43 protein-coding genes (2 of these 43 cut by a window edge) are annotated in these 57671 nt (G+C 69.2%); 29 read left to right on the forward strand and 14 right to left on the reverse strand.

The features are described from left to right. Both BLP83_RS00250 and epmB read right to left on the reverse strand, forming a co-directional pair. A protein-coding gene (locus tag BLP83_RS00250; RefSeq protein WP_176763938.1) for an EAL domain-containing response regulator crosses the window boundary here: on the reverse strand, window positions 1-1500 show its 5' portion. Its footprint begins 567 nt before the window's first position; 1500 of the gene's 2067 nt are visible here — the first part of the coding sequence; the start codon lies at window positions 1498-1500; its stop codon lies beyond the left edge, outside the window. Window positions 1501-1749: 249 nt separating this feature from the next. Further along, complete coding sequence (epmB, locus tag BLP83_RS00255; RefSeq protein ID WP_091237482.1) at window positions 1750-2790, reverse strand: EF-P beta-lysylation protein EpmB; 1041 nt, start codon at window positions 2788-2790, stop codon at window positions 1750-1752. A 94-nt stretch (window positions 2791-2884) separates the two neighbouring features. Here epmB and efp point away from each other — a divergent pair, with 94 nt between their 5' ends. The 6 genes from efp to folE2 all read left to right on the forward strand — a co-directional run bounded on the left by efp (window position 2885) and on the right by folE2 (window position 8306). After that, window positions 2885-3451, forward strand: coding sequence for an elongation factor P (gene efp / locus BLP83_RS00260; RefSeq protein WP_091237484.1), 567 nt, complete (start codon window positions 2885-2887; stop codon window positions 3449-3451). 73 nt (window positions 3452-3524) lie between these two features. Beyond that, entirely contained in the window at window positions 3525-4853 is a 1329-nt protein-coding gene (locus tag BLP83_RS00265; RefSeq protein ID WP_091237486.1) for a TRZ/ATZ family hydrolase, read from the forward strand. Window positions 4854-4892: 39 nt separating this feature from the next. Continuing rightward, complete coding sequence (gene ubiG / locus BLP83_RS00270; RefSeq protein WP_091237489.1) at window positions 4893-5636, forward strand: bifunctional 2-polyprenyl-6-hydroxyphenol methylase/3-demethylubiquinol 3-O-methyltransferase UbiG; 744 nt, start codon at window positions 4893-4895, stop codon at window positions 5634-5636. Next, complete coding sequence (gph, locus tag BLP83_RS00275; protein WP_091237490.1) at window positions 5629-6297, forward strand: phosphoglycolate phosphatase; 669 nt, start codon at window positions 5629-5631, stop codon at window positions 6295-6297. The genes ubiG and gph overlap by 8 nt, the downstream gene beginning before the upstream one ends. Next, on the forward strand, window positions 6294-7094 hold the full coding sequence (locus tag BLP83_RS00280) for a squalene/phytoene synthase family protein (RefSeq protein WP_091237492.1): 801 nt from the start codon (window positions 6294-6296) through the stop codon (window positions 7092-7094). Before gph ends, BLP83_RS00280 begins: the two co-directional genes overlap by 4 nt. Window positions 7095-7355: 261 nt before the next feature. Continuing rightward, window positions 7356-8306 (forward strand): GTP cyclohydrolase FolE2, encoded by a 951-nt coding sequence (folE2, locus tag BLP83_RS00285; RefSeq protein ID WP_091239351.1) that lies wholly within the window; start codon window positions 7356-7358, stop codon window positions 8304-8306. A gap of 69 nt (window positions 8307-8375) precedes the next feature. Here folE2 and BLP83_RS00290 read toward each other — a convergent pair whose 3' ends face one another. Genes BLP83_RS00290 through BLP83_RS00305 form a run of 4 tightly spaced genes read right to left on the reverse strand, consistent with a single transcriptional unit; the run spans window position 8376 to window position 12869 of the window. Next, a complete protein-coding gene (locus BLP83_RS00290; protein ID WP_091237494.1) occupies window positions 8376-8888 on the reverse strand; it encodes a Slp family lipoprotein in 513 nt (170 codons plus the stop codon). Then, on the reverse strand, window positions 8885-10933 hold the full coding sequence (locus tag BLP83_RS00295) for a transglutaminase TgpA family protein (RefSeq protein WP_091237496.1): 2049 nt from the start codon (window positions 10931-10933) through the stop codon (window positions 8885-8887). Before BLP83_RS00295 ends, BLP83_RS00290 begins: the two co-directional genes overlap by 4 nt. Further along, on the reverse strand, window positions 10930-11901 hold the full coding sequence (locus BLP83_RS00300) for a DUF58 domain-containing protein (protein ID WP_091237498.1): 972 nt from the start codon (window positions 11899-11901) through the stop codon (window positions 10930-10932). The genes BLP83_RS00295 and BLP83_RS00300 overlap by 4 nt, the downstream gene beginning before the upstream one ends. 11 nt (window positions 11902-11912) lie before the next feature. Then, on the reverse strand, window positions 11913-12869 hold the full coding sequence (locus BLP83_RS00305) for an AAA family ATPase (RefSeq protein WP_091237500.1): 957 nt from the start codon (window positions 12867-12869) through the stop codon (window positions 11913-11915). 90 nt (window positions 12870-12959) lie between these two features. On the opposite strand from BLP83_RS00305, the gene BLP83_RS00310 reads away from it, so the two are divergent. Continuing rightward, the gene (locus BLP83_RS00310) at window positions 12960-14828 is read left to right on the forward strand and encodes a glycosyltransferase family 39 protein (RefSeq protein ID WP_143006500.1); all 1869 of its coding nucleotides are present in this window, start codon (window positions 12960-12962) and stop codon (window positions 14826-14828) included. A 13-nt stretch (window positions 14829-14841) separates the two neighbouring features. Here BLP83_RS00310 and BLP83_RS00315 read toward each other — a convergent pair whose 3' ends face one another. Next, on the reverse strand, window positions 14842-15318 hold the full coding sequence (locus BLP83_RS00315) for a hypothetical protein (protein WP_143006501.1): 477 nt from the start codon (window positions 15316-15318) through the stop codon (window positions 14842-14844). A gap of 159 nt (window positions 15319-15477) precedes the next feature. Here BLP83_RS00315 and BLP83_RS00320 point away from each other — a divergent pair, with 159 nt between their 5' ends. The 16 genes from BLP83_RS00320 to BLP83_RS00405 all read left to right on the forward strand — a co-directional run bounded on the left by BLP83_RS00320 (window position 15478) and on the right by BLP83_RS00405 (window position 43906). Next, on the forward strand, window positions 15478-15987 hold the full coding sequence (locus BLP83_RS00320) for a YceD family protein (RefSeq protein WP_091237504.1): 510 nt from the start codon (window positions 15478-15480) through the stop codon (window positions 15985-15987). A 97-nt stretch (window positions 15988-16084) separates the two neighbouring features. Beyond that, window positions 16085-16276, forward strand: a complete 192-nt coding sequence (gene rpmF, locus BLP83_RS00325) for a 50S ribosomal protein L32 (protein WP_091237506.1) — start codon at window positions 16085-16087, stop codon at window positions 16274-16276. A gap of 331 nt (window positions 16277-16607) precedes the next feature. After that, window positions 16608-17579 carry a beta-ketoacyl-ACP synthase III gene (locus tag BLP83_RS00330; protein ID WP_091237508.1) on the forward strand — a complete coding sequence of 324 codons (972 nt, stop codon included), beginning with the start codon at window positions 16608-16610 and terminating at the stop codon, window positions 17577-17579. A gap of 107 nt (window positions 17580-17686) precedes the next feature. After that, window positions 17687-18634, forward strand: coding sequence for an ACP S-malonyltransferase (gene fabD, locus BLP83_RS00335; RefSeq protein WP_091237510.1), 948 nt, complete (start codon window positions 17687-17689; stop codon window positions 18632-18634). A gap of 36 nt (window positions 18635-18670) precedes the next feature. Next, on the forward strand, window positions 18671-19414 hold the full coding sequence (gene fabG, locus BLP83_RS00340) for a 3-oxoacyl-ACP reductase FabG (protein WP_091237512.1): 744 nt from the start codon (window positions 18671-18673) through the stop codon (window positions 19412-19414). Between the two features lie 142 nt (window positions 19415-19556). Continuing rightward, window positions 19557-19796 carry an acyl carrier protein gene (gene acpP, locus BLP83_RS00345; protein ID WP_091237514.1) on the forward strand — a complete coding sequence of 80 codons (240 nt, stop codon included), beginning with the start codon at window positions 19557-19559 and terminating at the stop codon, window positions 19794-19796. A gap of 175 nt (window positions 19797-19971) precedes the next feature. Next, window positions 19972-21210 carry a beta-ketoacyl-ACP synthase II gene (gene fabF, locus BLP83_RS00350; protein WP_091237515.1) on the forward strand — a complete coding sequence of 413 codons (1239 nt, stop codon included), beginning with the start codon at window positions 19972-19974 and terminating at the stop codon, window positions 21208-21210. Window positions 21211-21243: 33 nt separating this feature from the next. Continuing rightward, complete coding sequence (locus tag BLP83_RS00355; RefSeq protein WP_091237517.1) at window positions 21244-22833, forward strand: aminodeoxychorismate synthase component I; 1590 nt, start codon at window positions 21244-21246, stop codon at window positions 22831-22833. Then, complete coding sequence (gene pabC / locus BLP83_RS00360; protein ID WP_091237519.1) at window positions 22833-23657, forward strand: aminodeoxychorismate lyase; 825 nt, start codon at window positions 22833-22835, stop codon at window positions 23655-23657. Before BLP83_RS00355 ends, pabC begins: the two co-directional genes overlap by 1 nt. 13 nt (window positions 23658-23670) lie before the next feature. After that, window positions 23671-24732 carry an endolytic transglycosylase MltG gene (gene mltG, locus BLP83_RS00365; RefSeq protein WP_091237521.1) on the forward strand — a complete coding sequence of 354 codons (1062 nt, stop codon included), beginning with the start codon at window positions 23671-23673 and terminating at the stop codon, window positions 24730-24732. A gap of 5 nt (window positions 24733-24737) precedes the next feature. Continuing rightward, window positions 24738-25370, forward strand: coding sequence for a dTMP kinase (tmk, locus tag BLP83_RS00370; protein ID WP_091237522.1), 633 nt, complete (start codon window positions 24738-24740; stop codon window positions 25368-25370). After that, window positions 25367-26314, forward strand: a complete 948-nt coding sequence (gene holB / locus BLP83_RS00375; protein WP_091237524.1) for a DNA polymerase III subunit delta' — start codon at window positions 25367-25369, stop codon at window positions 26312-26314. The genes tmk and holB overlap by 4 nt, the downstream gene beginning before the upstream one ends. A gap of 46 nt (window positions 26315-26360) precedes the next feature. Beyond that, window positions 26361-31301, forward strand: coding sequence for a delta-60 repeat domain-containing protein (locus tag BLP83_RS00380; RefSeq protein ID WP_143006502.1), 4941 nt, complete (start codon window positions 26361-26363; stop codon window positions 31299-31301). Between the two features lie 124 nt (window positions 31302-31425). Then, window positions 31426-33927, forward strand: coding sequence for a hypothetical protein (locus tag BLP83_RS00385; protein WP_091237527.1), 2502 nt, complete (start codon window positions 31426-31428; stop codon window positions 33925-33927). 614 nt (window positions 33928-34541) lie between these two features. Further along, the gene (locus BLP83_RS18125) at window positions 34542-41561 is read left to right on the forward strand and encodes an Ig-like domain-containing protein (RefSeq protein WP_176763939.1); all 7020 of its coding nucleotides are present in this window, start codon (window positions 34542-34544) and stop codon (window positions 41559-41561) included. A 68-nt stretch (window positions 41562-41629) separates the two neighbouring features. Then, on the forward strand, window positions 41630-43906 hold the full coding sequence (locus BLP83_RS00405) for a delta-60 repeat domain-containing protein (RefSeq protein ID WP_176763940.1): 2277 nt from the start codon (window positions 41630-41632) through the stop codon (window positions 43904-43906). A gap of 102 nt (window positions 43907-44008) precedes the next feature. On the opposite strand, the gene BLP83_RS00410 is transcribed toward BLP83_RS00405, so the two are convergent. Beyond that, window positions 44009-46753, reverse strand: coding sequence for a protein kinase domain-containing protein (locus BLP83_RS00410; RefSeq protein WP_091237535.1), 2745 nt, complete (start codon window positions 46751-46753; stop codon window positions 44009-44011). 173 nt (window positions 46754-46926) lie between these two features. Between BLP83_RS00410 and BLP83_RS00415 the strand changes: the two genes are divergently transcribed. Further along, a complete protein-coding gene (locus BLP83_RS00415; protein ID WP_342670426.1) occupies window positions 46927-47283 on the forward strand; it encodes a PilZ domain-containing protein in 357 nt (118 codons plus the stop codon). A 177-nt stretch (window positions 47284-47460) separates the two neighbouring features. Here the strand turns inward: BLP83_RS00415 and BLP83_RS00420 are convergent, their stop codons facing one another. The 3 genes from BLP83_RS00420 to BLP83_RS00430 are packed head-to-tail and all read right to left on the reverse strand — an operon-like array spanning window position 47461 to window position 50145. Continuing rightward, the gene (locus BLP83_RS00420) at window positions 47461-48039 is read right to left on the reverse strand and encodes an NnrU family protein (protein WP_091237538.1); all 579 of its coding nucleotides are present in this window, start codon (window positions 48037-48039) and stop codon (window positions 47461-47463) included. Window positions 48040-48089: 50 nt separating this feature from the next. After that, window positions 48090-49304, reverse strand: coding sequence for a lipoprotein N-acyltransferase Lnb domain-containing protein (locus BLP83_RS00425; RefSeq protein WP_091237540.1), 1215 nt, complete (start codon window positions 49302-49304; stop codon window positions 48090-48092). Continuing rightward, window positions 49294-50145: a CorC family transporter gene (locus tag BLP83_RS00430; RefSeq protein WP_091237542.1), complete on the reverse strand. Its 852-nt coding sequence runs from the start codon at window positions 50143-50145 to the stop codon at window positions 49294-49296. The genes BLP83_RS00425 and BLP83_RS00430 overlap by 11 nt, the downstream gene beginning before the upstream one ends. A gap of 134 nt (window positions 50146-50279) precedes the next feature. On the opposite strand from BLP83_RS00430, the gene BLP83_RS00435 reads away from it, so the two are divergent. After that, window positions 50280-52712, forward strand: coding sequence for a M14 family zinc carboxypeptidase (locus tag BLP83_RS00435; RefSeq protein WP_091237543.1), 2433 nt, complete (start codon window positions 50280-50282; stop codon window positions 52710-52712). 33 nt (window positions 52713-52745) lie between these two features. On the opposite strand, the gene BLP83_RS00440 is transcribed toward BLP83_RS00435, so the two are convergent. Next, on the reverse strand, window positions 52746-53330 hold the full coding sequence (locus BLP83_RS00440) for a HutD/Ves family protein (protein WP_091237545.1): 585 nt from the start codon (window positions 53328-53330) through the stop codon (window positions 52746-52748). A gap of 218 nt (window positions 53331-53548) precedes the next feature. After that, window positions 53549-53848, reverse strand: coding sequence for a ComEA family DNA-binding protein (locus tag BLP83_RS00445; RefSeq protein ID WP_091237548.1), 300 nt, complete (start codon window positions 53846-53848; stop codon window positions 53549-53551). Window positions 53849-54115: 267 nt separating this feature from the next. Between BLP83_RS00445 and BLP83_RS00450 the strand changes: the two genes are divergently transcribed. From BLP83_RS00450 to BLP83_RS00465, 4 genes are all read left to right on the forward strand, one after another. Then, window positions 54116-55603, forward strand: coding sequence for a M20 family metallopeptidase (locus BLP83_RS00450; RefSeq protein WP_091237550.1), 1488 nt, complete (start codon window positions 54116-54118; stop codon window positions 55601-55603). A 68-nt stretch (window positions 55604-55671) separates the two neighbouring features. After that, the gene (locus BLP83_RS00455) at window positions 55672-55920 is read left to right on the forward strand and encodes a GlsB/YeaQ/YmgE family stress response membrane protein (protein ID WP_091237552.1); all 249 of its coding nucleotides are present in this window, start codon (window positions 55672-55674) and stop codon (window positions 55918-55920) included. A gap of 5 nt (window positions 55921-55925) precedes the next feature. After that, complete coding sequence (locus tag BLP83_RS18525; protein WP_091237554.1) at window positions 55926-56468, forward strand: META domain-containing protein; 543 nt, start codon at window positions 55926-55928, stop codon at window positions 56466-56468. After that, window positions 56465-56932 (forward strand): SET domain-containing protein, encoded by a 468-nt coding sequence (locus tag BLP83_RS00465; RefSeq protein ID WP_091237556.1) that lies wholly within the window; start codon window positions 56465-56467, stop codon window positions 56930-56932. Before BLP83_RS18525 ends, BLP83_RS00465 begins: the two co-directional genes overlap by 4 nt. Before the next feature lie 30 nt (window positions 56933-56962). Here the strand turns inward: BLP83_RS00465 and BLP83_RS00470 are convergent, their stop codons facing one another. Further along, window positions 56963-57671, reverse strand: the 3' portion of a protein-coding gene (locus BLP83_RS00470) for a hypothetical protein (RefSeq protein ID WP_091237558.1). 131 nt of this gene lie beyond the right edge of the window; 709 of the gene's 840 nt are visible here — the last part of the coding sequence; its start codon lies beyond the right edge, outside the window; its stop codon occupies window positions 56963-56965.

Consider the following 57671-nt stretch of genomic DNA (forward strand, 5'->3'; position numbering starts at 1 on the left):
GTGCTCTTCGGCGATCGGCAGGAAGGCCAGCGGCGGCGCGATCTCGCCGTCGCCGACGCGCATGCGCAGCAGGGTCTCGTAGAACTCGACCGGCTCACCCTGCAGGCTGATGATCGGCTGGTAGTGCAGCATGAAGTCGCCCGACTTCAGCGCCTGCTGGATGCGCGCCACCCAGGTGCGCACGCGCTCTTCCTCGGCGCGGTCGCGGGCGGCCGGATCGAACAGCGACAGCCGGTTGCCGCCCTCCGAGATCGCCGCCTGCAGGCACTGGCCCGCCTTGCCCAGCACCTGCTGGGCCGGGCCGGACTTCTCGCTCATCTGCACGCCGCCGATGCTGACGGTGAGCGTGGCCGAGCGGCTGCCGATCTCGAGGATGTGGCCCTCGAAGGCCATGCGCACGCGCTCGGCCAGTTCGCGCGTCTGTGCGTGGTTGCTGCCGCGGCAGACGAGGCCGAAAGTGTGGTCGGCGAAGCGCGCGAGCAGCACGTCGTCGCCCAGGGTGTGGCGCAGCAGGGTGGCGGCATCGGCCAGCAGGGTGTCGGCGTGGCCGAGGCCGATGTCGTTCAGCAGGTTGCCGAAGTTGTCGACCTCGATCAGCAGGGCGGCCTGGTCCTTGGCGCCGTTCTCGGCGCGCGCAGCCGCGGCTTCGAGCTCGGCCAGGAAGACCTGGCGATTCAGCAGGCCTGTGACCTGGTCGCGCTCGCGCAGGGTCTGCAGCTCCTCGCTGTCGACGAACTGCTTGCGGAACACGATCTGCAGGCAGGGCTCGCCTTCGTAGCTGGCGCGGGCGAACTCCATGACCGCATCGAAATCGATGCCGTCGGCGCGCATGGCCTTGAGTTCGAGCTTCTCCGGCGGCGGCTCGCCCTTGCTCAGGCGCTTGAGCAGGGCCTTGAATTCGCCGGCATGGCTGGGGGCGATCAGGTCGAGCAGGGGCATGCCCTCCACTTCCTCGAAGTCGGTGTAGCCGAACATCTCGAGATAGGCGTGGTTGGCGCGGATGTGCATGCCCTCGTGGGCATAGGCGATGGGGTCGCGCGAGGAGTCGATCAGCGCGTCACAGCGGCGCGCCGTTTCGCGCAGGGCGTCCTCCAGGCGCTGCTGGCTGCGCCGCGCCTCAGTGGCGAGCCAGGCGTGCTTGAGGGTCGGCAGGATCTGCTCCGGGCGCTGGCGCAACACGATGTGGAAGGCGCCGAGGGCGCAGGCTTCCAGCAGGGTGGCTTCATCGATGCCGGAATGGCTGGCCACGAGCGCGGCGTGGCGGCCAGCCTTGCGCATGGCCTGCGCCACTTCGGCGAAGGGCAGCCGCTTGCCGCTCCAGGCCGCGACCACGAGGTCCGGCTGCTGCTTGCCGAGCTGGTCGATCAGTTCCTCGATCGACTCGGGACGCGCGCTGCGGACGGCGATGCCTCCATTGCGCAGTGCGTTGACGATCGACTCCGCGTCCTCGAGGGTGTCCTCGATCTGCAGCAGTCGGATCACGGTTTCCTGCTTGGCCATCAAACTCCCTTGAAACTGCGATTGCGGCGGCACGCAGCCGAGGCTGCCTGCCTGCCGGACCCGCCCCCCAACGGACCTTTGGCTGGTGATGCTGCCGGCGGCGGGCGATGCCATCCATCGCGCTGCGCGCGCCGCAGGTCGGCCAAAACCCCACGCTGGCGACCTGTTCTGCAAGGGCACGGAGTGTGTCCAAATCGGCGGCGGTCCGCAAACGCCGGACGCCATCCGGGCTCCGCCCTGTCGGCGGCTTCACGTTTCGGTCGTGAGCGCCAGCGGCAGTTTGCTGCTCGCGCCGGCCACCTCTCGCACCAGTTTCGGCACCAGGTAGCCCGGCAGCCGCCCCCGCAGCGCGGCCTCCAGCGCCAGCGCCTCGGCCTCGGGCACCTCGAAATGCGCCGCGCCGGCGACCCGGTCGAGCTGGTGCAGGTAGTAGGGCAGGGCACCGGCGGCGAAGCTGGCCTCGGCCAGCTCGACCTGGGCCTCGGCCGTGTCGTTGATGCCGCGCAGGAGTACCGCCTGGTTGAGCACCGTCAGGCCGGCCCCGCGCAGGCTGGCCAGGGCCTGTGCTACCGAGGCATCGAACTCGCGGGCGTGATTGGCGTGGATCACCATCACCTTCTGCAGCGGCAGCGTGGTCAGCCAGTCGAGCAGATCGGCGTCGACGCGCTCGGGCAGCACCACCGGCAGCCGGCTGTGGATGCGCAGCCGCCGAACCTGCGGCAGGGTGAGCAGGCGCTCGCCCAGCTCGCGCAGCTTGGCGGTGGACAGCGACAGCGGATCACCGCCGCTCAGGATCACCTCGTCGACGCTTGGGTCGGCCTCGATCGTGTCCAGCGCGGCCTGCCAGGCGTTGGCCGCGGCGCTGTCCTCCCCGTAGGGATAGTGGCGGCGGAAGCAGTAGCGGCAGTGCACTGCGCAGCTGCCGGTGGCGACCAGCAGCGCGCGGCCCTGGTACTTCTGCAGTACTCCGCGGCCGCTGCGGGCGGCGGCGTCGCCGACGGCGTCGAGGCCGAAGCCTTCCACCTGGAGGGTTTCCAGGTCCAGCGGCAGCACCTGGCGCAGCAGCGGGTCGGCAGGGTCGCCGTGGCGCATGCGCGCCACGAAGCCACGCGGCACCCGCAGCGGGAACCCGGCCGCACCGGCCGGAAGGCGTTCAGCCAGCGTTTCCAGGCCCAGCAGGTGCAGCAGTTCCAGGGGATCCGTGACCGCTTCGCGCCACAGCCGACGCCAGTCGGCGGACGCGCCCTCGGCCGCCCCGGGCTGCGCGATCCGGGGATTTGCGCTTATCATTTCGCCTCTTTGGCCGGCGGTTCGCCGGCGATCACCGCAAACCCAATAGTCTAGCCGCAGCCCGCGGCTCGCACTTCAATCCCCCGGAGCACGCATGGCGACCTACGGCCTGAACGACGTCAAGAACGGACTCAAGATCATCCTGGACGGCGACCCCTACGTCATCGTCGAGGCCGAGTTCATCAAGCCGGGCAAGGGGCAGGCCTTCACCCGCATCCGCGTGCGCAACCTGAAGAACGGCCGCACCACCGAAAAGACGCTGAAGGCCAACGAGACGGTGGAAGGCGCCGATGTCGTCGATACGGACATGCAGTACCTGTATACCGACGGCGAGTTCTGGAACTTCATGCAGCCGGACAGCTTCGAGCAGTTCAGCGCCGACGCCACCGCCATGGGCGATGCGGCGAAGTGGCTGAAGGGCGAGGAGATGTGCGTGATGACGCTGTGGAACGGCGCGCCGCTGTCGGTGGCCCCGCCGAACTTCGTCGAGCTGCAGATCGTCGAGACCGATCCGGGCGTGCGCGGCGACACGGCGTCCGGCGGCGGCAAGCCGGCCAAGCTGGAAACCGGCGCGGTCGTGCGCGTACCCCTGTTCATCGAGAACGGCGAGGTCATCCGCTGCGACACCCGAAGCGGCGAATACGTCAGCCGAGTCAAGTGAACCCCTCCGACCCGGCCCCGCGCCGGGTCGGTGCTATCGGGGCCATGGAGTCCAGAAAGGAGGCGCGGAGTGCATGCGTGAGATCGACCTGCTGATCGAAGCCGGCTGGGTGATCCCCGTCGAACCGCACGCGGTGGTGCTGGAGCAGCACGCCGTGGCGGTGGACGCCGGCCGCATCGTCGAGCTGCTGCCGATCGCCGAGGCCCGCGCGCGCTACGCGCCGCGCGAGACGGTCAGCCGGCCCCAAGCCGCGCTGATTCCCGGTTTGGTCAACGTGCACGTGCACAACCCGATGACCCTCATGCGCGGCCTGGCCGACGACCTGCCGCTGATGACCTGGCTGAACGAGCACATCTGGCCGGTCGAGGGCGCGGTGATCGGCCGCGAGTTCGTCGGCTGCGGTGTCGAGCTGGCGGTGGTCGAGATGCTGCGCGGCGGCACCACCACCTGCAACGAGAACTACTTCTTCCCCGACGCGGCCGCGGCGACCTACCGGCGGATGGGCTTTCGCGCCTGCGTCGGATTGCCGGTGATCGACTTTCCCACCGCCTGGGCGGCCTCGGACGACGAGTATTTCGACAAGGCGCTCGAACTGCACGACGCCCTGCGCTCCGATGCCCTGGTCAACACCGCCTTCGTGCCGCACGCGCCCTATACGGTCAAGGACGCCAGCTTCGAGCGCATCCGCCTGCTGGCCGACCAGATGGGCCTGGTCGTCCACTGCCACGTGCACGAAACCGCGCAGGAGGTCGAGGACTCGATCAAGCAGTATGGCCAGCGCCCGCTGGCGCGCCTGCAGCGGCTGGGGCTGGTGAACTCGCAGCTGTTGGCCATCCACATGACCCAGCTGACGCCGGCGGAAATCGAGCTATGCGCGGCCAATGGCGTGTCGATCGGCCACTGCCCCGAGTCCAACCTCAAGCTCGCCTCGGGCTTCTGCCCGATCGAGGCCCTGCGTCGCGCCGGCGCCAACATCGCCTTGGGCACCGACGGCTGCGCCAGCAACAACGATCTCGACATGTTTGGCGAGATGCGTACCGCGGCGCTGCTGGCCAAGGGCGTGGCGATGGACGCTGCCGCCCTCGATGCGCCCAGCGCCCTGCGCATGGCCACCCTGGGCAGCGCCCGGGCGATGAGCATGGAAGACCGCATCGGCTCGATCGAGCCCGGCAAGGCCGCGGATCTGGTGCTGGTCGATCTGGATCAGCCCGAGTCGCAGCCCTTCTACAACGTCATCTCGCAGCTGGTTTACGCCGGCGCGCGCCAGCAGGTCAGCGACGTCTGGATCAACGGTCGCGCCCGCCTGCGCGATCGCCAGCTGGTCGATGTCGATCTCGAAGCCTTGATGGCGCGCGTGGCCGAATGGCGTACGCGGATCGCCGCGATCCCGCGCCGCCACTGAGCCCGCACCGCCGGATCGGCCCGCGCTCTGGAGTCTGTGATGAACCTGCCTGCTGTGAACGAACGCTCGCGCCGCGAGAACGTCGACCCCGCCGAACTCGCGCGCTTCGGCCAGCTGGCCGCACGCTGGTGGGACCCGAACGGCGAGGCCCGCCCGTTGCACGATTTGAACCCCGCGCGTCTGGGCTATGTCGCCGCGCGCGTGAAGCTGGACGGGGCCGAGGTGCTGGACGTCGGCTGCGGCGGCGGGCTGCTGTCCGAGGCCTTGGCGTCGCGTGGCGCCCGCGTCACCGCGCTCGACCTCTCGCCCGAAGTGCTGGAGGCCGCGCGTCTGCACCTCTATGAATCGGGCCTCAAGGTCGACTATCGCGAACAGTCGGTCGAATCGCTGGCCGATGAATGCCCGGCGCGCTTCGACGCGATCACCTGCATGGAGATGCTGGAGCACGTGCCCGATCCGGCCTCGGTGGTTGAGGCCTGCGCGCGCCTGCTGAAGCCCGGCGGACGGCTGTTCCTGTCGACGCTCAACCGGACGCCTGCCGCCTTCGGCCTTGCCATCCTTGGCGCCGAATACGTCATGCGTCTGCTGCCGCGCGGCACCCACCGCTACGCGCAGTTCATCCGCCCCTCCGAGCTGGCCGGCGCGATCCGCGGCGCGGGGCTGGAACTCGAAGACGTCAGCGGTCTGCACTACAACCCTCTGACCCGTTCGGCGACGGTGGGTGGGCACACCCAGGTCAACTACCTCGCCTGCGCAGTCAAGCCGGAGAGCGGCCGTGGCTGAGCGTGGCGCGGTGCTGTTCGATCTCGACGGCACGCTGGTGGACAGCGCCGCCGACCTGCTGCATGCGGCCAATGTGCTGCGCGCGCGGCGGGGGCTTGAGGCCTTCGCGATGGCACCGTTCCGGCCCTTCGTCTCGCGCGGCGCGCGCGCCATGCTGGGCGCTTCACTGCCGGGCTTCACCCCCGAGGACGAGGCCACGCTGGCCGAGTTCCTGGGCGTCTATGCCGAAGCCGTGGCTGCACACTCGCGCCTGTTCCCCGGTGTCGAGAGCCTGCTCGATGCCATCGAAGCCCGCGGTCTGCGCTGGGGCATCGTCACCAACAAGGCCGAGGGCCTCGCGCGCCCGCTCTGCGAGGCGCTGCGCCTGTTGCCGCGCTGCGCGGTGCTGATCGGCGGCGACAGCCTGCCGCAGCGCAAGCCGCATCCCTTGCCCTTGATTGAGGCCTGCCGGCGCATCGAGGCCGCGCCCGCGGCCAGCCTCTACCTCGGCGATGACCCGCGTGACATCGAGGCCGCCCACGCGGCCGGGCTGCGCGGCATCGCCGTCGACTGGGGCTATTACGATCCGGCCCATCCGCCTGGTGCCTGGGGGGCGCAGCGGGTCATCAGCGCGCCTGTGCACCTGCTGGACGAGCCCCTGCTGCGCGAGCGTGCGGCATGAGCGAGGCCAGCCTGCAGGCGCAGCTTCAGAAGCTCGAATCGCGTCGTCCTGAACTCGCACTGCAAACGATCTTCCTGCCGGCCGCGCAGCGCGATCGCATCGCGCTCTGGTACGCGCTGCAGGACGAGATCGAGGAGGCCTGCTTCGAGCTGTCCGAGCCCTTCATCGCCCAGACCAAGCTTGGCTGGTGGGCCGAGGAGCTGGAGCGCGGCGCCCGCGGCGAGGGGCGCCATCCGCTGGTGCAGGCCTTCTTCGATCTGCCGGCGGCGCGCGCCGCGGACGCATCGCTTTGGCGGGCGCTGCCGCTGTCTGCCCTCGATCTGGTCGAGCGCGAGCTGGCGCCCGGCTCGGTCGAGCAGGCGCTGACGGCGCTGCGTCCCTTGGCGTCCGCTTTCGATCAGCTCGAGCGTGCCCTGTTTGGCGGCGACAGCGCGGAGTCGATGATTGCGATCGAACTGCTGCTGCGCCGTCAGCAGCGCGCAGCCATCGGCCATCACGCGCAGGCGCGGCTGCCGCGCAACCTGCTGGCCCGTCATGGCCTCGCGCCGGCGCATCTGGCCGAGCCCGACAAGCGCGCGCCGCGCGCCGCTTTCACCCGTGACTTCGCGGAGGAGCTGCGCGCCCTGCAGCCATCCATGCGCTCCCGTAGCGCGCGGCCGCGCGCCCTGCAGACCGCCGTGCTGGTCTGGCAATTGGAGCGGCTGGTCCGGCACGGCGAGCCCGCGGCGCCGCGCGGTTTCGGCCTGATGCTGGCGCTGTGGCGCGCCGCCCGGGGCAGTGCGCCGCTGCCGGGTTGAGCGGGCGTCGCGCGACACAGTGTTGTCGCGAGCGTGCGCGAGCACTCAGCTTGAGGCGGGTATAGTCGTCCGCAGTCCCTGGTACGCCGATCCTGCCCGGCGCCGTGGTGCCTTCCGATCGGCGGCAAATGTGCATGCACGATCGTGAAGGCTTGACGTGAAGGCGACAGCCCCCCACCTAAGGTGCAGCCGGCCCATCCCATGACCGATTACGAGGAGACCCCCGTGTCCCCACCCATTGCCGACAACACCGTGCGCGCAATGCCCGACATCGCCTCCGAAGCCAAGCCCGCCGTCGCCGGTGTGCTGGATTGGGTGGGCATGGGGCAGATCGAAGTGCCGGTCAGCGTGGCCAACGCCGAAGGGCAGACGGTCACCTCGGGGGCGCGCGTCACTGCCTTCGTCAACCTCAAGCGACCGGACGTGCGCGGCATCCACATGTCGCGACTGTATCTCCACGTCGACAAGACCCTGTCGAACGAGGCGCTGTCGCCGACCAGCCTGCGCCGCCTGCTCAAGGATTTTCTGGAGTCGCACGCGGACCTGTCGGATCGCGCGTTCGTGCGCGTCGAATTCGAGCATCTGGTGCGCCGACGGGCGCTGAAGAGCGACAACTCGGGCTGGAAGAGCTACCCCTGCGTGATCACCGGCCTGATGGAACACGGACAGTTCCAGGTGGAGCTGTCGGTGCAGATTCCGTATTCCAGCACCTGCCCCTGCTCGGCGGCGCTGGCGCGGCAGTTGATCCAGGAGCAGTTCCAGACTGACTTCCCGGCCGGTGCCGGCATTGATCGCGAGTCCGTGTTGGCCTGGCTTGGCACCGAGCGCGGTATTCGCGCGACGCCGCACAGCCAGCGCTCGACGGCCGAGGTGCGCGTGCGCCTGCTGCCGTCCTTCGCCAACTTCCCGATCATCGACGTCATCGACCGTATCGAGGACGCGCTGAAGACGCCGGTGCAGTCGGCGGTCAAGCGCGAGGACGAGCAGGCCTTCGCCCTACTGAACGGCGAGAACCTGATGTTCTGCGAGGACGCCGCCCGCCGCATGCAGGCTGCGCTGAACGCCGACGAGCGCATCGCCGATTTCTGGGTGCGTGCCTCCCACTACGAAAGCCTACATCCGCACAACGCGGTGGCGGTGGCGGTGAAGGGCGTACCCGGCGGCTACGCCAGCGGGCTGGACTGGATCGCCCGGCTGTCCGATCACCACTGACCGCAAGCCATGCACAGGCAAAAACCCCGGCCTGAGGCCGGGGTTTTTGCTTTCAGCGCCGGGCGGCATTCACCAGAACGGCCGCCACCAAGGGCCCCAGTAGGGCGAGCGGTAGGGATAGGCGTAGCGCGGGTCGACGCGTTCCTCGCGCTCCTCCCAGAGGTACACGACCTCGGCGTCGAGGCGCGGGTACTTGAAGTCGTAGCCGCCGACCGCGCGCTGTTCGAAGCCGCTGATCCGGCCGGTGACGGTGACATCGCGCCCCTCGGCGAACAGGGCCGGGTCGTAGAAGCCGCTGCGGCAGGCGATGAAGCGGCCGTCGGTGGCCTCGCGCTGCGTCTGGGGCTTGCCGTCCGAGCGCAGCGGGCGGGAGAGGACGGTGAAGCAGGTGCGGCTGGCCTCGGGCTCGACGGCGATGAGGCTGCCGCCCCAGCGCACGCTGGCGCCCGCCGTGCCCTGCTGGCTGGCCTGTTCCGGGCTCAGGGCGCTGAACTCGCCGCGGATGGGCTTGGGTGCCGAGGCGCAGGCGCCCAGCGCGAGCGCGGCGAATGCAATCGGCAGCAATCGAAGGCGTGGACTCATGGCTTGACTCCTGGGAATGCGGAGGAAGAGGCAGGTGATCGAGGGCGCCGCGGGCGGAAGGCGCGCAGCTCGCGGATCAGGCGCGTGCGCCGTGCGTCATCGGCCTCGCCAGCGTAGCGCTGGGCGCTGTAATCCTCACTGAGTTCGATCAGGCTTGTTGCCTGTTCGGGCAGCGCTGCCGCCGCGCGGCGTCCGAAGCTGAGCGGCGCCTCGTCGGCCGCGCGCTCGATACCCAGCCTCGCCAGCCGACGACAGAACAGCAGCCAGGCGGCCACCATGGGATCGGCGTTGCGCGGGCCGCCGCGCAGAACCAGCCAGAGCGTGAGCGCCAGCGCGAGGCCGAAGGCGCCGGCCAGCGCCAGTCCGACCTCGCGCCAATTGCCGGCATCGATGCCGAAGCTCAGCAGCAGGCTGCGCTGGCGTGCGGCATTGAAACCCAGCACCAGGGTGTTCCAGCCGTGGCGCAGCCAGTCGGCGGCGTCGAGCAGGGCGCCCAGTCCATCGAAGCGCCCGCGCTCGCGGCTGGCCAGGCCGCCGTCATCGAGAATGCGCTCCGGCGCGACCGCTGCCGTGGGATCGACCCGCACCCAGCCGCGGCCCTGCAGCCAGATCTCGCTCCAGGCGTGCGCATCGGACTGGCGCACCACCACGTAATCGCCCAGCGGGTTGTAGAAGCCGCCGTGGTAGCCGGTCACCACTCGCGCCGGGATGCCCGCCATGCGCATCATCACGGTGAAGGCCGAGGCGAAGTGCTCGCAGAACCCCTCTCGGGTCTCGAACAGGAATTCGTCGACGCTGTCGCGGCCCAGGGGCGGCGGCGTCAGCGAATAGGTGAACTCGCGGTTGAAGCGGTCCAGCGCCTCCTGCACCAGCTGGGCCTCGTCCAGCCCCCTCGCGCGCCAGCCCGCCACCAGTTCGGCCGTGCGCGGATTGAAATTGGAGGGCAGGGAGACGTACTGCTGGCGCAGCGTGCGCGGCAGCGCCGCATCGAAGCTGGCCAAGGGCGCCGAGCGCAGCTGATGGCGGCTGACCTCCGCCAGCGGACGTCGTGCGATCAGGCTGCGATCGCGGTTCAGGCGCAGCGGGTTGGTCGGGCTCTGCTCGAAGGGGGCGCCCGGCACGTCAAGCGCCATCACCCAGCGGCGGTCGGTAGGCTCCTGCACGAGCTCGTAGTCCAGCCATTCGGCACCTTCCTCGACCGCGGGCGCCTCAAAGGCGCGCAGCCACATCGACAGCCGCCAGGTGCGGCCATCGAACTCGCTCAGCACCGGCCCGCGCCAATAGAGCTCGGCTGGTTCCGGCCGGCGGCCGCGAAAGCTGGCGCGCAGGATCGGGCTGTCGTCGATGAAGAGCTCGCTGATGTCGCCCGGCGCCATGGTGTCGCTGAGCCCGGTGCGCGCTTCGGCAGCGTTGTCCGGCAGGCCCCATAGCGGCTGCGGCAGGCGCGGGAACAGCAGGAAGCCCACTGCCGCCAGCGGCAGCGACAGCAGCATCAGGAGCCCGGTGGCGCGCAGGCGCCGCGAGAGTCCGGGAGCTTCCGTGGGGCTGCCGGTTTCGAGCTCGCTGACCCGCGCCAGCGCGGTCAGGATCAGCACCGCCGACAGCAGGGCCAGCAGCAGGGTCAGCGGGCCCTGGTCCTGCAGGAAGGCCGCCATGATCGCGAACAGGCTGAAACTCAGCAGGGCGCGCGCATCGCGCAGGGTGTGGGTCTCCAGCAGCTTCAGCGCCAGCATGGTGGCGAGCAGGCCAGCGCCGGTATCGCGGCCGAACTTGAAGCCGTAGACGTAGAGCACCAGGCCGGCCACGCCCAGCGTCAGCAGCAGGCGCAGCCAGGCCGGGATGTGCGCGCCGCGCAGGCCGGCGCCGGCGCCGGCCAGCCCCAGCAGCACCAGCAGCGGCCCGAGCCAGCCGCTCAACTGCAGCCCCAGCGGCAGCAAGGCGGCAAGGCCGGCGGCCACGCACCAGCCGAACACCGGCAGCGGCAGGCGCGGGCGCGCGGCTTCGCGGCCCAGCAGTGCGCCGAAGCGGGCGGCCAGCGCGTTCACGGCAGTAGGGCCAGGGCGCGCAGGCCCGCGTGCAGGTGGGCCTCACCGCGGCCGGGGCCGATCTGCTCGCCGGGCAGGATCAGTTCGGACACCAGGCCGCGACGCTCGGCCTCGACCAGCCAGCGGGCCAGCCGCTCGATGCGCTGCTCGGGCGGCAGGTGCAGCAGTTGGGCGTAGTCGAGCCGCACTTCGAGGCCGGCCGGGCTTTCGAACTCGCGGACGATCGGCTTGCCGAGCTGGGCGCTGCGCTTCCAGGCCATCAGTCGCAGCGGATCACCCTGCCGGTGCTCGCGCAGGCCGTGGACCTCCTCGCTGGGGCTGCGCTGGCGGCGCAGGCCGCTGCTGGCGCCGTCGCCAGGCAGGGGCGGTGGCTGGTCCTCGAGTCGTGGATACACCAGCACCTGCGCCTGCGGGTTCAGCCAACTCCAGACCACGAACAGGCCGAGCGGCCAGCGCGTCGACAGCTTGATGCGGCCGACGGGATGCAGGCCCCGGCGGGTGGTGGCGAAGGGCAGGGTCGCGCTGGCCTGGCGCTCCGGCAGCACTTCGAACACCCGTGCACGGCCCTCGCGCTCGAGGCACAGGCCGCGCCGCGCGCGTCGGCCCTCGCCCACGAAGCGCAGGCGCAGCTCGGCGGTTTCGCCGGCATGCACGGGAGCTGCGCCCACTTCGACCAGACGCAGACCCGACAGACCCAGCCAGCCGCGCAGCAGGGCGGTGTGCACGCTGGAGGCCATCAGGAACACCAGCATCAGCGCCGGGTTGTTGTTGTAGTTGAGGGCGCCGGCGCCCATCACCGCCAGCAGCAGGCCGAAGAACAGGCCGAAGCGGCTGGGCAGCACATAGATGCGCCGGCGGTGGATTTCGATCGGCAGCGCCTCGGTCTCGCGCAGGCGGGTCAGCGCCGGCAGGCGGCGCTCGGCCTGAGCCTGCGCGAAACGCCAGGTGCGGGCGGCCAGCGCGCGCATGCGTGGCGCCCTCAGGCCTCGACCGGCACCGAGGCCAGCAGGCGCCGGGCGAGCTCCTCGGCGCTGCCGCGGCCGGATTCCACCACCAGTCGGTGCGCCGTGGCCTCAACGAACAGGGACTGCACGTCCTCCGGCAGCACGTGGGCGCGCCCCGCCAGCAGGGCGTGGGCGCGGGCCGCGCGCAGCAGGGCCAGCCCGGCGCGCGGCGACAGGCCGACACGCAGGCCGACGAAATTGCGGCTGGCCGCCAGCAGGCGCTGCACGTAGTCGATCAGGGCCTCGGAGGCATGCACGGCGCCGACGGCCTCGCGCAGGGCCAGCACGTCCTGCGCCGACAGCTTGGGCGTGCAGCGCTGGATCAGTTCGCGGCGATCGGCACCGGCCAGCATGGCGCGCTCATGCTCGGCCTCGGGATAGCCCATCGACAGGCGCAGCAGGAAGCGGTCGAGCTGGGAGTCGGGCAGGGGAAAGGTGCCCGACAGGTCGACAGGGTTCTGGGTGGCGATCACGAAGAAGGGATGAGGCAACGCATGGCAACTGCCATCGATGGTGACCTGCTGCTCGGCCATGGCTTCCAGCAGCGCACTCTGCGTGCGCGGCGGTGCGCGGTTGATCTCGTCGGCCAGCAGCAGCTGGGTGAACACCGGGCCCGGATGGAAGCGGAAAGCGCGCTGATCCGCTTCATAGACCGAGACGCCGAGGATGTCCGAGGGCAGCAGGTCGGCGGTGAACTGCAGGCGCTGGAACTCGAGGCCAAGGGTGGCCGCCAGGGAGCGCGCGAGCGTGGTCTTCCCCAAACCCGGCAGGTCTTCGACCAGCAGATGGCCGCCGGCGAGCAGGCAGGCGAAGGCCAGCTCGACCTCTCGCGGTTTGCCCAGCACCAGCCCGTTGACCTGGGCGAGTGCGGCGCTCAGAGCGCTGCGGCTCGCCTCGGGTAGGATCGCGGCCGTTCGGGCAGTGGCGGGCATGGGCAGGTCCTTGGAGCAGACGATCGAAATCGCGGAAGCGCCGGAGTGTAGACCCGCAGCAGTGAGCGCGGCATGCGCATGAATGGCTCAATGTCCGCCCCCTCCGCTTGGCTGCCGCGCCTGTTCTGGGGCGGCTGGGCGCTGCTGCTGCTGGGCCGCGCCCTGCTCGCGGCGCAGCTGCCGCTGTTCGGCGACGAGGCCTTCTACGCCTGGGAATCGCGGCGTCCGGCCTGGGCCTACTCCGACCTGCCTGGCCTGACCGCCTGGGGCATCCTGCTGGGACGCATGCTGCTGGAATCGGAGCTCGGCATCCGCTTGACCAGCCTGCTGCTGGGCGCCGTGCTGCCGCTGCAGCTGATGCGAATTGCCGACGCCGCAGGGCTCGGCGCGTGGCGCTGGCAGGCCGGGCTGCTGGCCCTGCTGCTGCCGCTGCTGTCGATCAACGGCCTGCTGGCCCTGCCAGAGCCGCCGCTGCTGATGGCGGCTGCGCTGTGCCTGCATGCCCTGCTGCGTCTGCAGGCCTTGCGGACCGCCGCGCCTTTCGCCGCGGTGGCGCCGCCGCTGGTCGAACTGCTGCTGGGCTTGGTGCTGGGCGCCTTGACCCACTACCGCTTCCTGGCCGTACTGGCGGCCGGAGGTTTGGCCGTGCTGTGTGTGCCCTCGGCGCGCCGGCTGCTGGGCGATTTGCGCCTGTGGGCGGTTGGCCTCCTGGGGCTCGCTGCTTGGCTGCCGCTGTTGCTCTTCGATGCCGGCGGCGAGCAGGCCGGCTGGCGCTTCCAGTTCGTCGAGCGCCATCCCTGGGCCTTCCAGCCGGTGGCGTTGGCGGTGCCGATCGAGCAGGCCCTGCTGTCCACGCCGCTGGCCTGGTTGCTCATGCTGCTGGCCTTGCCGCGCGCTTGGCGCGAGCGTGTGCAGTCCCCCGGACCGGCCCTGCTGGCGTTCGCCGGTGGCGGATTGCTTCTGGGGCTGTTCCTGATCGGCCTGTTCGCTGATCGCGAGCGGGTGTCCTTCCACTGGCCGCTGGTCGGCCAGCTGGCCCTGCTGCCGCTGCTGGCCCGTCGGCTCGCCGAGGCGGGCACGGCGCTGCGCCGCTGGACGTGGGGTCTGCTGGGCGCCGGTAGCGCGGCTGTCTGGACGCTCTGCCTGCTGCTGGCCCTGCCCTCGGGGCGCGCCGCCCTGGCCCAGCGCATCGATCTGGCCGACAACTTCACCGATATCAGCGCCCTCAGTGCCGCCCTTGAGGCCCGCCTCGCGATGCTGCCGTCGGATACCCGCGTGATTGCCGACAACTTCCTGCTGGCGGCGCGGCTGGTGCAGTCGCGCGGCGGCGACGCCGGCTTCGGCGTGCTCGATCACGCGCGCAACGCCAAGCACGGACGTGCCCGGCAGCTGGCGCTGTGGGCACAGGACGAATCCGCGTGGCTACCGGTTGCGGACGCTGCGCGTCTGGTGGTCGTCGAGGAGACCGCGCTCGGCCTGGGTGCCCGCCAGCCCTGGCAGCAGCAGCTGTGTGCGCGTCTGCCGGGCCTGCGCTGGGTCGACGAGGTCCAGCTGCACGGCGGCGCCCTGCGCTATCTGCTGTTCGAGCAGCGCGCCGATGCGGGGTCGCGCTGCCGCTTGGCGCCGCTGGCCTATCTCGATACGCCACTCGATGGCCAGCGCGTGCCGGCCCGCTTCCCGCTGTCAGGCTGGGCGATCCGCGACGTCGATGGGCTGGCGCGGGTCGAGGTGCTTCTCGACGGCGCTCTGGTGGCGCAGGCGCGCAGCGACCTCGACTTCCCCGGGGTGCTGGCGCAGTGGCCGAGCTCCGACGATCCGCGGCATCCGCGGGTCGGCATCGAGGCCGACGTCGAGGTGCCCGCCACGCTGCGCGGCACGCGTCAGCTGTCGTTGCGCCTGATCGGGCCCGATGGCCGGGCGCGGGTACTGCCGATGGCGAAGCTGCAGATCGCCGACTGAGGGCGCCGCGGCCTCAGTCGGGCGAGCGCCGCAGGGCGGCGGGTTCGCGCGCGGCCTGTTCGATCACTGCCTGGGTGGCGCCGTCGAGTTCGGCGCCTGCGCTCTCGAGACGCTCGAGCTGGCTGGCGATGGTGGCGCGCGCCCGCTGCAGGGCGGCTTCCGCCTGCTTCAGCTCCTGCAGGCTGGCGGTGGCGCCGTGCCGCGAAATCCACAGCCGGTGCTCGAGCAGATCGCGCAGTGCCTGCTGCACCCGCTGGTCAGCGTCGAGCGAGGCCCGCGCCACTGCGCCGATGTCGGCCGGCACGCGTCCGACCACGGCCTGCATCGCGCTCATGCGCTCGCGCGTGCGGTGCAGCAGCTGCTCCATCTCGTCGGCGCCTTCCAGCAGTCTGATCAGGGCGCGCTGGCGGCTGGCCGCCCGCTGGAAGGGAATCCAGGCGACCATGCCGATCAGGGCGAAGGCGGCGAACACAGCAAGGATCAATTCCACGCCGTAGGTATCCAGGGCGGCAGGGGGGGCGGCCGAGTCTGAACCAAGCGCTTCCCCCGCGGCAACGAAACCCGGGCTGACGCCGCGAGGCGGAGTGGCGAACTGTGCGCCCCGCCCGGGTTTGACGCTCGCGCATGCGCCGCCTATCATGGCGCGCTTATGTCCACGAACCTGCCCGAGACGGTCGATGCCGCGCGCATGCTGTCGGGTCGGCGCTGCTTCGAGGGCAGCCTGCCGATATCGATGCTGCCGCGCTTTGCTGAAGCGCTGGAGCGCGCCGACGGTGAGGTCGCGTATGCGCTTGAGTTCGGGCGTGACGCGGTCGGCGTAGAGTTTCTTGAGATTCGCGCCCAATGCGCGCCCTGGCTGACTTGCCAGCGCACCCTGGAGCCCTACCAGCATCCGCTGGACGTGCTGCAGCGACTGGGCCTGATCCGCAAGGAGTCCGACGAAGCCGGTCTGCCCGAGGGTTACGAGCCGCTGCTGCTGCCGGAAGATCGCCAGCTGCACCCTCGCGACCTGATCGAGGACGAGTTGATCCTTGCACTGCCGCTGGTGCCGGCGCGGCCGGACGCTGAGCTTCCCCCGCAGTTGGCCGGGGCGGCCGAGGCCGAGCCGGAAGCGAAGCCGAATCCCTTCGCGGCGCTGGCGGCACTGAAGAAGAACTGACGGAGCCGCGTGCTCCACAGCCCACGCGGGGCGCGGCCGCAAAGCCTTGCCCCAGACACGCAAACGCAACACCGAAGATTGAAGCCGGAGAACCCCCATGGCAGTGCAGAAGAGCCGCGTCACCCCCTCCAAGCGCGGTATGCGCCGTTCGCATGACGCCCTGACCGCGAAGCAGCTGGCGACCGACCCGACCACGGGCGAGACCCACCTGCGCCACCACATCACCAAGGATGGCTTCTACCGCGGCAAGAAGGTCATCAACGTCAAGTCGGCGGTCGACGCCGAGTAAGGCGTCAAGCGTCCGCGTGCGGACGCCGCATTGCGCGTGACCCAAGGCGGCAGGCCGCAAGGCCTGCCGCTTTTGTCGTGCCCGGAATTCGTGCCGCGCGCTCCGTGCGCTGCTCACCCGCTGTCTACGGAGCGCGTGCTCAGCGCCGTAGTCCGCGCCGGGGCGGGCTTGGGGACACCCTTGCCGCTGGCCGTGCTGGACCGATGGCGTCATCATTCGCGACCCGCCGAACAAGCGTCGCCCCGGGCTCGCACCGCGATCCTCGAAGCGTCCGGGCGCTGCCCGTGCTCCCCATCACCGCCTCACACCAGCTTCCACCCAGGAGACCCCGATGCCCTTCGCTCGCATTCTCGGAACGGGCAGCTACCTGCCCGAGCGCATCGTCACCAATGACGAACTCGCCCAGCGCATCGAGACCTCGGACGAGTGGATCCGCGAGCGCACCGGCATCCGCCAGCGCCACGTCGCCGCGGAGGGCCAGACCACGGTAGACCTGGCCGAGCAGGCCGCGCTGCGGGCGCTCGAAGCGGCAGGGGTGAAGGCCAGCGAGATCGATCTGCTGATCCTAGGCACCACCACGCCTGACCTGGTGTTCCCGTCCTCGGCCTGCCTGCTGCAGCACCGTCTGGGCGCCAACGGCTGCGCTGCTTTCGACGTCAATGCGGCCTGCTCGGGTTTCATGTACGCGCTGGGCACGGCCAACGCGATGATCCGCAGCGGCATGGCGAAGAAGGCCCTGGTGATCGGCGCGGAAACCTTGACCCGCATGCTCGACTGGGATGATCGCACCACCGCTGTACTGTTCGGTGATGGCGCCGGCGCTGTCGTTCTCGAAGCCAGCGAGGAGGCCGGCATCCTGTCGACCCACCTGCATGCCGACGGCGGCTATGGCCACCTGTTGGCCACCCAGGTCGGTGTCTCCAAGGGCTTCAAGCCCGGCGAGCCGAACGCCGGCCTGCGCATCCACATGACCGGCAACGAAGTCTTCAAGGTCGCGGTGAAGACGCTGGACGCGGTGGTCGAAGAAACCCTGCAGGCCAATGGCCTCGACAAGAGCGACCTCGACTGGTTGATTCCGCACCAGGCCAATCTGCGCATCATCAGCGCGACCGCCAAACGCCTCGACATGTCGATGGATCGGGTGGTGGTGACCGTCGATCGCCACGGCAACACCTCGGCCGCATCTGTGCCCTTGGCGCTGGATGCAGCGGTGCGTTCCGGCAAGGTGCAGCGCGGCGAGCTGCTGCTGCTCGAAGCCTTCGGTGGCGGTTTCACCTGGGGCTCGGCGCTGGTCCGCTATTGATCCAAGGTTCTCGTACCCGACCGGCACCCTACGCCCCGGTACAGACAGGTCGCCATACCCTTCACGTATGATGCGCGGCCTTCCAGGGCCAGCCGAGCCAAACGCACGTGAGTTCCAGCGCCACCGCCTTCGTGTTTCCGGGTCAGGGTTCGCAGTCGCCCGGCATGCTCGTCGATCTCGCCGAGCGCCATCCCTCCGTGCTCGAGAGCTTCGCCGAAGCCTCGGCCGGCGCCGGCGTCGACCTGTGGGCGATCGCCTCCGCGGCTGACGATGCCCGTCTCAACCAGACCGAGTTCACCCAGCCGGTGCTGCTGGCCGCCAGCGTGGCCCTGTTCCGGCTGTGGCGCGCGCAGGGCGGTGGCCTGCCGGCGCGGCTTGCCGGGCACAGCCTCGGCGAATACAGCGCCCTCGTGGCTGCGGATTCCCTTTCGCTTTCTGATGCCGCCGCGCTGGTGCGCGAGCGCGGCCGCCTGATGCAGGCCGCAGTGCCTGCCGGCACAGGCGCGATGGCCGCGGTGCTGGGCGCCGACGATGCGGTGGTTGAGGAGGTCTGCGCGGCGGTATCGGCCGAGCGCGTGGTGGTTCCCGCCAATTACAACTCGCCCGGGCAGATCGTGATCGGTGGCCACGCCGAAGCGGTGGACGCGGCGATCGCGGCGCTGGCCGAACGCGGCGTGCGCAAGGCGGTCAAGCTGGCGGTGAGCGTGCCTTCGCACACCCCGCTGATGCGCGAGGCGGCGGATGCCCTGGCCGCGCGCATCGAGGCCACACCGCTGCGCCTGCCCAGCCTGCCGCTGGTGCACAACGTCGACGCCGGCATCGCCGCCGATCTCGATGCGCTGAAGTCGGCGCTGGTGCGGCAGCTTTACCTGCCGGTGCGCTGGACCGACTGCGTGCAGCAGATGATCGCCGCCGGCGCCAGCCGCTTCGTCGAATGCGGCCCGGGCAAGGTGCTCGGTGGCCTGATCAAGCGCATCGACCGTGGTGTCGAATCGAAATCCCTGGGCAGCGTCGCCGACTTCGAGGACGCGCTGAACGGCTGGGGCGAGCGTTAAGCCTCTCCGCCCTGCCCACATCGAACGGAGAATCGGATGAACCAGCCACTCGCAGGTGAAATCGCGCTTGTCACCGGCGCCAGCCGCGGCATCGGTGCGGCCATCGCCGACACCTTGGCCGCGCAGGGCGCGAAGGTGATCGGCACCGCCACGTCCGAATCCGGTGCGGCCGCCATCAGCGAGCGCCTGGCGCCGCACGGCGGCACGGGGCGCGTGCTCGATGTCGCCGACGGCGCCCAGGTCGAAGCGTTGATCGAGGCCATCGGCAAGGAGTTCGGCGCCATCGGCATCCTGGTGAACAATGCCGGCATCACCCGCGACAACCTGTTGATGCGCATGAAGGATGAGGATTGGCAGGCCATCCTCGACACCAACCTGAGTTCGGTCTTCCGCACCAGCAAGGCGGTGATGCGCGGGATGATGAAGGCGCGCAAGGGCCGCATCATCAATATCGCCTCGGTCATCGGCGTGACCGGCAATGCCGGGCAGGCCAACTACGCGGCCGCCAAGGCCGGCATCATCGGTTTCTCGAAGTCGTTGGCCAAGGAAATCGGCAGCCGCGGCGTCACCGTCAACGTGGTGGCCCCGGGCTTCATCGATACCGACATGACCCGCTCGCTGCCTGAAGACGCCCGCAACGCGCTGCTTGGCCAGATCGCGCTGGGGCGCCTGGGCGAAGCGCAGGACATCGCCAATGCGGTGGCCTTCCTGGCCGGGCCGCTCGCCAGCTACATCACCGGCGAGACCCTGCATGTGAACGGTGGTATGTATATGCCCTGAGCACGCCGACTGCGTGCGGGGAAAGTTGCAAGACATTGAATCGAAAGCCCGTCGGGCGCAGACGGGTGGCCGGAATCGTGCCTTGGTGCGGTCTGGCGGTTCCCACTACAATGCGCCGAGTTTCCCGGAGGAATAGAACCCCATGAGCAGCATCGAAGAGCGCGTCAAGAAGATCGTCGTGGAACAGCTGGGCGTCAAGGAAGAGGAAGTCACCCCCAACGCCTCCTTCGTGGACGATCTGGGCGCGGACTCGCTCGACACCGTTGAGCTGGTGATGGCGCTCGAGGAAGAGTTCGAGTGCGAGATCCCGGACGAAGACGCCGAGAAGATCACCAGCGTGCAGCAGGCCATCGACTACGTGAAGGCTCACGTCAAGTCGTAATGCTGCTGCCGCGCGAGGCCCGCAGGGCGGGCTTCGCCAGCGTTTGAAGAGGCCGCCCCCGTCGTCCGACGGGGCGGCTTTCTTTTGCGGCACCCCCGCATCCGTTTTCCGTCGGCGCGAACGCGTCGGCCACTGAACATCAGCCAGGCGCGACGAGCGCCGGCACGGAGCCAGCATGAGCAAGCGTCGCGTCGTCATCACCGGCATGGGCATCGTCTCGCCGGTCGGCAATGATCTCGCCACTGCCTGGGACAACATCTCCCACGGCCGCTCGGGCATCGGCCCGATCACCAGCTTCGACGCCAGCGCGTACGCCACGCGCATTGCCGGCGAAGTGCGCGATTTCGACCCTGCCGCCTACATTCCGGCCAAAGAAGCCAAGCGGATGGATCCCTTCATCCACTACGGCGTCGCCGCCGGCCTGATGGCGCTGAAGGATTCGGGCCTTGAAGTCAGCGAAGCCAATGCCGAGCGCATCGGCACCATCATCGGCTCGGGCATCGGCGGCATCCTCGGCATCGAGGACACCACCGCGCGTCTGCTCGAGGGCGGCCCGCGCAAGGTCTCGCCCTTCTACGTGCCGAGCACGATCATCAACATGGTCTCGGGCCACCTGTCGATCCTGACCGGCATCAAGGGCCCCAACTTCTCGGCCGTCTCGGCCTGCGCCACCGCCAACCATTCGGTCGGCATGGCAATGCGCCTGATCCAGTACGGCGATGCCGACGTCATGGTCGCGGGCGGCGCCGAACGGGGCAGCAGCCCGACCTCGGTCGCCGGCTTCTGCTCGATGAAGGCCATGTCCACCCGCAACGATGACCCGACCCGCGCCTCGCGGCCCTGGGACAAGGAGCGCGACGGCTTCGTCATGGGCGACGGCGCCGGTGTACTGGTGCTGGAGGAGTACGAACACGCCAAGGCCCGCGGTGCGCGCATCTACTGTGAGCTCGCCGGCTTCGGCGCAAGCTCCGACGCCTACCACATGACCGCGCCCGCCGAGGACGGTGAAGGCGCCGCGCGCTGCATGATCGCAGCCCTGCGCGATGCCGGCATCAATGCCGACCAGGTCGGTTACCTCAACGCCCACGGCACCTCGACGCCGCTGGGCGATCTCGCCGAAACCCTGGCGATGAAGCGCGCTTTCGGCGACCACGCTTACCGCACCCTGGTCAGCTCGACCAAGTCGATGACCGGTCATCTGCTGGGCGCGGCCGGCGGTGTCGAGGCGATCTTCAGCATCCTCGCGCTGTACCACGGCCTGGTGCCGCCGACGATCAACCTCGACGAGCCCGGCGAGGGCTGCGATCTCGACTACGTGCCCAACGTGGCGCGCGAGGCGAAGATCGAGGTCGCGATGTCGAACGGCTTCGGCTTCGGCGGGACCAACGGCACCCTGGTGTTCCGGCGCGTCTGACGCGCCGGCACACCCTGGCTCGGCGCGTCCCGCATGCACTGCGTCCTGCCGCCCGCCGCGGTTGATCTGCACGCTGTCGATCTGCTCGACCTGCATCGGGCCGAGCCGGACTTCTTCCCCTGCCTGCTGGAGAGCGCGGCCCAGGGCGGCCGCGCCCGCTACGACCTGCTGCTCGCCGCGCCCGAAGGCGGCTTCGCGCTGGGCGCCGACGGCGTGCTGCGCGATCTCGACGGTCGAATTCTGGCGGGCGGCTTTCTGGACCAGCTCGACCGCGCCTTCGCGGAAGCGCGCACCCCTGCGCGCAGCGATGGCCTGCCCTTCGGCGGCGGCTGGGCACTGCTGCTGGGCTACGAACTCGCCGCCGAGATTGAACCCAGCGTGCCGAGGCTTGCTGCACCGGGCGGTCTGCCGATCGCACTGGCCCTGCGCTGCCGCGCGGCGATCCTGCGCGATCGCGAAACTGGGCAGGCGCAGGCCGTGGTCGAGGGCGATCATCCGCAGGCGCAAGCCCTGACCGAGCGACTGCAGCGCGCTTGGGCCAAGGCTGCCGAAGCGCAGCTCGCGACCGCGGACGCCATGCCGGCGGCGCGCGCACTGCCCGCATTGCCCCCACATCGGCTCGACGAAGCCGATGGCGCTGCTTTCGAGTCCGGCGTGCGCCGCATCCTCGACTACCTGCGTGCCGGCGACGTGTTCCAGGTCAACCTGTCGCGGCCCTGGCGCGTGAGTTTCGACGCCGCACCCGCGCCAGCGGATCTGTACGCCCGGCTGCGCGCAGCCAACCCGGCGCCGTTCGCGGGTCTGCTGGCCTGGCAGGACTGGGCGGTGCTGAGCTCCTCGCCCGAGCGACTGCTGTCGCTGCGCTCGGGTGTGGCCGAGACGCGACCGATTGCCGGCACGCGTCCGCGCCAGCCCGACGATGCGTTGGACGATGCGCGCCGTCGCGCCGAGCTGATCGGGCACCCGAAGGAGCGCGCCGAGCACATCATGCTGATCGATCTGGAGCGCAACGACCTGGGCCGCGTCTGCGTGCCGGGCACCGTCGAAGTCGACGAGCTGATGGGCCTCGAGAGCTATGCCCACGTGCACCACATCGTCAGCAATGTGCGCGGCCGGCTGCGGCCCGAGGTCGGGCCGGGCCAGGCGATTGCTGCCGTATTTCCGGGCGGCACCATCACCGGCTGCCCCAAGGTGCGCTGCATGCAGATCATCGCCGAGCTCGAAGGCGAGGGCCGCGGCCCCTACACCGGCGCGCTCGGCTATCTCGACCGCAGCGGCGACCTCGACCTCAACATCCTGATTCGCAGCTTGTGGCTGCGCGGCGCGCAGGCGGGATTTCGCGCCGGCGCCGGCATTGTCGTCGACTCCGAGCCCGCGGCCGAGCTGGCCGAGACGCGGGCCAAAGCGCGCGGCGTGCTGCGCGCGTTCGATCAAGACGCTCCGCACGGCGTGCTGCGCGCGATGGCTGCGCAGGTGTCGTCGGGGCAGGGGCCCGTCGCCCATCCTGTGGCCGAGGCCGCGGACGCGCTGCCCGCGGCCCTGTCTACTGCCGAGGCCATGGACAACCTCGCCCACCGCCCGCAGCCCGAGCCTGCGCCCGTCCACGTCGGACGCCGCGACTGATGCGCCTCGGCGTGCTGATCGACGGCGCGCCCGCCGATGCGGTCGGCGTAGACAGCCGTGCGCTCAATTATGGCGACGGCCTGTTCGAAACCCTGCTGGTGCAGGACGGTGCGCCGGTCTGGCTGGCCGAGCACCTGGCTCGCCTGCGCCGTGGCTGCGAGGCTCTGGGCCTGCGCGCGCCCGATCCGGACCTGCTGGCCTTCGAAGCGGGCGAGCTGTGCGCGGGCCAGCAGCGCGCGGTGCTGAAGATCCTGCTGGCGCGCGAAGGCGCCGGCCGTGGCTATGCGCCCGAGCCCGGTGCGCGCAGCCAGCGCATCCTCAGCCTGCATGCGGCGCCGCCGCTGGTGGCCAACGACTATCTCGAGGGTGTCAGTCTGCGCTGGTGCGCGACGCGGCTCGCGCTCCAGCCTCGCCTCGCCGGCTTCAAGCACCTCAATCGCATCGAGAACGTGCTGGCGCGCGCCGAACTCGCAAACACCGGCGCGGCCGAGGGGCTGATGCTCGACACGGCGGGGCGCGTCACCTGTGCCACCGCAGCCAATGTGTTCGCCCTGCGCGGCGGCCGCCTGCGCACGCCCTCGCTGCGTGCCGCCGGCATCGCCGGCATCTGTCGCGACTGGGTCTTGAGCCGCGCCGAGGTCGAGATCGGCGAGTTGCTGCCGCAGGACATCGAGCGCGCTGACGGCGTATTCGTCTGCAGCAGCCTGCGCGGTATCCTGCCGGCTGCCCGGCTGGGCGCGCGGACCTATCGCCCCCAGCCCCTGATTGCCGGCCTGCAGGCCCAGCTCTGGAGCGAGGTTCCGGCGCTGGCGCCGCAGGCCTGAAGGAGCGTTTGTCTTGAGTGATTCGAAACCGCGGCCGCGGCGCTGGCTGCGTGCCCTGCTCGGCCTCGTCCTGATCGGTCTGCTCGCTGTCGGCGGCGCGGCGTTCTGGTTGTGGCAGCAGTACCAAGGCTTCGTCGATGCGCCGGTGGCGGGCCTGAGCGCCGAGACCGACGTGATCCTCCAGCGTGGCGATGGCCTGCGCCGCGTGCTGCAGCGTCTGCAGGGTGCCGGGCTCGAAACCGGCCGCGAGGAATTCTGGCGGCTTCTGGCCCGCGAGATGCAGGTCGGCGGTCGCATCCAGGCCGGCGAGTACCGCCTGCCCGCCAACGCCACGCCGCGCCAGCTGCTGCAGCAGTTCGCCGAGGGGCGCGTGCTGCAGCGCGCCTTCACCCTGGTCGAGGGCAGCACGTTCCGCGAGCTGCGATTGGCGCTGAGCCAGGCCGAAGCGCTGGAGCAGACCCTGCCGGGCCTCGATGAGGTCGAGATCATGCGCCGGCTCGATGCCGAGGGCGTGCCGGCCGAAGGCCGCTTCCTGCCCGAGACCTACTACTACACCCGCGGCATGAGCGATCTCGATCTCCTGCGTCGCGCCAAGCGCGCGATGGACCGCGTGCTTGAACGTGCCTGGGCGAATCGACAGCCCGATCTGCCGCTGAAGTCGGCCGACGAGGCCTTGATTCTGGCCTCGATCATCGAGAAGGAAACCGGCATCGGCGGCGAGCGCCGCGAGGTCTCCGGCGTATTCGTCCGCCGCCTGCGCATCGGCATGCGCCTGCAGACCGACCCCACCGTGATCTATGGCGCCGGCGAGAGCTACCGCGGCGTCATCACCCGCGCCCATCTCGACACCGACACGCCTTGGAACACCTACACCCGCGACGGTCTGCCGCCGACGCCGATCGCCATGCCGGGTCGCGCCGCCATCGAGGCCGCGGTCGATCCCGCGCCCGGTGACGCCCTGTATTTCGTTGCCAGCGGTGACGGCGGCCATGTGTTCTCGCGCACGCTGCAGGAGCACAACCGCGCGGTCGCACGCTGGCGGCAGATCGAGCGCAGCCGGAGGGCAGGGCAGTGAGCGCAATGCGCACGCATCCGCGCTTCGTCAGCTTTGAAGGCGGCGAAGGCGCCGGCAAGAGCACCGTCATCACCGCCGCCGCCGAGTCGCTTCGCTCCGCAGGGGAGACCGTTCTGCTGCTGCGCGAACCGGGCGGCACCGCGGTTGGCGAGGCGGTGCGCGCGGTGCTGCTGAACCCCGAGCTGCGTGGCCTGTGCGCCGAGAGCGAGCTGCTGTTGATGATGGCCTCGCGCGCCCAGCTGGTGCGCGAGCGCATCCTGCCGGCACTCGAGCGCGGTGAATGGGTGCTCTGCGACCGCTTCACCGATGCCAGCTACGCCTACCAGGGCGGCGGTCGCGGCATCGACAGCGAACGCATCGCCGAACTGGAACGCTGGGTCGCGGGTTTGAAGCCGGGCCTGAGCTTCCTGCTCGATCTGCCGGTCGAAACCGGACTGGCCCGCGCCGGCAGTCGCGCCGCACCGGATCGTATCGAATCCGAGTCCATCGCCTTCTTCGAGCGCGTGCGCGCCAACTACCGATCGCGCGCCGCTGCCGAGCCGCAGCGCTGGTGCGTGCTGGATGCCGGCCAGCCGGCCGATGCCGTTGCCGCCGCTGTGGTGCAGCGTCTGAACCTCCAGCGCGAGGCCGCACGATGAGTGGGTCGAGCTTCGCACCCTGGCAGCAGCGCGCCTTCGAGCGTGTGCTGGCCAGCCACGCAGCACAGCGGCTGGGTCATGGACTGCTGGTCTGCGGACCGGCGCGGCTGGGCAAGCGCGCCTTGGTCGACGCTCTCGCCGCGCGCCTGCTCTGCACCGCCGCCTCGCCGGGCGAGCCGGCCTGCGGCCAGTGCCGCAGCTGCCGACTGCGGGCGGCCGGCACCCATCCCGACCTGCACCGAGTCAGCTTCGCCCTGAACGACAAGGGCGAGCCGCGCAGCGTGATCGTGGTCGAGCAGATGCGCGAGCTGAGCGACAGGATCAGCCTGACCGCCCAGCTGGGCGGTGCCATCGTCAGCCTGATCGATCCGGCCGATGCGCTGAACCACAACGCCGCCAACGCGCTGCTGAAGACCCTCGAAGAGCCGCAGGACGGGCGCTATCTGATCCTGGTCAGCGACGCGCCGTATCGCCTGTCCGCCACCATCCGCAGCCGCTGCCAGCGCATCGAGCTGCGCCCGCCGCCGCAGGATGAGGCCCGCGCCTGGCTGCTCGCGCAGGGCCTGCCTGCGGCGCGCGTCGAGCAGGCGCTGGCGCTCAGCGACGGCCATCCCGGTGAAGCCCAGGTCCTGCTCAGCGAGGGCGGCCTGGAGCTTCGCGAGGCCGTCCAGCGCGACCTCGAGGCGCTGGCCGCGCGCCGTGCCGCGCTGAGCGAAACGGTCAAAGCCTGGCTGGACGATCGCCCGCAAGAGCGCCTTGCCCACGCCGCGTCACTTGCGCGTGCGCGCAGTCGCGAGCGTCTGCTCGGCGGCGACGCCGCTGCCGTCCCCGAACTCGCCGACTGGTACGACCGCGCCAACCGCGTGCGCGCCCAGCTCGACACCCCGCTCAAGGCCGACCTGCTGCTGGGCGAGCTTCTGGCGGGGTGGCGCGGCGTGGCGTGAGGCTGGCTTAGGGCGCACCGTTCGGGGCGATGCCTGGACGCGCCCAGTGCGCGGCAGGGACACGCCTTCCAGTCGAGAGGGCTCAGTCCAAGTATCTGATCCGTCTGCTTATTCAGGGATTTTCAGACTTGGTGTGCCGGGCCGGGGATGCGTCACCCCTCGCGTCCGCCCAAGTTTCAGAACATTTCACAGCGCCGCCCGATCGTGCCGGCGAGTTCCGCACGTAGGCTCCCGACCCGGGCCCGTTCCGAGGCCGCGGGGGACTGCGAACATGAAGTGTTTGATGCGTTTACTGATGGTGGTGGGGCTGGCGCTCTGCCTGCCCGTGAGGGCGCAGTTGCCGGCGCCGCTGGCGCAGCCGAGTCTCGATCTGCGCGCCGCGGCGCAAGGACGCACCGCCGTGCTGTTGCCCGACGGCAGTGCCATCGTCAGTCACGACGGACGATGGCTGGGTGGCGAGGTCGAACGTCCAGGCCTCGCCAAGATCCGGCCGGACGGAACGGCCGATAGCGCATGGCAGGTCGAGCCCAACGGCACTGTGTTCGGGCTCGCCGTGGTCGGCGACGAGTTGCTGATAGCCGGCACCTTCAGTGCGGTCAACGGTGCCAGCCGCTTGGGGCTCGCCAAGGCCTCGATCAGCACCGGCGCGCTGTCCACATGGAATCCGAACGCGGGCTCCAGCTCCAGCTATCGGTTCGACTCGTTTGCTGTGGTCGGGAATTCGGTGTACGTCGGCGGTACCTTCACGCAGCTTGGAACCGCCGATCGGAGCCTGGTCGCGAAGATCGATCTAGTCTCGGGGGCGGTGGATCCCGGTTTCTCGGTGACGGCGGTGGCTTCGTTCTCCTCGGACATCATCGTGCGAACGGACGGGGCATCGCTGTTCGTCGCAGGGGTGTTCTCCTCGATCAACGGCGTCGCACGAAGCAACGCCGCCAAGCTGTCCCTGGTCGACGGCGCGGTGGATCCCGCATGGGCGCCCGTCTTCAACTCGAACGTCTTCCGCATGGAGATCGACGAGGGCTTCGTCTATCTCGCGGGCTGCTTCAGCGAGGCCGCCGGGCTTGCCCGGAATGGCGCCGCGCGGGTGTCTGCGTCCGGGTCGGGTGCCGTGGACCCGACATGGAATCCCGCCCCACAAAGCAACGCCTGTCTCTACGGCCTGAACGTGACCCCCAACCATGTCTATCTCGGGGGCTTCCTTTCGCAGCTGGGCGGGGTGGCGGTGCAGCGGGTGGGGCGCGTCGCCAAGACCGGCGCCGGCGCTGCCGACCCCAGTTGGCGTCCGGCAACGGATGGCTTGTTCACCTTTGGCGTCTGGGCCAAGGCGGATGGCACCGCTCTTCTTCTGGGCGACTTCGTCCAGGTGGGTGCGACCTACACCCCCGGAGTGGCTCGACTCGACGCTTCGGGCAACGCTTCGGCCAGCGGTCCCTACAGTGAGGACCGCGGCTGGGTCGAGGCGCTGGCGTCCGCGCCCGACGGCGGCACCTACGTGGGCGGGCGATTCCAGAGGATCGGCGCGGCGTTCAGACCCGGCCTGCTGCGCCTGACGCCGGCCGGTGCTCTGGACGCGGGTTGGTTGCCTCCGCTGGTGGGACGCCGTTGGGTGAGCGCCCTCGCCAGCGATGCCAACCACGTGTACGTCGGCGGCGAATTCGCCAGCGCCGGCACCCCGACAGTCAACAATCTGCTTCGCCTAACACACAGCGGGAGTTTCGATTCCAACTGGATTCCGGGCGCCTCCGGGCCCGTGCTTGCGTTGGCCATCGATGAGGCCGCCAATACCGTGTTTGCGGGCGGTCCGTTCAACGCGGTGGCTGGCCAGGCGCGCAACAACATCGCCGAGCTGAGCCGCAGCACGGGCCTGCCCACGGCCTTCAACCCCAACCCGAACGCTCAGGTGAGGGCGATCGCGCCGATCGGCGACGCCGTGTTCATCGCCGGCAACTTCAGTTCGGTGGCCGGCGTTGCCCGCAGCCGCGTGGCCAAGGTCAATCGTTCCGGCGCGCTCGATCCGAACTTCGTCGCCAACGCCAACTCCACGGTGCGCGCGCTGTTGCCCGGGCCCGATGGAACGCTCTACGTCGGCGGATTCTTCACCTCCATCAGCGGCCTCGGTCGCACGGGTCTTGCCAGGCTCTCGCAGGCCAGCGGCGCTCCCGACCCCAGCTGGACAACGTTTCCCAACAGCGCTGTCACCACCTTGGCCGCCGCCTCCGACGGCATCTACGCGGGGGGCAACTTCAGCTCGATGGGGGATCAGCCAAGGCAGCTGCTTGCCCGGATTTCACACGGCAATCAGGTGGCGGCGCTCTTCGCACCTTCCCTCGATGTGGGCCTCACCACAGTGATGGAGCAAGGTGGACGCGTGCTCGCCGGCGGCTTCATGGGCTACTACGCGCCGGCATCGCAGCGCCAGGTGGGGCTCCTCGCCTTCCCCTTGAATGCCACCCCCGTCGCCACGACGACAACCATCACCAGCGACAGCCCCGAGCGCTCGCAGCCGTTCCAGCTGTATCGGGTCACGGTCAATGTAGTGGGTGCGGGTGGCTTGCCTGCCGCCAATCAGCGCGTCGACATCAGCGACGATCGCGGCGAGCTCTGCTCGGCCCTTCTCGACTCCGCCGGCAACGGTGCGTGCGAACTGGTGGGCAGGGTGCCAGGCACGCGGCAACTGACGGCGCGCTTCGCGGGAACGCCCTTGCTGCTTCCAAGCTCTGCCACCGAACCCCACACCGTCGCCGGCGAAAGCAGCACGCCGCCGGTGAACACCGCCATCGATCTGCGTTCGGCCAGTGCGCCTGTCGCATCCGTGCGTCTGTCCGACGGCAGTCTGGTGATCGGCGGCAGCTTCAACCGCGTCGGCGATCAGATCCGCCGCGGCTTGGCCAAGCTGCGGCCCGACGGCAGCTTGGACACCGCCTTCAGCGCGGATGTCATCGGCAGCGTGACGGGACTCGCCCGCGATTCGGCCGACAACATCTATGTGTTGGGGGCCTTCGGCTACATCGATGGCGTGCAGCGCCGGAGCATCGCCAAGCTCACCCCGGCGGGCGATGTCGTCGCGGGCTGGACCGCGGGCAACACGGCGCTCGATACCAGTGTCGGGCCTGCAAGGCTGGCGGTGGAGCCCGATGGCAACGTGCTGGTGCAGACGGTGCCGGCGCTCGTGACCACCCCTCAGAACGGAAGCTTCATCTCTAACCAGGTCATCCGGCTCTCGGGCAGCACGGGTGCGGTGATGCCGGGCTTCAGCGTCGAACTGAGCACCAACACTTTCACCAGGGCGGTGTCCGCCAATCTGCTGGTCGAGGGCTCGATGCTTTATGTGTACGGAAGCTTCGATCGAGTCAATGGCGCGGACGTCGCGCAGATTGCGCGCGTCAGCCTGGTCGGGGGCGTTCTCGACCCGAGCTTCGTGCTCAATCCCGGCGGTCCGGTGGCGGGCGGGAGCTATCCCGTCCAGGTCGCAATTCAGGACGGGGCCGGCGGGCTGTATCTGGCGGGCAGCTTCACCCAGCTCGCGGGCCAGGCGGTGACACAGCCGGTGCGTGTGAGCGGTGCAGGCACGGTAAGCCCGGCGTTCGCGCCCACTGGATTCACCGGCGTCGGCGCGATGTTGTTGCTGGAGGGCAGCCTCTACGTCTCGGGCAGCAACTGCGTTTCCGGCGCGGCTTGCACCTTCGCAACCTCAAAGCTTGATCCGCAGACGGGCCTCGCCGACCCGGCCTTCCAGTCCGGATTCTCGTCGAGTGCATTGCAGCCGCTGGGCGCTGACCTCTGGCTCTCCTACGGCGCGCAGCTGCTGGACGCCAACCAGGTGCTGGCCTTGGGCGCGATTCGCCTGCGCGGTACCGACGGGGTGCGCGTACCGACCGAGTTCGTCACGCGTCCGCCCTTCATCCGCGCCTTGGCGCGACAGCCGGACGGCGCCACTCTGATTGGCGGCAATTTCGTCAGGGTCGGCGGCAATCAGGCCAATCTGGTGCGCGTCACGGCCACCGGACAGTTCGACACGGCGTTCGCTCCCGCGCTCGACGGGCGCTCCGTGGTGGCGCTGAGCGTGTCTGCGAGCGGCGAAATCTTCGCTGGAAGCGGCGGCGCTCTGTTCAAGTTCACCCCCTCGGGCGCGCGCGACCCGAGCTTTGGCACGGGGGGCGAGGTGGCACTCGCGGGCACGGTCTTTGCGCTTGCGCCGCAGCCCGATGGACTGCTGGCGGGGGGGCAGTTCTCAGTGATCGGCGGCGTGAGCCGCCAGGCTCTGGCGAAATTGGACCCGGGCACAGGCGCAGTCGACCCGACCTGGAACGCGCAGATTTCAAACAATGGCGCGGTGCTGGCAATCCAGCGAACTGTCTCGGGCGATCTCTTCCTCGGCGGAAGCTTCACCAGCGTCGGGGGGCAGCCTCGCCAGAACCTCGCCCGCATCACCTCGACGGGTGCGCTTTCTTCGTCCTGGAGCGCCTCCGCCAACAGCATCGTCTGGAGCCTTCTGCTGGACGACGACGCGCTCTATGTCGGCGGCGGATTCAGCAGCCTCGGCGGCAGCGCGCGTCAGCGGATCGGTCGCCTGGATGCGAGCACCGGAGCGCTGCAACCCTGGAACCCGAACAGCGGCACCATTTCCGGATCGGTGCTCGCCATGGCCGCGAGCCAGGATGGCGGCGTGTTCGTGGGCGGCAGTTTCCGCAGCATGGGTGGAGCCTTCCGCAGCAGCGCTGCCAAGCTGGATCGTGTCACCGGTCTGGCCGACCCGAACTGGAACCCCAGCTTCGACGGCCCGGTGTACGCCATTCTCACGGGCTACGGCGAAACGCCGCCGCGGGGCCCGCGCCTCGCCCACATCGACCAGGCCGTCACCCTCGGCGGCGAATTCGAATTTGCCGGGCCCGTGCCCATGCTCGGTTTCACTGCCGTCGAGCCCACCGGCATCCCGCCGCGGGAGATCTTCTGCAGCGGGTTCGAGCAGAGGGCTTGCGAGTAGTCCCTCTTCGCAGATTGTCAGCCGCGGCGCAGACGCTATGCTGCGCGCGGCTGACAGCACCCCCTGCGCCGGACATGACGAATCGTCCGACGTCTTCTGATCGTTCGCTTCCATGGAGTCCCACATGCGTTTCCTTGTCTGCCTCCTGCTCATCGCCGGATGGCCCCTGCGTGCAACGGCGCAGATCGAGATCCCCGAATACGCGGATTTCGCTGACATCTACGACAACCTCGGTGCCGTGGTACTGGCGGACGACAACCGACTGGTGCTCGGCCCGGTGCGCGGCCGTCAGGGCAGCAATCCCGATCTGTTCGTGTTCGTTCGCGAGGGCAATCAATGGCGGCGTGAGGCTGCGCTGGAAACCGGCTGGGAGGGGGGGACGGTGATCGGCACCACCGTCGCAGCGAGCGCCGCCGCTTTCGGCAACCTGAAGATCATGGCCTTTGCCGATCCTTGGCTTGCCGTGGGCATGCCTCAGCGCGCCCAGGATGGCGCGGCCAATCGAGGGGCTGTCCGCCTGTATCGACGTGGCACCGAAGGCTGGCAGGAGCACGGCCTGCTGCGCGCCAGCGCCGAACAGGCCGGCAGCCGCTTCGGCGCCTCGGTGGCGATTGCAGGAGATGTGCTGGCGGTCGGCCAGCCGGGCGCCAACCGGGTCGAGCTCTTCCGGCTGCAGGCAGGAGTGTGGCAGCCCGCGACCAGCCTGCAGATGACCACGGGCGAGGTGGACTTTGGCTATGAGCTGGCCTTCGCCGGCGATCAGCTGGTGGTGCGCAGCAGTGGCGGCCTTCGCATGTTCAGTGAGTTCGCGGGAAACTGGGTGCTGTCCGGAGAGTTGGACACCACCAACGCCGGCTTCGGCAGCAACTTGCCGTGGGCCGCCGAGGGCGACCTGCTGATCACCGCGGCGAGCACCGAGATCCGTTTTTTCCGCAGGGTCAATGGCGCCTGGGGGCTGGCGACCGACATCCCAGCGTTGCCCATGGGCGCCAGCGCCGGCTTCAACGGCTCGCTGCGCGGCTTTGCCTTCAAATCTGGGCCCACGCCCCGCCTCGCCGGCCACGGTTTCGGCGTGAACGGTGGGCCCATGCGCCCGCGCTACTGGGAGCTGGTGGACGGCGCCTGGTCGTCCGCGCGAGACATCGCCCTGCCTGGGAGTGACGCGCCCTCGGCGTTTCGATTCAGCACATCCTTCGCGGGCATGGCCTTCGCTTTCGCGCAGGACCGCCTCTTCGTCGGCGCGCGTCTGGTCAGCGTGGGGCGCGTGCTCAGCCAAGGTGCGGCCTACGCCTACACCCTGGGCGCATCGGGCCCTGCCCATGAGCGCACCTTCCGCCATGGCAACGGTCGGCTGGGCGACAACTTCGGTCACTGGGTGGCCATCGATGGCGAATGGGCGCTGGTGGCGGCCCGTGGCGCCGACGCGCTGAGCCCCACCGGAATTCTGCGCGACGCCGGCGCGGTGCAGGTCTATCGCAAGTCCGGCACGAGCTGGGCCCCGGTTCAGACGCTGGCTCTGGAGGCGCCCGAGGCCTTCAATGCCTTCGGCGAGCGCGTGGCCCTGAAGGGCGCGCTGGCGGTGGTCGCCGCGCAGGGCAGCGAGGCCGGCATCGCCAGCCACGGCCAGATGCATGTGTTCCGACGCAACGCCCAGGACACCTGGGCGCCGCTGTGTCGCCTCACGGCGCCGGTCACGCCCGACGGCCAGCCGCAGGCCTTCCGCAATCGCGGCGACCTGCTGGAAGACAGCGCCCCGATCGAGCTGATGGCCACCGACGGCGAGCACATCGCGGCGGTCTACATGAACCGCCTGTACGCCTGGCGCGCCGAGGCGAACGGCTGCAGCCTGCTGGGGGAGATCGCCATTCCGGATCGCCTGGCTGCACCGGGCGCGCCGGGGGTCACTCAGGCGGGGTCACTGCAGTTCGAAACCCTGGGGCGTTCGATGCTGCAGGGGCGCTTGGTGGTGAGCGAGTTCGGCGGTGCGGTGAACGGCACCTCGCCTCCGTCCCGCACCCTGGTGTTCGATTTCGACGGCAGCGCGTGGGTGCGCAGCTTCGCCCACACCAGTGCCGCTGGCGACACCTGCGCGCAGACCTTCGGTGGTGCGCTGATCGCCCGCGACCACCTGCAGTTCGTCTGTGGTCGAGGCTCCGCCCCCAGCAGGACCTTCGAGCGTGTCGACTGGCGCGAGACCGCGCCGGGCGTCTGGGCCTCGACCGCGCAACCGCTACCGACCCTGGGGGCCTCCGAGAATCCTGTCGGTTTCGCCGGCGAATCCCTGATCACCCGCGAGGCCGGCACGGGCTTCGACGCGGTCGGCCAGTTGCTGCGCGTGCGCCAGCCGCCGAGCTATGACGTGGTCCAGCAGCTGGGGCCCACTGATGCCTGCCTGTCCTTCATCACCGGGCAGATCATCTTTCTTGGCCCCAACGACGTCTTCGTGCCCTGTCCCTACGCGAATGGCCCGAACGGACGCGGCGCTGGCGCACTGCAGATCTTCAGCCGCGCCGCAGCGCAGTTCGCGGGCGAGAAGGTGGGGAGCAGCTTCGGCCCCATTCCGCAGCAGGAGATCCCGCCGCCGCGCCCGGACCTGACCCGCGACGGCTTCGAGGCCGTGCAGTAAGCCCGCCTCCCGTGCGAGTCCCTCGGGGGCCGCGCGGGAACGCGTCGAGCGTCGGGCAGGGCGAGTCCCGCCCGACGCGAGTCCTCACCGCGATGGCGCCGGGCCATCGGCCCCATCGCTGCTCCCCCCGGTGCGGCGCAGCCATCGGGTCTGATCCCCTGCGCCGCGATTCAAGGGCTTCCCGGCGGTGGTGCCATGCCCGTCGGCCCGCGCCGGCCGCGCGCCCCGGCGCAGCAGTCGCCCCAGCGCTGCATCCGGCGCGCTGGTCTTCACCAACTCTTGGCGATTCATGCTCTGCAAGTTCTTGAAAGAAAAAGTCTTTCAAGATTTCAGAGCTTTTCAGACTTGCCCGCGCTGAACCCGCGCCCGCAGCCACTACCCTCCGCGCACCCACCCCGCGACTACCGATATCCGGCAACAGCTCTCCCCCTGGGCCGCTGGCGTTGGTGGCGTGGGGGTGGGCACTCGCGTGGGCGGGCCCCGCGCCGCATCGGAGAGCAGATCGCATGAATCACAGTACGAGCCGCGCCGGCTGGCGCCGGTCCCTAAAGGGTGCAGCGCTGGTCGCGCTGCTGGTGGCCGCTTCCACTGCGCTGGGGGCCAACGCGCCCGCCATGAGCATGGCCGAGGTGGCCGACAAGGCCAGTGCGGAGTCCAAGGCGCAGCAGGTGATCGAGCACCTGCCCGATGGGCGGGTGCGGATGACTGCGCCGATGCAGGATCTGGAGGCGCTGATCGGGTTGGACGGCGTCGCGGTGCGTTCCACCGACGAGGCCGGCGATGCGGGCTTCCATTGGAAGGTGACGGGCGTCGGTCGCGGCGCCTCGCTGAAGGCGGTGCCCGTGATCTGGCCTGAGGCCCTAGCGGTGCACGGCGAGATCGTTCAAGTGCGTCGCCCGGGCGTGATCGAGGAGTTTCGCGCTGACGCTGACGGCATCCGCCAGGACTTCGTGGTGCCGGAGCGACCGTCGGGAGACGGCGAGCTGGTGGTCGAAGTCGCGGCGGAGGGGGCGCAGATCTCGGCGGTTGCGCAGGCCGATGGTCAGGCCGTGAAGGTGCAAATGGCCGATGGCCGTCGCCTGCATTACCACCAGCTGCATGTGACCGATGCGCGCGGCGAGGAGTTGGCGGCACGGATGGAGATGACCGCCGCAGGAGGTCTCCGGATCGCGGTGAATGACGCGACGGCGGCCTATCCGGTGCGGATTGACCCGACGTTCAGCGATGCGGACTGGACGGCGTTGGATGTGCCGGGGTTCAACGGCGTCATCTATTCGATCACCTTGGCGGGCAATCAGGTCGTTGTAGGTGGAGACTTCACGGCTGCCAACGGCGGTGTGCTGGCGAACCGACTTGCGGTGTGGAACGGCAGTAGCTGGTCGGGGCTGGGAAGCGGCGTGGACAGCGCAGTTTTTGCGCTGGCTTGGGATGCGGCTAATAGCCGGCTCTACGCTGGCGGCAGCTTCACCATCGCCGGGGGCGCGGCAGCGAGCCGCATCGCGGTTTGGAACGGCAGTAGCTGGTCCGCGCTGGGCATTGGAATGAACGATGCTGTCTGGTCGCTTGCGTTGGACGCTGCGGGCGGGCGTCTCTTCGCGGGCGGCGATTTCACCACTGCGGGTGGTGCAGCCGCTAATCGAATCGCTTTCTGGAACGGTAGCGCCTGGGCGGGCTTGACCAGCGGACTGAACAGCGGCGTGCGTGCTCTAGCTTGGAACGCAACGACTGGACGTTTGGCAGTGGGGGGGGGGTTTACAACCGCGGGCGGTATTTCTGCTAACCGAATTGCCCTCTGGAATGGCGCTGCTTGGGCACCCTTGGGGGGCGGCGTAACTGGTGGTGCTGTGCAAGCTCTCGCCTGGGACGTGGGGGGTGGTCGATTGTTCGCGGGTGGGAACTTCACAAGTGCCGGTGGCTCGGCTGCAAGTAGCGTGGCGGTCTGGAACGGCAGTAACTGGGCAGCGCTGGGAAGTGGTGTGTTCGGACCGATCAGTGCCATGGCTTGGGACGCAGCCGGCGCAAGGCTGTTTGTAGGTGGCGGCTTGTTGAGCGCAGGGGGATCGTCGGTTAGGAGCATCGCAGTCTGGAATGGCACCGCTTGGGCCTCTTTGGGTACTGGAGTGAATAATGTTATTTGGGCTCTGGCTTGGGACGCATCCACCGCCCGGCTTATTGTCGCTGGTCAGTTCACAGAGGCCGGTGGGCTGGTCGCCAATCGTATTGCCGTTTGGGATAACGGCAGTTGGAGTGCGATCGGATTAAGCGGGATTTCTAGCTCTGTCTCAGCGCTCGCTTGGGATCCGGATAGCGCTCGCCTTTTTGTTGGAGGGGCCTTTGCTGCTGCGGGTGGCGTTGGAGCCAATGGCGTTGCGGTTTGGAACGGAAACGGCTGGAGTGGGCTGGCGAATGGTGTTGCTGGTTCTGTCTCGGATTTGGCTTGGGATGCTGCTGGTGGTCGCCTATTTGTCGGCGGAAACTTCGGTGTAAGCGGTGTGGTTGGCTCCTCAAACATTGCCCTTTGGGACGGCAACTCTTGGGCGGCCTTGGGTGGCGGCGTAAGCGGCGGAACTGTTTCGGCGCTTGCTTGGGATTCGGTGAATGGCCAGCTCTTCGCTGGTGGCGACTTCACCAACGCGGGAGGTGCGAGCGTTAACCGAATTGCGGTCTGGAATGGAAATGGCTGGGCAGCGCTTGGAAGCGGAGTGAACTCGCTTGTGTCGGACCTCGCTTGGGACGCTGCAGGTGCTCGTCTGTTTGCTGGAGGGCTTTTCACCAACGCCGGGGGAACGACTGTCAATAGAATTGCCGCGTGGAACGGGAATAGCTGGTCCGCTTTAGGCAGTGGCTTGGATGGCAGCGTCTTTGCTTTGGCTTGGAATCCTTCTTCTGGCGTGCTCGCCGTTGGCGGAGCGTTTAGTGCAGCGGGTGGCGTAGCTGCAAGTCGTATCGCAGTTTGGACTGGTTCTGCATGGGATGCATTGGCTGGCGGGGTTGATGGCGCCGTTAGGGCTGTTGTTTGGGATGAGCCGGGGCGTCGCTTATTCGTGGGCGGAGAGTTCACGATAGCGGGTGGTTTGGGCGCGAACCGCATCGCTATGTGGGATGGAAGCGGTTGGTCATCGCTCGGTAGTGGGATGGATAATCGCGTTTTTACCCTTGCTTGGGACTCGTCGAACGGACGATTGTTCGCTGGAGGCAATTTCGTATCTGCTGGAGGCCGCCCGTCGGCAGTTGCTCAGGCGCAGGTCGGCTTGAAGCAGACAGTCGATTTTCCCAACCCAGGCCCGCAATCCTTTGGCACCACGCCAACGCTGAGCGCGACGGCCTCCTCCGGCCTGACGGTGACTTTCACCTCAAGTACGACGGGCGTCTGCACGATCACCGCCGGAGGCACCCTGAGTTTCCTCACGACGGGCACCTGCACCATCAACGCCGATCAAGCCGGTGATGCCACCTTCGACGCCGCACCGCGGGTGTCGCAGAGCTTCGCCGTGATCAACGCCCCGATCGATGCCGTCAACGACAGCGGCACCGTTGCGAACGGCGCTTCGGGAGGCATCGCCGTCGCTGACGTACTGCTCAACGACACCTTGAATGACGCACCGGCCACCTTGGCCTCGGTGACGCTGACCCAGCTCAGCACCAGCAATCCGAACATCACCCTGAACCCGGCGACGGGTGCGGTGGCGGTGGCGGCGGCGACGCCGGCCGGCACCTACACGCTGACCTACCAGATCTGCGAGCAGCTCAACCCGACCAACTGCGATAACGCAACCGCGACCGTCACCGTGGGTGCGGCGATCATCGATGCCGTCAACGACAGCGGCACCGTTGCGAACGGCGCTTCGGGCGGTACCGCCGTCGCCAACGTGCTGGTCAACGACACGCTGAACGACGCACCGGCCACCTTGGCCTCAGTGACGCTGACCCAGCTCAGCACCAGCAATCCGAACATCACCCTGAACCCGGCGACGGGTGCGGTGGCGGTGGCGGCGGCCACGCCGGCCGGCACCTACACGCTGACCTACCGCATCTGCGAGCAGCTCAACCCGACCAACTGCGATGACGCGACGGCAACCGTCACCGTGGGCGCGGCGATCATCGATGCGGTCAGCGACAGCGGCACTGTTGCGAACGGCGCTTCGGGAGGTGTAGCCGTCGCTGACGTGCTGCTCAACGACGCCCTGAATGCCGCACCGGCCACCCTGACCTCGGTGACGCTGACCCAGCTCAGCACCAGTAACCCGAACATCACCCTGAACCCGGCGACGGGTGCGGTGGCCGTGGCAGCGGCGACGCCGGCGGGCACCTACACGCTGACCTACCGCATCTGCGAGCAGCTCAACCCAACCAACTGCGATAACGCAATCGCAACCGTCACCGTGGGTGCTGCGCTGATTGACGCGGTGGACGAGGACTACACGGGCACGCAGGTGAACGGTGCCTCCGGTGGCACCCTGCCGACGGTGCTGGTCAACGACACGCTGAACGGTGGTGCGGCTACGGTGGGCGACGGCGGCAACGTGACGCTGACGCCGGGCGCGGCGCCGACGCCGGCCGCTGGCAGCATTGCAATGAATGCGGACGGCACGATCACAATCGCGGCCGGTACGACAGCGGGGGTTTACACGTATGCGTACACGATCTGCGAACTGCTGAACCCCACCAACTGCGACACGGCGACAGTCACGGTCAACGTGGGCGCGGCGCTCATCGACGCGGTGGATGACAGTGGCACCGTGCCAAACGGCGCTGCGGGAGGTACCGCCGTCGCCAACGTGCTGGTCAACGACACGCTGAACGACGCAGCGGCCACCCTGGCCTCGGTGACGCTGACCCAGCTCAGCACCAGCCACCCGAACCTCACCCTGAACCCGGCGACGGGTGCGGTGTCTGTGGCGGCGGCCACGCCCGCGGGCACCTACACGCTCACCTACCAGGCCTGCGAGCAGCTCAACCCGACCAACTGCGATGCCGCGACGGCAACCGTCACCGTGGGCGCGGCGATCATCGATGCGGTCAATGACAGCGGCACCGTTGCGAACGGCGCTGCGGGCGGTACCGCCGTCGCCAACGTGCTGGTCAACGACACGCTGAACGACGCAGCGGCCACCTTGGCTTCGGTGACGCTGACGCAGCTCAGCACCAGTAACCCGAACGTCACCCTGAACCCGGCGACGGGTGCGGTGGCGGTGGCGGCGGCCACGCCCGCCGGCACCTACACGCTCACCTACCACACCTGCGAGCAGCTCAACCCGACCAACTGCGATGACGCGACGGCAACCGTCACCGTGGGCGCGGCGATCATCGATGCGGTCAACGACAGCGGCACCGTTGCGAACGGCGCTGCGGGCGGTACTGCCGTCGCCAACGTGCTGGTCAACGACACGCTGAACGACGCAGCGGCCACCTTGGCTTCAGTGACGCTGACCCAGATCAGCACCAGCCACCCGAACATCACCCTGAACCCGGCAACGGGTGCGGTGTCTGCGGCGGCGGCCACGCCGGTGGGCAGCTACACGCTGACGTACCGGATCTGCGAGCAGCTCAACCCGACCAACTGCGATAGCGCGACGGTCAGCGTCACGGTCAATGCGCTTGCGCCCACGACCGCCGACTCGTCTGTGACGGTGGGCTACAACGCGTCCGCCACCAGCGTGCCGCTGACCCTGGGCGGTGGCGCCGCGACATCCTTGACGGTGGTGACGCCGCCAGCCAAGGGCACGGCGGTCGTCAGCGGCACCACGATCACCTATCAGCCGAACGCTGGCTTTGCCGGTCCGGACAGCTTCACCTACACCGCCACCAACAGCGGCGGCACCTCGGCGCCGGCCACGGTCACCATCACGGTGCAGGACCCGGTGATCACCATCACCCCGAGCGGTGGTCTGACCGCGACGGTAGCGTCCCCCTACACGCAGACCTTTGCCTTTGACGGCGGCGCCCCGCCGTGGTCGGAGTACCAGGTCACGAATCTTCCAGCGGGCCTCGGCATCACCGGCACCACGGCCAACACGGTGACGATCAGCGGTACGCCGACGCAGGCAGGCAGCTTCACTCTCAATGTCGGCGCCTCGGACAGCAGCACGGGCAACGGCCCCTTCACTGTGGGCCAAGCTTTCGGCCTCACTGTGGATGCCGTGGTGCCGGGCGCGCCGAGCATCGGCGCCGCGACTGCAGGCGATGGCGAGGCCAGCGTCAGCTTTGGCGAGCCCGCGTTTACGGGTGGCGCGCCGATCACGGCCTACACGGTGACTTCGAATCCCGGTGGGCTCACCGGCACCGGCGTCGGCAGCCCGATCACGGTCACAGGCTTGAGCAACGGCGTGGCCTACACCTTCACGGTGAGCGCGACCAACAGCGCTGGCACGGGTGCGGCGTCGGAGGCCTCCAACGCGGTCACCCCGCGCGGAGCGCAGGCGGCGCTCACCGCCATCGCCACGCCGTCCACGGTGGCGTTCGGCTCGACCAGCACGCTCAGCACCACGGGCGGTTCGGGCGGGGGTGAGGTGAGCTACGCCATCACCGAGGGCGCTGCGTTCTGCAGCCTCAGCGGCAGCACCCTCACCGCAACCGCCATCGGCACCTGCACGGTGACCGCCACCAAGGCCGCCGGGGGCGCATTCAATGCCGCCACGGCAACGGTGGAGGTCACGGTGGTGCGAGCCGAACAAGCGCCGCTGACGGCCACGGCGAGCCCGTCGAGCATCGCCTTCGGCGGCACCAGCACGCTGGACACGACCGGTGGCTCCGGCACCGGCGCGGTGAGCTATGCGATCAGTGCCGGGAGCGAGTTCTGCTCGATCAGCAGCACGACGCTGACCGGCATTGGCGTCGGCATCTGCACGGTCACCGCAACCAAGGCGGCGGATGCCAACTTCAACGCCGCCACGGCGACGGTGTCAGTGACGGTGGCGCGGGCCAACCAGGCGCCGCTCAGCGTGACCGCCACGCCCTCCGCCATTCCGCTCACCCGCACGACGTTACTCGCGGCCACGGGCGGCAGCGGCAGCGGTGAGGTGAGCTTCGCGGTGACGGCGGGTGCATCGAACTGCACGATCAGCGGCAGCACGCTGACCGGTACGGGCGTGGGGGCCTGCACGGTGCTTGCCACCAAGGCGGGCGACGCACAGTTCAACCCGGCCACCGCGCAGGCCACGGTGGTGGTGCAGGCGGCGACCGATCTGGAAGTCAGCAAGGACGACGGCACCCAGTACGCACTGCCAGAGGGCACCGTGCTGTACGAAATCCTGGTCGCGAATGCGGGCCCGCTCGATGTCGAGGGCGCGCGCCTGCGCGACTTGCTGCCGGCGGGTCTGGCGGATGCGCTGTGGACCTGCACGCCCCTGCAATTGGCCACTTGTCCGCAGGCGGCGGGCGAGGGCGGCATCGACCAGACGCTGACGCTGCCGGTGAATGGCGTGCTGCGCTACCGGCTGAGCGCGCGGGTCACCGCGCCGCTCGGCAGCACGCTGACCAACACCGCGACGATCGACGCGCCCACCGGCGTGATCGAGCTGCAGCCCAGCGACAACAGCGCCAGCGACAGCAACCTCGTGGTGCCGGAGGGCCTGTTCGGCAATGGCTTCGAGGCGGCGCCCAACCGGATCAGCGTGCCTGTACGGGCGTGGTAGCGATGCACTGCAATCCCACCCGCGCCGGCTCTGCCGTGCAGGTCAGTTCCATGAGAGGAGAAAGCGCGATGTGCCTACGATTGAAGGGTCTGCTGTGTGTCGCCCTGGTGGCCGCCAGCTTCAGCGTCAAGGCTGCACCGCCACAGGTGCTGCCCGAGCCTAACCCGACCAGCCTGCGCGGCTCGGCGCTTGCCCAGGTCTCGGTGCGGCATCCCGACGGCCGCCTTGTGGTCGGCGGCAGCATCACCTGGGTGGATGATGCGCCGGTCCGCTATCTGGCGCGATTCTCCGCGGACGGGGTGCACGATCCTGCCTTCGTGCCCGCCTTGCACAGCAATGTCGATGATCTGGCGTTGGATTCGCAGGGGCGCACCTACGTGATGCAGCGCTTCTCGCGGGCCGGCGCCGAGCCACAGGGACTGGTGGTGCGTGTGCTGGACGATGCCACCGGCACCGTGGACGGCAGCTTCCAGTTCGAAGCACCCGCAGGCAATGCGATTTCGGGATTCGCCCTGCTGGTCGATGAGGCCGCCGGCGCGCTGTATGCGGCCACAGCGCCGCGCGACGTTTTCAATCGCTACACGGTGACCCGGCATTCGCTGGAAACCGGCGCTCGCGACCCCGGCTTCGAAGTGGTCGTCAATGGGCTGGTGCACGACCTGCAGCGGTCTGGCGACGCGCTGCTGATCTCCGGCGGATTCAGTGAGGTGGCCGGCGTGCCGCGCAAGGCGCTCGCGCGCGTGGACCGGCTCACCGGCGCACTGGATCTGGCGTGGAATCCGGGGAGCACGTCGACCGCCCCCGGCGCGCAGACGGTGCGCGCCATGCGCGTGGATGGCGCGCACCTGTTCGTCGCCGGACCGTTCAGCGGGCTGGGCGACGCAAGCAGCCGGGGTTTGGCCCGGATTTCGCTCGCCGACGGAAGCGCGGACCCGGCTTGGCTGCGTCTGGTGTCGGGCAGCCTGTCGGCGCTGGCGATGGATTCGCAAGGTCGGCTGCTCGCAGCGGGCGGCATTACCCAGATCGATGGACAGCCGCGCAGCAGCGCGGTAACGCGGTTCAATCCGGACGGCTCCCTCGATGTGACCTACGGCGAGGCCAATGACACCCGCGGTGCCACGGTCATCTCCCTGCATGTGCTGCCGGACGACTCGGTGCTCACCCAGACCTATTTCCAGGGCAATGATCCGACGCGGCTGGTGCGGTTCGATGCCTCGACCGGCCTGCGCCAGCCGCTGGGGACGGCTGCGCTGTTGGGCCTGGTCAACGTGCGCAGCCTGGTCCCGCTGGCTGCAGGCCAGGGCTACGTCGGCGTGCACAACTACGGCCTGATCGAGGGAGCGGCGACCGCAGGATTCGTTCGCCTCGGTGCCGATCTGGCCGCGGTGCCGGGCTGGCGCTCAAGCCTCGGTGACATCATCACTTTCGTTTCGCCCCGCGCCGGTGCGGTGGATGCCGAGCATGCCTACCTGTCCGGTTTCATTGCCGAGCCCGGCGGGCGCTCCGCGGCGCGCCGGGTGCGTTTGGCTGACGGTAGCGTGGACACGCTCTGGCGGCCTACCGGGCTGAGTCCGCCGACGGCCTTGCCCAGCACCATCAGCATTGCGGTCGATGAGGTCGGCGGGTTCCTGTATTTGTCAGGAAGCGGTGGCCTCACTCTGAACCGCTTCGCGTTGAGCGATGGCGCACGGGATACGTCGTGGTCGCCGACCGTGGGCTCGGCCACGCAGATCATCACAAGCGTCGTTCATGACAGCTTTCTGTACATCGCCGGCAGCTTCAACACGGTGGGCGGCCAGGCCTTGCCGCGCCTCGCCCGCATCGCGCTGGCGGGGACGGGCGCGCCCGACACCTCGTGGGCGCCGTCGCCTGCTGCAGCCTTCGTGGCTGCCCTCAGCCTGGATGCCGCCGGGGGCTGGCTTTACGCCGGTGGTTCGGATTCGAACGGGCGGGTCTATCTGCGACGTATCAGTCTGCTCAGCGGTCAGCCCGACCCCCTCTGGGCGCCTCTGGAAGGCCGCACGGGCTCGGTCACCAAGCTTGCCCTCGACGCCGAGCGCGGCGAGCTGGTGGTGTTTGGCGATCTCGCCGTGGGCTGCGCCTCCGAGCGTCTGCCGGCAGTGCGGCTGATCGGAGACGCCCGCCGCGTCGACACACGGTGGAGGGTGCAGCTGGACGAGTTCGGCAGTTTCACCGACGGCCACGTCCTGCCCAATGGCGATGTGCTCACGGCCGGCAGCTTCGAACGCATCAACGGTGTCGGTCGACCGGGTCTGGCGGCGCTCAGCTCGGGCGACACGATCTTCGCCGACGGCGCAGGCGACAGCGGAGGCTGCGTGCAGTAACGGGTCTGGTGAAGGGCCCACGCGGAAGCCTTTGGGCCGGCGCGCCGTGGAGGCGCGCGCGGCCTGGGCTTGCTTCATCCCCAGCGCTGGGCAGGCGCCGTATCAGGCCTCGATACGGGCGCGCAGATCGGCTGCCCAACGCCGCCGATAGTTGTCCTCCGGCAGGCCGCTCAGCTTCTCGGCGCATCGCGCTGCCTGCTCCCGGGCGATAAGGACCTCGCCCCGCGCCAGCGCCAGCTCGCCCCGCAGGCACTGCACCAAGGCATGTCGCGGATGGGTGGCGGGCAGGCTGGCTTGGGTGTCCTGCTGCGCGCGCTCGATCTCGGCTTCCGCGGTGTCGAGGTCGCCCAGCAGCAGGGCGGTGCGTGCCCAGATCTCGGCGAGCGCGCTGCGCTGCTGCAGGCGATCACCCAGGGCCTGCAGGCTGCGGTCGCGTTCGGCGATGAAGATCGGCTGGACCTCGTCGATGAGTCCGGCGGCCGCCTTGGCCCATAGCAGTTCCGCCAGGGTTTGCAGGGTCCAGAGGTGCTCGCGGCCGAGGTCCCTCAGTTCGGCCTGATACACGCCCTCGAACAGCGCCACCGCGCTCGCGGCGTCCCCTGACCAGAAGGCGATGCGGGCGCGCAGGAAGTCACCGAACTTGCTGTAGTGGTGCTCGGGCCCAAAGATCGATTCGAACACCGGTGCGGACTTCTCGATATGTTCGAGCGCCGCCTCGAAATCGCCTTCGATGGTGAGGGTCTCGGCATAGTCCGAGTGGGTCCAGGCGCGGTCCAGCGGTAGATCGTTCGCGCGTTCGCGCCATTGCAGCAGGGCTTCGAAGTCCGCGCGCGCTTCCGTGAAGTGGGCCAGCTGCGCGTGGCACAGGCCGCGGAACCACAGGGCCTCGGAGTACCAGTCTTCGGTGATCTCGTGCCCTGCGCGAGCCAGCGCGTCACTGAGCTCGGCAATGGCCTGCTGGCAGTGACCGAGTTCGAATTCCAGCTTGGCGGCCTCGACCCGGGTCTTGAGACGGGCCGCCCCCAGCGCCTCCGACTCGGCCTTGAGCGCGCTGTCGCAGCCCACCTGGGATGCCGACAGGTCGCCTGCCATTCGACCTTGGGCGCAGAGCAGCAGACCGGCCTCGGCGAGTTCCAGGGGGCGTGTCGTTTGCGCGGGCGCGAGCAGGTCGATGGCGCGACGCGAGTGCTGCATCGCTCGCCGGTAATCGGTCCAGCTGTCGAACACACCCGACATCGCCATGTGTACGTAGGCTGCGGCCTCGTTGTCATTCGCGAACACCTGGTCGATCCGCTCGGCCGCCCGCTGCATCGCCTCGACCAGTCGCGGGTTGCCGTTGTCGCTCTGGGCGACAGAGTAGGGGTCTGCCTGGCTGAGCAATTCGCGACTGAGGAAATGCCGAAGCGCCACGGCGCGCTCGGCATTGCGCTCGGCTTCGCGCTGCGCTGTCTCCGCGCGCAGACCCATCCACACCGAGATCGAGAGCGCGAGCACGGCGGTACCCGCGATGGCGCTGGTGACCCGCCAGCGGCGACGCAGGCGCTGCACGCGTGCCTTCGATTGGGTCAGCTCCTCGGCCTCGCGCTGACGCTGAGCGGCTGCTTCGCGTCGGGCCTCAAGGCTGCGCAGGCGCTCGGCCAGCTCGCCCGCTGAACCCAGACGACGCTTGGGGTCGATATGCGCGGCTTCCGCCAGATCGGCACAGAGCAGGGGATCGCCGATGCGCTCTTCCCAGCCGGGCGCAAGGCTCATGCGCAGATCGCCAGCGAGCAGCTGGGCGCAGAGTACGCCCAGGGCAAAGACATCGGCGCGCTGACCGGCGGCGTGTCCGGCCAGAACTTCCGGTGCGACATAGCGATGCCCGGGCGAGGCCGGGTCCTGCGAGTCGGCGTGTCCGACCTGGGTCGCCTGCCCGATTGGCAGGCCAAGGGCATCGATGCCCGGCGGCAGCAGACCGGCGCCGGCTCCGAGATCGCCGAGCAGGAAGCGCCGCCCGCCCCCGGCCGTTTCGACCGGATAGATGTTCTCGGGCTTCAGGTCGCGATGCGCGATGTCGGTGGCGTGCAGAAGCTCCACGGCCTCGCAGAGCTGCGCGCACCATTCGAGGCGCTCGGTCCGGGTGCTGCGGTTCAGACGGCTGTCGTGCTCGGCCCAGGTGGCGAGGTTGCCCGCCCACATATACGGCGTGGCCACGAAAAAGGGCGGGGCCTCCAGATTCCAGTCGAGCAGAGGCAACACGCAGTCCGGGGGCTTCGGCCCATCCTGCAGCAAACGATGCAGGACCACCTCGCGCTTGAGGGCGCGAAGTCCATCTTCACCCAGCGCGAACTTGTAGGCACGCGACTCCAATCCAGCTTCGCCGAGGGCACTGAAGACCTCTCCGCAGCTACCCCGCCCGAGCCGAGCCTGCAGCCTCCAGCCGGGCCGGTGCGGGACGCTCTCGCCCGGCTGCAGGTCGAGCCGAAGCTCGCCGGGCGAACTGCCGGCGCCGCCTGGCTGGTAGCGCACTTCGCCGGTGAGCCGATAGCCGTAGCCATGCACCAGCCGAATGAGTTCAGCTTGGGCATCGCCCAGGGTGCGTCGCAGGCGGCTGATGCACTTGGCCACGCTGTTGGTGCTTACCACGCGCTCGGGCCAGCCTGCGCTCAGCAACTCCTCCGTGGTGCAGACTTCACCCGAGTGCAGCAGGAGGTAGCGCAGCACACCGTAGGCGCTGCGGTCGAGATCCACAGGTTCGGCCTCGCCCGCGCGCAGGCGTTGATCGGCCTCGAACAGCTGCCATGCGCCAAAGCTCCAGCAACCCGACGAAGACTCTTCGGACGCAGAAATCGTGGTGGACGTGGTCATGGGCTAGGACCGGACTCGCGCGACTTCGGTAGCGGCATGGGGCAAGGCGAGAATAGGGATGGGCAGCCTGTCTTGGGTGAAGGCGGGGTCCGGGTGGCTTCCGCGGCCTGCGTCTATCTGGCCGCGCTCGGGGTCTGCTAACGTTGCGCCACTCCGCTGTCGAGACTCAACCCATGCAAGCTGCCGGAATGATGCGCCAGGGCATCCTGTCGCTGGCGATCAAGGAGAAGCAGGCGCTGTATCAGGCGTACATGCCCTTCATCAAGGGCGGTGGTCTGTTCGTGCCCACCCCGAAGCGCTACAGCCTGGGCGACGAGGTGTTCATCCTGCTCAGCCTGCTGGAAGACAAGGAGCGCCTGCCGGTGGCTGGCAAGGTGATCTGGATCACCCCGGCTGGTGCCCAGGGCAACCGCGCGGCGGGAATTGGCGTGCAGTTCAATGATTCTGCCGAAGGTGAGACCGTACGCGGCAAGATCGAAACCATCCTCGCCGGCCTCACCGGCGGCGACAAGCCGACGCACACGATGTAGCGCCTGCGGAAGCGGTTCTCGCGGGGCCAGCACTCGCTGGTTCGCTATCGAATCCCGAGTCCCGAGTCCCGAGTCCCGAGTCCCGAGTCCCGGCCCTCGCGCGCTGCGCTCGGGCGTTCATCGGCGCAAGGACCCGTGGTCCGTCAGCGCGCCACTTAGCTCCCCAATCCCAGCGCTTCAGGCAAACGGCGCCACGCCGATCAGCTTGAGGTGCAGATGCAGGGCGAACACACCCCAGAGCAGAGATCCCACGATCACGCAGAGTGCGCTGCGCACTACGCTGCCCGGGACCCGCACGACGCCCGCCGAGCGATCGCGCCGTCGCGCCGCGGCGAAGGCGATCACGGCCCAAGCCAGAAAGCCCGCCAGCAGCACGATTCCGTGCAACCAGCCCACCGCCAGCAGGTGGCCGGCCGCCCACAGCTTCACGCCGAGCAGCATGGGGTGGCCGAGCTTCGCCTTGAAATGGTTGCCCGGGACGTAGGCCGCTACCAGCAGGATGAAGGCGGGCAGGGTGAACAGCGCGACCAGGTGGCGTATCCACACTGGCGGCGACCACATCAGCACAGGCTCCGCCCGGGCGAGCGAGTAGCCGTACACGATCAGAGCGAAGCCGGCGACAGAGATGAGGCTGTAGAGACCTTTGTAGACGCCAGCGCCGAGGCGTTCGATCAGGCCTGAACGCAGCGTGGGCGCGAGCGCGTGCAGGCTGTGCACGCCGAGAAAGAGCAGCAGGCCTGCGAGCAGCACGGTCATGGTCGGGTCTCCGGAGGAAAGGGGGGCGCATCGCCCCGCGCGGCTGTGGATCAGGCGCCGCGGCGAGCCTGCAGCAAGGCCAGCGAGAGCGCAATCTGCAGGGGCAGCAGCAGGGCGATCCACTCCAGCTGCTGCTGGGGGTAGACCTGCACCTGGGCCAGCACCACCCCGGCCACGCCGAGGATGGCGATCGCATGCGCGCCGAAGCGCAGGCGGCTGTTCCGCGGGCTGCGGCGCTGGCGCCACAGCCGCAGGCAGGAGGGCAGCAGCAGCAGTGCGAGCGGATTGAACAGCAGCAGGTTGCGGTTGGCCCAGGCCGACTCGTGCGCGGTGCCGAGCCACAGCAGCAGCAGGCCGAGGCCGATCAGGCCGGTGAAGCCCCACACCGAGAACAGCAGCGCTCCGCCGTGCCGGCTGCGCGCGGCGCGGGCCAGCGGCAGGGCCAGGGCCACACCCAGCGCCAGCGCCAGCCACAGCCAGCGCGGTGGGTCCGCGGGCGTGACCGGGCCGCGGTGCGGCAGCAACTCGCGTTCCGCCATGACCAGCGGCTCGCCGGCGGGCGTGCGGACCTCGCGCAGGGCTTCGGCGAGGCGCGAGGGGATGAAGCTCTGCTCCCAGATCGACAGGGGCCGATCCGCATAGGGGCCGAGGCCGAGGTGCATGCCGAGGTGCAGCCAGGGGATGCCGGCGCCGTGGCGCAGTGCTTCGTGGCGGTAGGTGATGCCCATGGAGCGGCCGTCGAGCTGGCGCTTCAGCGCACCGCCGAGGGCGGCGTCCAGCGCGTCGCGGACCTTGGTCGAGCAGTTCGAGACGAAGTAGTCGTAGCGGTACTCGGCGTTCTCGGGCCGAACGTGCTCGGCCAGTGCGGCGACCAGCAACTCCGCTTGTTCCGGTTCCAGCCGCAGCCACTGCAGGCGGGCGCCGCGGCCCTCGGCGGCATAGCTGCCGAGATCGCTGGACATCGGCAGGGCCACCGCGAGGTAGCGCATGTCGCCGCGCAGGAAGCGCGCCAGGAAGCCGGGCTGCGCGAAGTCGAAATAGCCGAAGTTGTAGAAGATCGGCTCGCGGCCGTCACCGTGGTCGACCAGCAGGGCGTTATGGCCGAATCGGGCCCAATAGGCCTCACCGGGTTCCATGGTCACCAGGCCAACCGCTGGTCCTGCGTGAAGGGGCGGCGCGAGCAGGCCCAGCAGGGCGAACAGTGCGGCGAGTGCGATCGACAGACGCGCGGCCGGCAGGCGCCGGCAAGAGGCATCAAGCGGCATCGGCCATCCGCAGTTCGAGCGTGTGCAGGCGGCGGCCGTCGGCTTCGAGTACCCGCAGGTGGAAGCCGCCGAGTTCGAGTTCCTCGCCGACCTCGGGCAGATGCCCCAGTGCCGCGGTGAACAGGCCGCCGATGGTGTCGTACTCCTCGTCCGAGAGCTCGGCGCCAAAGCGTTCGTTGAACTCCTCGATCGGCATCAGGGCTTCGATTTCGTAGCGACCCTGGCCGGTCTGCTCCACGTGCTCGTCTTCGGTGGGCGCGTCGTCATGCTCGTCATCGATCTCGCCGACAATCTGCTCCAGCAGATCCTCGATGGTGACAAGTCCCGCCACGCCGCCGAACTCGTCGACCACGATGGCCATGTGATTGCGCGACTGCCGGAACTCGCGCAGCAGCACGTTGAGGCGCTTGGATTCTGGAATCAGCACGGCAGGACGCAACAGGGCCTGCAGGGCGGGTGGCTGGCCGCTGGCGCAGCCGCGCAACAGGTCCTTCGCCAGCAGGATGCCGAGGATCTCGTCCTTGTCCTCACCGTGTACCGGAAAACGCGAGTGCCCGCTTTCGACCACGGTGTGCAGCACCTCGTCGGGGCTGGCGTCGATGGCGATCGACACCATCTGCCCGCGCGGCACCATAACGTCGCCCACCTGCAGGTCGGATACCGTGATCGCGCCCTCGATCATGGCCAAGCTGTCGGCGGTGAGGAGTCCGGCGGCCTGCGCGGAGCGCAGTTCCTCCAGTAGGTCCTCGCGGCTGCGTGGCTCGCCCGTCAGGGCCTGGGTCAGACGACCAAACCAGGACCGGCTGGACGAGCCGGTGGTACTACTCGGATCTTCGGACATTGCGCTGGGAACATCGCCCGCTGGGGGCACCGCCGGCGAGTGTATCCCAAGACCGTTTGGGGCTTGTCCCGACGGTGCAGACGCGAGACGGGGCGTGAAGGCACAATGAAGAACACTCTGTGCTCGGGGGAGCCATGAAGCAGAACCTGCTCGCTGCATCCTGTCTGACGGTTGTCGGACTGTCGTCTTTCGCGCCGGCGTGTGCCCATGGGCCCGGACCGGACCCCTCCAAAGGCAATGCGACTCGGCTGGAGGTGCTGCGGGTCGAAACCCGGGACGAGGCTGTGATCCGCGCGCTGGCGCTGGAGCACGGCCATCTCATCGTCGATCGCGAAAAAGGCCTGGTGATCTTCGACGCGCCGCAAGGGGGGCGCATTCCGCTGCTGGCCAAGGGCCTCAAGGTTTCGGTCGATCCGGTGCTCAGCGAGGCCCTGAACGAGTCGCAGGCGATCCTCCGTGCCAAGGGCATCAATGGGTACGCCTGCTATCGGTCCGTGGTCGAGACCAATGCGCGCATTGATGCGCTGGTCGCCGAGCATCCACAGCTGGCCAGCGTGGTCGACATCGGACCCAGCTGGGAGGCCCAAGCCGGCGTCGCCGGCGGTGGTGAACGCCTGCGCGTGCTGAAGCTCGGCAATGCGCAGATGCCCGGCCCCAAGCCTGTCCTGTTCGCGATGACCGCCGTGCATGCGCGCGAGTACACGACCGCCGAGCTTGGTCTGCGCTTCGCCGAGCGTCTGCTGGCCGGCTATGGCACTGACCCGGATGCCACCTGGGTGCTCGACCATCACGAGGTGCAACTGCTGGTGCAGTCCAATCCCGACGGCCGCAAGCGCGCTGAAACCGGGCTCTCGTGGCGCAAGAACACCAATCAGGGCTATTGCGGGGCGACCAGCAATTCGCGTGGCGCTGATCTGAATCGCAACTTTCCGTACCTGTGGGGCACCGTTTCAGGCGGCTCCAGCCCGACGCCCTGCAATGACACCTACCGGGGTCCCACACCCGCCTCCGAGCCCGAGACCCAGGCTATCGTCGGCCACGTGCGCGGCCTGTTCCCCGACCGCCGCGGCGACGGCCCGAACGCCGCCGCCCCCGACGACACGCAAGGGTTGTTTCTCGATATCCACAGCTACTCCCAACTGGTGCTGTGGCCCTGGGGATCGACCACCCAGCCGGCGCCGAACGATGCTCCACTGGTGGCCTTGGGCCGGCGCTTCGCCTGGTTCAATGGCTACACGCCGCAGCAGTCGGTGGGCCTGTACCCGACCGATGGCACGACCGACGATTTCGCCTACGGTGAGCTCGGCGTACCCGCCTACACCTTCGAGTTGGGTACGGCGTTCTTCCAGGACTGCGCCAGTTTCGAGAGCCGCATTGCGCCGGACAACCTGCAGGCCCTGATGTATGCCGCCAAGGTTGTGCGCGAGCCCTACCGGCTGCCCTTCGGCCCCGAGGCGCGCGAGCTGCGGGTCGAGCCCGATTTGCCCGTGGTGGGCGAGACGGTGCAATTGAGCGCGGTGATCGACGACAGCCGCAGCAGCACGACCGGCGGCAGCGTGCCGGTGCAGGCGATCACCGCCGCCCGCGCCTACCTCGGCGTGCCGCCCTGGCAGGCCGGCGCGCAAGCGCTGGCCTTGCAGGCAAGCGACGGCGGCTTCGATGCCACCGTCGAAGTGGTTGGCGCCGGGCTGCCCACCACCAGTGCGGGTCGGCAGCTCGTGTACGTGCAGGGCGAGGATGCCAGCGGTGCCCGCGGGCCTGTCGCTGCCGCCTTCCTGGATGTGCGCGCCGCGGACCAGGTGGCCCAGCTGGCCGGGCGTGTCACCCGGATCGTGGATGGTGCCGCGGTGGCAGGCGCCACGGTGCGCATCGGTGGCCTCGCGGTCATCGCCGACGCCGCGGGCCAGTACGCGCGCCGCGTGCCCGCAGAGGCCAGCGTGATCGAGGTGGATGCGTCCGGCTATGAGCCCCTGCGCATTGAGGGTCTGAGCCTGCAGCCCTCCGCGCTGAACACGCGGGATCTGAGGCTCTATTCCTACTGCCCTCTGCTGTCCATGGACGCCGAGCAGGGCGCGCAGGGCTGGACGGCGACGCGACCCAGCGGCGGTACGCCGCTGTGGAGCATCGTCGAAAGCTCGCCTTCGGGCGGCAGCCGCGCCTGGCACGACAGCGCGACAGGCGTCTACGCCAACAATCTGGACACCCAGCTGCTGTCGCCAGCGGTGAACCTGCAGGGCTACACCGGTCTGCACCTTCGCCTGCGCAGCTTCTGCGACACAGAGTCCGGCTACGACTTCGGCACGATCCAGGTGCGTGCGTCGGCCGCCGCCGAATGGACGACGGTCTACAGCTGCAGTGGCGACCCCGCGTGGCGGAGTCTGGACATTCCGGTGCCCCAGCTGGAGGGCGCGGCGCAGGCGCAGGTCCGTTTCCGCCTCACCAGTGATACCAGCGTGCAGCGCGACGGCTGGTATGTGGATGACATCCTGCTGGAAGGTGGTGGCCCCAGCTGTCGCGCGCAGCAGCTGCCCGTCGACCTGTTCACCGACGGCTTCGAGCTTCAGTAGGCCGCGCGCTGAGCGCGCGGCGCGTCGTCGGCGTCAACCTGCTGAGTGCGCGTCGCTGCTGCGCACCTGCACCAGCACCAGCTCGCCGCCGCCTTCGAGCAGCACGCGACCGCGCTCGCCGAACAGGAGGGCGCTGTCGCCTTGGGCGAGGTCGATGCTGAGCGAAGCCTCGCGCACGCGCGCCTGGCCGCCGGCCAGGTGCAGCAGCCAGCGTTCGCCGGCGCGCGGGAAGAACAGCATGCTGCCCAGCAGCGGGCGGGCCAGCAGCCTGGCCTCAACGGCTTCGGGGCGGAACATCAGGTTGATGACCTCGCAGGGGCCGTCGATGCATTCGGCGCGAGTGTCGGCAGCCCCCTCGAAGCGGCAGAGCGCATAAGGCGATTGCAGAGGCGCCGACGCCAAGCCATCGGTATGCAGGCGCAGGCCACCGCCGCGCTGGAGCATCAGCTCGCGCCGATACCCCGGGAAGCTCGAGAACGGTCCATCGGCCTCGATCCGCGCGAGGGAAAACCGCCAGTCCGGCGCCTCGCCCTCGCGCCAGACCTCGCGCGTGCTGCCGCCACCATTGCGCCAGGCCTGGCGTTCGTAGCGGTGTGCGGGCAGGGCGATCAGGGGCATGGCTTGGCGGCGAGCGGCGGCATGGCGCAGCAGTGTAGCGAGCGTGCCTGGGCCCTTCGATCCCACGAAAACGAAAGGCCCCGGCGAGCCGGGGCCTCTCTCCTTCCCTTGGAAGTGTCCGCCGCGCGTGCCTACGCGGCGGGCTCCCCCGGACAGACACCTCCCTGTGTCCGACCGGCGATTTGCGCTGCCGGCATCCACGCCGGGTCGCGGGGCCTTCAGCGCGCGGGGGCCGGCGCCGCCGGGGCGGCGCTGACGATGATCTTGTCGCGGTTCTTCTCGACGGTTGCGAGGCCAATGCCGCGCACTTCCGCCAGCTGGTCGGCGCTGCGGAACGGGCCGTTCTCGGTGCGGTAGGCGACGATGGCCTCGGCCTTGGCCGGGCCGACGCCGGTCAGGCTGGCGGCGAGGGTGGCGGCGTCGGCGGTGTTGATGTTGACCTTGTCGGCGGCGAAGGCCGTGGTGGCCATCAGCAGGGACAGGAACAGGGCGGCGAACAGGCTGGACAGACGATTCATGGCTTCATCCTCATGGGGTCAGATGTCGTGGAATCCCCGGCCAAGCCCCGGGGCGGCCCGGCGCAGCGGCCGGTGGAAACAGTCTCCGCATCCGGCGGCCTCGGTGGCATCGGCGCAGGGCGCCCTTGCGACTGCGACATCACGCGCGCGAAGGGTCGGAGTTTTCCTACCCCGCTCGGCCGGCCACGCCCACTGCGGCTAAACTGGCGGCCACGCGACCGGCCCTGGGCACGGCCCGCGCCACGCTTTTCGATTCGAGGAACCACCATGGATTCGCAGCAGGTCGAGCGCTTCGTCAACGGACTCTGGGACGACGAGATCGTCGGCCAGCTCGTCGAGTACATCCGCATCCCCAACAAGTCGCCGATGTTCGACGCCGACTGGGTCCAGCACGGCTACATGGAGGACGCGGTCAAGTTGATGGAGGCTTGGGCACGTCGACAGCCGGTCAAAGGCATGCGGATCGAGGTCGTGCGCCTGCCCGGCCGCACGCCGCTGATCTTCATCGAGATCGCGGGCAGCGATGCCGGCAACCCCGACACCGTGCTGCTCTACGGCCACCTCGACAAGCAGCCGGAAATGACCGGCTGGGCCGACGACCTCGGCCCCTGGAAGCCGGTGATCAAAGGCGACAAGCTGTTCGGCCGCGGCGGCGCCGACGATGGCTACGCCCTGTTCGGCTCGCTGGCCGCGATCATGGCCCTGCAGCAGCAGGGCCGGCCGCACGCGCGCTGCGTGATCCTCATCGAGGCCTGCGAGGAGTCCGGCAGCTACGACCTGCCGCACTACGTCGATCATCTGGCCCAGCGCATCGGCAAGCCCTCGCTGGTGGTCTGCCTGGACTCCGGTTGCGGCAACTACGAGCAACTGTGGTGTACCACCTCGCTGCGCGGCCTGGCTGGCGGCAATCTGAAGGTCAGCGTGCTGGAGGAAGGCGTGCACTCGGGCGATGCCTCGGGCGTGGTGCCGTCAAGTTTCCGCATCCTGCGTCAGCTGCTGTCTCGGCTCGAGGATGAAGTCAGCGGCCGCATCCGCGCCGAGGAACTCTTCGTCGAGATCCCGGCCGAGCGCATCGAGCAGGCCAAGCGCGCCGCTGGCGTGCTCGATCGCGAGATCTGGGCCAAGTTCCCCTTCCTGCCCGGCATGTCGCCGATGCACAGCGAGCTGCACGAGCTGGTGTTGAACCGCACCTGGCGTCCGGCGCTGTCGGTCACCGGCGTCGAAGGCATGCCGCCCCTGTCGAATGCCGGCAACGTGCTGCGTCCGCATACGGCGGTGAAGCTGTCCCTGCGTCTGCCGCCGACGCTGGATGGCGACAAGGCCGGCAAGGCCCTGCGCAAGCTGCTTCTCGACAACCCGCCCTACGGTGCCAAGGTCGAGTTCGAGCTGGAGAAGAGCAGCACCGGTTGGAACGCGCCCAGCCAGTCGCACTGGCTGAACCACGCCATCGAGCACGCCTCGCAGGCGGCCTTCGGCAAGCCGGCCATGTACATGGGCGAGGGTGGAACCATTCCCTTCATGGGCATGCTCGGCGAGAAGTTCCCCGGCGCGCAGTTCATGATCACCGGCGTGCTGGGCCCGCACTCGAATGCGCACGGTCCGAACGAATTCCTGCACATCCCCACCGGCAAGCGCGTCACTGCGGCGGTGGCGCATGTGATCGCCGAGCACTACGAGGCCAGCGCCCGCGGCGAGACCACCCAGGTCGGCGTGGCTTCGGGCGACACCCGCTTCGGCAACCACGGCTGCTGCTGATCGAGCCCTCAGGCCCCGGCTGCGCTCGCGCTCCGGGGCCATCCATCCACATGCAGGCGAGGTGAGTCATGAGCATTCTGTGGACGCTGCTGATCGGGTTCGTGATCGGGCTGGTGGCACGCTTCCTGAAACCCGGCCCGCAGAAGCTGGGCCTCATCCTGACCACGGTGCTCGGCATCGCCGGCGCCTTTGTCGGCAGTTTCATCGGCCAGACGCTGGGCCTGTACCAACCCGGTCAGGCGGCCGGCTTCATCATGTCGGTGATCGGCGCCATCATCGTGCTCGCCGTCTGGGGCGCGCTCAGCAAAGGAAAGTGAAAGTCGTGAACAGTCTGCGTGCTGTGTTGCTTGCTCCGCTGCTGGTCGCGCTGGCGGCCTGTGGCTTTTCCGAAACGCCGTCGCCCTCGACTGCCGAGGCTCCCGCGCCCGCAGCGCCTGCCGCGGATGTCGTGGCAGCTGCGGCGCCCGCCGTGGCGCAGGTGCTGGAGCCCGGCAAGTCCTGGGCCCTGGTCGAAGCCTCGGACGACACCTTGATGAGTGCCGCCGCCGAAGCGGGCATCTTCATCGAGGTGCAGGACGCGCGCATCGTCGGCTACGGCGGCTGCAACCGCTTCAGCGTGCCGCTGCAGCGCGGCGAGGGCAGCAGCATCAAGCTTGAGGCGGTGGTCGCCAGCAAGCGCGCCTGTGCCTCGGAGGCGCTGAACACCGCCGAGCAGACCTTCCTGCAGACCTTGGGGGCGGCCCAGAGCTTCGAGCTCCGTGAGGAGGGGTTGTACCTGCGTACCGCGGACGGCGCCGAGCTGAAGTTCAGTGCGGGTCGACCCGGTGGTGTGGAAGGCGAGGCCTCGCAGGCCGAGGGCACATGAGCCGCCGCATTCAACAGCGCCGCTCGCGCATCCACGGCAACGGCGTGTTCGCCGCCGCCGACCTTCCGGCCGGCACCCGCCTGATCGAGTACAAGGGCCTGCGCCGCACGCACGAGGACGCCGACGCGCTCTACGGCGACAGCCTCGACACCGGCCACACCTTCCTGTTCACCTTGAACGACGACTACCTGATCGACGCCAATGTCGACGGCAACGTCGCCCGCTGGATCAACCACAGCTGCGCGCCCAATTGCCAGGCCGTGCTGGAGGAAGACCCCAAGGGCGATCCGCAGCGCGATCGTGTCTTCATCGAAAGCCTGCGCGACATCAAAGTGGGCGAAGAGCTGACCTACAACTACGGCATCCGGCTGTCAGTGCCGCACACCGCCAAGCTCAAGAAGCAGTGGGCCTGCCGCTGCGGCGTGGCCGAGTGCACGGGGACGATGCTGCAGCCGAAGGGCTGAGCGTCAGCGAACGCAGGCGGCGCTGTCGCCTCAAAGCTCGATGTGATCCACCCCGCGCCAGGCGTCCAGTGCTTCCTGCACCGTCTGCAATGCGGGTGTGATCGGTTCGGCATGCAGGCGCTCGCGCTCCAGGCCTTCGACGTGGCCGAACAGGGCTTGGCGCAGGGCGTCGAGGCCGAACACGCGCTGCAGCAGGTCGGCCAGCAGGCGCTCGAATTCGCCGGGCGTGGGGCTGATGCACAGTTGATCGAACAGCGCGGACAGCGCCGCGAACAGCGACAGGGCCTCCGGGCCGAGGCCGTGGTCTTCAGGCCGGTAGTCGAGGTGGGCGCGTTCGGCGTCGGTCCAGACCCGGTAGGACAGCCGCGCCAGCGAGTGGTACAGCGGCCCGTCGCTGATCAGCGCCACCAGCAGACGCCCACGATGGGCCAGCACGCTGCCGGCGGCGCTGGTCCATTCGCCGCTGCGCAGGAAGTCGGTGAGCTTCAGCTGTTCGGCGAAGGGGGCGGCCTGCAGCTGGTCGAATATCAGCAGGCTGCGCTCGCTTTCGGAAAACGCACAGGCCTCGGTGATGCAGCGCTCGAAGGCGCGCAGGGGTGCTTCAGGGGGTGCCAGGCTGCCGTCCTCCAGCTGCACCGGCAGCAGCACGGGCGCCGGCTCGGCCTGGCTGAAGTCGTGGTAGAGCACGTGCGGATACTCGAGCGCCGCCCCCAGCGCGTTGGCGAAGGCGGTTTTGCGC

It is taken from the genome of Aquimonas voraii (genome assembly GCF_900101825.1).
In the GTDB taxonomy this organism is placed as follows: domain Bacteria; phylum Pseudomonadota; class Gammaproteobacteria; order Xanthomonadales; family Xanthomonadaceae; genus Aquimonas; species Aquimonas voraii.

Coding starts and splice junctions, on each gene's coding strand:
- epmB (WP_091237482.1), bottom strand. CDS start 2,790: ATGATAAGCGCAAATCCCCGGATCGCGCAGCCCGGGGCGGCCGAGGGC.
- efp (WP_091237484.1), top strand. CDS start 2,885: ATGGCGACCTACGGCCTGAACGACGTCAAGAACGGACTCAAGATCATC.
- BLP83_RS00265 (WP_091237486.1), top strand. CDS start 3,525: ATGCGTGAGATCGACCTGCTGATCGAAGCCGGCTGGGTGATCCCCGTC.
- ubiG (WP_091237489.1), top strand. CDS start 4,893: ATGAACCTGCCTGCTGTGAACGAACGCTCGCGCCGCGAGAACGTCGAC.
- BLP83_RS00280 (WP_091237492.1), top strand. CDS start 6,294: ATGAGCGAGGCCAGCCTGCAGGCGCAGCTTCAGAAGCTCGAATCGCGT.
- folE2 (WP_091239351.1), top strand. CDS start 7,356: ATGCCCGACATCGCCTCCGAAGCCAAGCCCGCCGTCGCCGGTGTGCTG.
- BLP83_RS00290 (WP_091237494.1), bottom strand. CDS start 8,888: ATGAGTCCACGCCTTCGATTGCTGCCGATTGCATTCGCCGCGCTCGCG.
- BLP83_RS00300 (WP_091237498.1), bottom strand. CDS start 11,901: ATGCGCGCGCTGGCCGCCCGCACCTGGCGTTTCGCGCAGGCTCAGGCC.
- BLP83_RS00305 (WP_091237500.1), bottom strand. CDS start 12,869: ATGCCCGCCACTGCCCGAACGGCCGCGATCCTACCCGAGGCGAGCCGC.
- BLP83_RS00310 (WP_143006500.1), top strand. CDS start 12,960: ATGTCCGCCCCCTCCGCTTGGCTGCCGCGCCTGTTCTGGGGCGGCTGG.
- BLP83_RS00320 (WP_091237504.1), top strand. CDS start 15,478: ATGTCCACGAACCTGCCCGAGACGGTCGATGCCGCGCGCATGCTGTCG.
- rpmF (WP_091237506.1), top strand. CDS start 16,085: ATGGCAGTGCAGAAGAGCCGCGTCACCCCCTCCAAGCGCGGTATGCGC.
- BLP83_RS00330 (WP_091237508.1), top strand. CDS start 16,608: ATGCCCTTCGCTCGCATTCTCGGAACGGGCAGCTACCTGCCCGAGCGC.
- fabG (WP_091237512.1), top strand. CDS start 18,671: ATGAACCAGCCACTCGCAGGTGAAATCGCGCTTGTCACCGGCGCCAGC.
- acpP (WP_091237514.1), top strand. CDS start 19,557: ATGAGCAGCATCGAAGAGCGCGTCAAGAAGATCGTCGTGGAACAGCTG.
- fabF (WP_091237515.1), top strand. CDS start 19,972: ATGAGCAAGCGTCGCGTCGTCATCACCGGCATGGGCATCGTCTCGCCG.
- BLP83_RS00355 (WP_091237517.1), top strand. CDS start 21,244: ATGCACTGCGTCCTGCCGCCCGCCGCGGTTGATCTGCACGCTGTCGAT.
- pabC (WP_091237519.1), top strand. CDS start 22,833: ATGCGCCTCGGCGTGCTGATCGACGGCGCGCCCGCCGATGCGGTCGGC.
- tmk (WP_091237522.1), top strand. CDS start 24,738: ATGCGCACGCATCCGCGCTTCGTCAGCTTTGAAGGCGGCGAAGGCGCC.
- holB (WP_091237524.1), top strand. CDS start 25,367: ATGAGTGGGTCGAGCTTCGCACCCTGGCAGCAGCGCGCCTTCGAGCGT.
- BLP83_RS00385 (WP_091237527.1), top strand. CDS start 31,426: ATGCGTTTCCTTGTCTGCCTCCTGCTCATCGCCGGATGGCCCCTGCGT.
- BLP83_RS18125 (WP_176763939.1), top strand. CDS start 34,542: ATGAGCATGGCCGAGGTGGCCGACAAGGCCAGTGCGGAGTCCAAGGCG.
- BLP83_RS00405 (WP_176763940.1), top strand. CDS start 41,630: ATGTGCCTACGATTGAAGGGTCTGCTGTGTGTCGCCCTGGTGGCCGCC.
- BLP83_RS00410 (WP_091237535.1), bottom strand. CDS start 46,753: ATGACCACGTCCACCACGATTTCTGCGTCCGAAGAGTCTTCGTCGGGT.
- BLP83_RS00415 (WP_342670426.1), top strand. CDS start 46,927: ATGCAAGCTGCCGGAATGATGCGCCAGGGCATCCTGTCGCTGGCGATC.
- BLP83_RS00420 (WP_091237538.1), bottom strand. CDS start 48,039: ATGACCGTGCTGCTCGCAGGCCTGCTGCTCTTTCTCGGCGTGCACAGC.
- BLP83_RS00425 (WP_091237540.1), bottom strand. CDS start 49,304: ATGCCGCTTGATGCCTCTTGCCGGCGCCTGCCGGCCGCGCGTCTGTCG.
- BLP83_RS00430 (WP_091237542.1), bottom strand. CDS start 50,145: ATGTCCGAAGATCCGAGTAGTACCACCGGCTCGTCCAGCCGGTCCTGG.
- BLP83_RS00435 (WP_091237543.1), top strand. CDS start 50,280: ATGAAGCAGAACCTGCTCGCTGCATCCTGTCTGACGGTTGTCGGACTG.
- BLP83_RS00440 (WP_091237545.1), bottom strand. CDS start 53,330: ATGCCCCTGATCGCCCTGCCCGCACACCGCTACGAACGCCAGGCCTGG.
- BLP83_RS00445 (WP_091237548.1), bottom strand. CDS start 53,848: ATGAATCGTCTGTCCAGCCTGTTCGCCGCCCTGTTCCTGTCCCTGCTG.
- BLP83_RS00450 (WP_091237550.1), top strand. CDS start 54,116: ATGGATTCGCAGCAGGTCGAGCGCTTCGTCAACGGACTCTGGGACGAC.
- BLP83_RS00455 (WP_091237552.1), top strand. CDS start 55,672: ATGAGCATTCTGTGGACGCTGCTGATCGGGTTCGTGATCGGGCTGGTG.
- BLP83_RS00465 (WP_091237556.1), top strand. CDS start 56,465: ATGAGCCGCCGCATTCAACAGCGCCGCTCGCGCATCCACGGCAACGGC.